This window comes from Sphingomonas alpina (assembly GCF_014490665.1).
Classification (GTDB): Bacteria; Pseudomonadota; Alphaproteobacteria; order Sphingomonadales; family Sphingomonadaceae; genus Sphingomonas; species Sphingomonas alpina.
Genome location: NZ_CP061038.1, coordinates 4,163,733 through 4,220,757, shown reverse-complemented (window position 1 = coordinate 4,220,757; position 57,025 = coordinate 4,163,733). Strand labels below are relative to the sequence as shown.

At 64.2% G+C, this 57,025-nt stretch carries 52 protein-coding genes, 1 other RNA gene and 2 pseudogenes (2 of these 55 only partly in view); 21 read left to right on the top strand and 34 right to left on the bottom strand.

Annotation, left to right across the window (positions count from 1 at the left end; translation table 11 throughout):
* Positions 1–21, top strand: the 3' end of a protein-coding gene (locus H3Z74_RS19590) for a beta-glucosidase (RefSeq protein ID WP_187761213.1). Its footprint begins 2,535 nt before the window's first position; 21 of the gene's 2,556 nt are visible here — the last part of the coding sequence; the start codon falls outside the window, past its left edge; the stop codon is at positions 19–21.
* 36 nt (positions 22–57) lie between these two features.
* Here the strand turns inward: H3Z74_RS19590 and H3Z74_RS19585 are convergent, their stop codons facing one another.
* The 11 genes and pseudogenes from H3Z74_RS19585 to H3Z74_RS24900 form a co-directional block, all read right to left on the bottom strand.
* Entirely contained in the window at positions 58–1,347 is a 1,290-nt protein-coding gene (locus H3Z74_RS19585) for an ABC transporter permease (RefSeq protein ID WP_187761212.1), read from the bottom strand.
* On the bottom strand, positions 1,293–1,973 hold the full coding sequence (locus tag H3Z74_RS19580) for an ABC transporter ATP-binding protein (protein ID WP_229726692.1): 681 nt from the start codon (positions 1,971–1,973) through the stop codon (positions 1,293–1,295). Before H3Z74_RS19580 ends, H3Z74_RS19585 begins: the two co-directional genes overlap by 55 nt.
* Complete coding sequence (locus tag H3Z74_RS19575; RefSeq protein ID WP_187761211.1) at positions 1,957–3,198, bottom strand: efflux RND transporter periplasmic adaptor subunit; 1,242 nt, start codon at positions 3,196–3,198, stop codon at positions 1,957–1,959. Before H3Z74_RS19575 ends, H3Z74_RS19580 begins: the two co-directional genes overlap by 17 nt.
* 2 nt (positions 3,199–3,200) lie before the next feature.
* On the bottom strand, positions 3,201–3,899 hold the full coding sequence (locus H3Z74_RS19570) for a YIP1 family protein (protein ID WP_187761210.1): 699 nt from the start codon (positions 3,897–3,899) through the stop codon (positions 3,201–3,203).
* A 44-nt stretch (positions 3,900–3,943) separates the two neighbouring features.
* Positions 3,944–4,126 carry a hypothetical protein gene (locus H3Z74_RS19565; RefSeq protein ID WP_187761209.1) on the bottom strand — a complete coding sequence of 61 codons (183 nt, stop codon included), beginning with the start codon at positions 4,124–4,126 and terminating at the stop codon, positions 3,944–3,946.
* A 13-nt stretch (positions 4,127–4,139) separates the two neighbouring features.
* Positions 4,140–5,561, bottom strand: coding sequence for a HesA/MoeB/ThiF family protein (locus H3Z74_RS19560; protein WP_187761208.1), 1,422 nt, complete (start codon positions 5,559–5,561; stop codon positions 4,140–4,142).
* A gap of 5 nt (positions 5,562–5,566) precedes the next feature.
* Positions 5,567–6,634, bottom strand: coding sequence for a site-2 protease family protein (locus tag H3Z74_RS19555; protein WP_187761207.1), 1,068 nt, complete (start codon positions 6,632–6,634; stop codon positions 5,567–5,569).
* A 565-nt stretch (positions 6,635–7,199) separates the two neighbouring features.
* Complete coding sequence (locus H3Z74_RS19550) at positions 7,200–7,964, bottom strand: DeoR/GlpR family DNA-binding transcription regulator (RefSeq protein ID WP_229726691.1); 765 nt, start codon at positions 7,962–7,964, stop codon at positions 7,200–7,202.
* A 107-nt stretch (positions 7,965–8,071) separates the two neighbouring features.
* Positions 8,072–9,367 carry a TIM barrel protein gene (locus H3Z74_RS19545; protein ID WP_187761205.1) on the bottom strand — a complete coding sequence of 432 codons (1,296 nt, stop codon included), beginning with the start codon at positions 9,365–9,367 and terminating at the stop codon, positions 8,072–8,074.
* A 27-nt stretch (positions 9,368–9,394) separates the two neighbouring features.
* Complete coding sequence (locus H3Z74_RS19540; protein ID WP_229727101.1) at positions 9,395–10,993, bottom strand: bifunctional rhamnulose-1-phosphate aldolase/short-chain dehydrogenase; 1,599 nt, start codon at positions 10,991–10,993, stop codon at positions 9,395–9,397.
* Between the two features lie 83 nt (positions 10,994–11,076).
* Positions 11,077–11,511, bottom strand: a pseudogene (locus H3Z74_RS24900) (bifunctional rhamnulose-1-phosphate aldolase/short-chain dehydrogenase); the annotation flags it as partial.
* 112 nt (positions 11,512–11,623) lie between these two features.
* Here H3Z74_RS24900 and H3Z74_RS19535 point away from each other — a divergent pair.
* Genes H3Z74_RS19535 through rhaT form a run of 3 tightly spaced genes read left to right on the top strand, consistent with a single transcriptional unit; the run spans position 11,624 to position 15,255 of the window.
* Positions 11,624–13,033 carry an FGGY-family carbohydrate kinase gene (locus H3Z74_RS19535; RefSeq protein WP_229726690.1) on the top strand — a complete coding sequence of 470 codons (1,410 nt, stop codon included), beginning with the start codon at positions 11,624–11,626 and terminating at the stop codon, positions 13,031–13,033.
* On the top strand, positions 13,030–14,175 hold the full coding sequence (lldD, locus tag H3Z74_RS19530) for an FMN-dependent L-lactate dehydrogenase LldD (RefSeq protein WP_187761204.1): 1,146 nt from the start codon (positions 13,030–13,032) through the stop codon (positions 14,173–14,175). The genes H3Z74_RS19535 and lldD overlap by 4 nt, the downstream gene beginning before the upstream one ends.
* 12 nt (positions 14,176–14,187) lie before the next feature.
* A complete protein-coding gene (gene rhaT, locus H3Z74_RS19525; protein ID WP_187761203.1) occupies positions 14,188–15,255 on the top strand; it encodes an L-rhamnose/proton symporter RhaT in 1,068 nt (355 codons plus the stop codon).
* A 62-nt stretch (positions 15,256–15,317) separates the two neighbouring features.
* Here rhaT and H3Z74_RS19520 read toward each other — a convergent pair whose 3' ends face one another.
* The 5 genes from H3Z74_RS19520 to H3Z74_RS19500 form a co-directional block, all read right to left on the bottom strand.
* Positions 15,318–15,602, bottom strand: a complete 285-nt coding sequence (locus H3Z74_RS19520) for a hypothetical protein (RefSeq protein WP_187761202.1) — start codon at positions 15,600–15,602, stop codon at positions 15,318–15,320.
* 50 nt (positions 15,603–15,652) lie between these two features.
* Complete coding sequence (nagE, locus tag H3Z74_RS19515) at positions 15,653–17,332, bottom strand: N-acetylglucosamine-specific PTS transporter subunit IIBC (RefSeq protein WP_187761201.1); 1,680 nt, start codon at positions 17,330–17,332, stop codon at positions 15,653–15,655.
* The gene (ptsP, locus tag H3Z74_RS19510) at positions 17,332–19,794 is read right to left on the bottom strand and encodes a phosphoenolpyruvate--protein phosphotransferase (RefSeq protein ID WP_187761200.1); all 2,463 of its coding nucleotides are present in this window, start codon (positions 19,792–19,794) and stop codon (positions 17,332–17,334) included. The genes nagE and ptsP overlap by 1 nt, the downstream gene beginning before the upstream one ends.
* Complete coding sequence (locus H3Z74_RS19505) at positions 19,791–22,061, bottom strand: beta-N-acetylhexosaminidase (RefSeq protein WP_187761199.1); 2,271 nt, start codon at positions 22,059–22,061, stop codon at positions 19,791–19,793. Before H3Z74_RS19505 ends, ptsP begins: the two co-directional genes overlap by 4 nt.
* Positions 22,062–22,138: 77 nt before the next feature.
* Positions 22,139–24,817, bottom strand: coding sequence for a TonB-dependent receptor (locus tag H3Z74_RS19500; RefSeq protein WP_229726689.1), 2,679 nt, complete (start codon positions 24,815–24,817; stop codon positions 22,139–22,141).
* A 268-nt stretch (positions 24,818–25,085) separates the two neighbouring features.
* On the opposite strand from H3Z74_RS19500, the gene H3Z74_RS19495 reads away from it, so the two are divergent.
* From H3Z74_RS19495 to nagA, 3 genes are read left to right on the top strand one after another with little or no spacing between them, the layout of a single operon-like run.
* Positions 25,086–25,826 carry a GntR family transcriptional regulator gene (locus tag H3Z74_RS19495; RefSeq protein WP_187761197.1) on the top strand — a complete coding sequence of 247 codons (741 nt, stop codon included), beginning with the start codon at positions 25,086–25,088 and terminating at the stop codon, positions 25,824–25,826.
* Positions 25,823–26,857, top strand: a complete 1,035-nt coding sequence (locus H3Z74_RS19490; RefSeq protein ID WP_229726688.1) for an SIS domain-containing protein — start codon at positions 25,823–25,825, stop codon at positions 26,855–26,857. The genes H3Z74_RS19495 and H3Z74_RS19490 overlap by 4 nt, the downstream gene beginning before the upstream one ends.
* Complete coding sequence (gene nagA / locus H3Z74_RS19485; RefSeq protein ID WP_187761196.1) at positions 26,857–27,984, top strand: N-acetylglucosamine-6-phosphate deacetylase; 1,128 nt, start codon at positions 26,857–26,859, stop codon at positions 27,982–27,984. The genes H3Z74_RS19490 and nagA overlap by 1 nt, the downstream gene beginning before the upstream one ends.
* 29 nt (positions 27,985–28,013) lie before the next feature.
* Here nagA and H3Z74_RS19480 read toward each other — a convergent pair whose 3' ends face one another.
* Complete coding sequence (locus H3Z74_RS19480; RefSeq protein WP_229726687.1) at positions 28,014–29,828, bottom strand: arylsulfatase; 1,815 nt, start codon at positions 29,826–29,828, stop codon at positions 28,014–28,016.
* The gene (locus H3Z74_RS19475; RefSeq protein ID WP_187761195.1) at positions 29,825–30,907 is read right to left on the bottom strand and encodes an MBL fold metallo-hydrolase; all 1,083 of its coding nucleotides are present in this window, start codon (positions 30,905–30,907) and stop codon (positions 29,825–29,827) included. The genes H3Z74_RS19480 and H3Z74_RS19475 overlap by 4 nt, the downstream gene beginning before the upstream one ends.
* Positions 30,908–30,999: 92 nt before the next feature.
* Between H3Z74_RS19475 and H3Z74_RS19470 the strand changes: the two genes are divergently transcribed.
* Complete coding sequence (locus tag H3Z74_RS19470; RefSeq protein ID WP_187761194.1) at positions 31,000–31,389, top strand: DUF4345 family protein; 390 nt, start codon at positions 31,000–31,002, stop codon at positions 31,387–31,389.
* A 61-nt stretch (positions 31,390–31,450) separates the two neighbouring features.
* Here H3Z74_RS19470 and ssrA read toward each other — a convergent pair.
* Positions 31,451–31,800: a transfer-messenger RNA gene (gene ssrA / locus H3Z74_RS19465) on the bottom strand.
* Positions 31,801–31,848: 48 nt separating this feature from the next.
* Here ssrA and H3Z74_RS19460 point away from each other — a divergent pair.
* Positions 31,849–32,280: an RrF2 family transcriptional regulator gene (locus H3Z74_RS19460; RefSeq protein WP_034160182.1), complete on the top strand. Its 432-nt coding sequence runs from the start codon at positions 31,849–31,851 to the stop codon at positions 32,278–32,280.
* A gap of 188 nt (positions 32,281–32,468) precedes the next feature.
* On the opposite strand, the gene mscL is transcribed toward H3Z74_RS19460, so the two are convergent.
* Positions 32,469–32,903, bottom strand: a complete 435-nt coding sequence (gene mscL / locus H3Z74_RS19455; RefSeq protein ID WP_187761193.1) for a large conductance mechanosensitive channel protein MscL — start codon at positions 32,901–32,903, stop codon at positions 32,469–32,471.
* 81 nt (positions 32,904–32,984) lie between these two features.
* On the opposite strand from mscL, the gene H3Z74_RS19450 reads away from it, so the two are divergent.
* From H3Z74_RS19450 to H3Z74_RS19430, 5 genes are read left to right on the top strand one after another with little or no spacing between them, the layout of a single operon-like run.
* A complete protein-coding gene (locus tag H3Z74_RS19450) occupies positions 32,985–33,578 on the top strand; it encodes a LemA family protein (protein WP_229726686.1) in 594 nt (197 codons plus the stop codon).
* A 5-nt stretch (positions 33,579–33,583) separates the two neighbouring features.
* Positions 33,584–34,087 (top strand): TPM domain-containing protein, encoded by a 504-nt coding sequence (locus H3Z74_RS19445; RefSeq protein WP_229726685.1) that lies wholly within the window; start codon positions 33,584–33,586, stop codon positions 34,085–34,087.
* Positions 34,088–34,089: 2 nt separating this feature from the next.
* Positions 34,090–34,890, top strand: coding sequence for a TPM domain-containing protein (locus tag H3Z74_RS19440; protein ID WP_187764419.1), 801 nt, complete (start codon positions 34,090–34,092; stop codon positions 34,888–34,890).
* Positions 34,890–35,573 (top strand): TPM domain-containing protein, encoded by a 684-nt coding sequence (locus H3Z74_RS19435; RefSeq protein ID WP_187761191.1) that lies wholly within the window; start codon positions 34,890–34,892, stop codon positions 35,571–35,573. The genes H3Z74_RS19440 and H3Z74_RS19435 overlap by 1 nt, the downstream gene beginning before the upstream one ends.
* Positions 35,570–36,088, top strand: coding sequence for an NUDIX hydrolase (locus tag H3Z74_RS19430; protein WP_187761190.1), 519 nt, complete (start codon positions 35,570–35,572; stop codon positions 36,086–36,088). Before H3Z74_RS19435 ends, H3Z74_RS19430 begins: the two co-directional genes overlap by 4 nt.
* A gap of 87 nt (positions 36,089–36,175) precedes the next feature.
* Here H3Z74_RS19430 and H3Z74_RS19425 read toward each other — a convergent pair whose 3' ends face one another.
* The 5 genes from H3Z74_RS19425 to H3Z74_RS19405 all read right to left on the bottom strand — a co-directional run bounded on the left by H3Z74_RS19425 (position 36,176) and on the right by H3Z74_RS19405 (position 43,770).
* Entirely contained in the window at positions 36,176–37,180 is a 1,005-nt protein-coding gene (locus tag H3Z74_RS19425; protein ID WP_187761189.1) for a hypothetical protein, read from the bottom strand.
* A 78-nt stretch (positions 37,181–37,258) separates the two neighbouring features.
* A complete protein-coding gene (locus tag H3Z74_RS19420) occupies positions 37,259–38,284 on the bottom strand; it encodes a hypothetical protein (RefSeq protein WP_187761188.1) in 1,026 nt (341 codons plus the stop codon).
* A gap of 4 nt (positions 38,285–38,288) precedes the next feature.
* On the bottom strand, positions 38,289–41,144 hold the full coding sequence (locus tag H3Z74_RS19415) for a hypothetical protein (protein ID WP_187761187.1): 2,856 nt from the start codon (positions 41,142–41,144) through the stop codon (positions 38,289–38,291).
* Between the two features lie 865 nt (positions 41,145–42,009).
* Complete coding sequence (locus H3Z74_RS19410; RefSeq protein WP_187761186.1) at positions 42,010–43,251, bottom strand: SGNH/GDSL hydrolase family protein; 1,242 nt, start codon at positions 43,249–43,251, stop codon at positions 42,010–42,012.
* 129 nt (positions 43,252–43,380) lie between these two features.
* Complete coding sequence (locus H3Z74_RS19405) at positions 43,381–43,770, bottom strand: hypothetical protein (RefSeq protein WP_187761185.1); 390 nt, start codon at positions 43,768–43,770, stop codon at positions 43,381–43,383.
* A gap of 144 nt (positions 43,771–43,914) precedes the next feature.
* Here H3Z74_RS19405 and H3Z74_RS19400 point away from each other — a divergent pair, with 144 nt between their 5' ends.
* A complete protein-coding gene (locus H3Z74_RS19400) occupies positions 43,915–44,403 on the top strand; it encodes a helix-turn-helix domain-containing protein (protein ID WP_187761184.1) in 489 nt (162 codons plus the stop codon).
* Positions 44,404–44,439: 36 nt separating this feature from the next.
* On the opposite strand, the gene H3Z74_RS19395 is transcribed toward H3Z74_RS19400, so the two are convergent.
* The 5 genes and pseudogenes from H3Z74_RS19395 to H3Z74_RS19375 all read right to left on the bottom strand — a co-directional run bounded on the left by H3Z74_RS19395 (position 44,440) and on the right by H3Z74_RS19375 (position 49,999).
* Positions 44,440–44,784, bottom strand: a complete 345-nt coding sequence (locus H3Z74_RS19395; RefSeq protein ID WP_187761183.1) for a nuclear transport factor 2 family protein — start codon at positions 44,782–44,784, stop codon at positions 44,440–44,442.
* Positions 44,781–45,062, bottom strand: a complete 282-nt coding sequence (locus H3Z74_RS19390; protein ID WP_187764418.1) for an ETC complex I subunit — start codon at positions 45,060–45,062, stop codon at positions 44,781–44,783. The genes H3Z74_RS19395 and H3Z74_RS19390 overlap by 4 nt, the downstream gene beginning before the upstream one ends.
* A 43-nt stretch (positions 45,063–45,105) precedes the next feature.
* Complete coding sequence (hrpB, locus tag H3Z74_RS19385) at positions 45,106–47,565, bottom strand: ATP-dependent helicase HrpB (RefSeq protein WP_187761182.1); 2,460 nt, start codon at positions 47,563–47,565, stop codon at positions 45,106–45,108.
* Between the two features lie 69 nt (positions 47,566–47,634).
* Positions 47,635–48,951 (bottom strand): alginate export family protein, encoded by a 1,317-nt coding sequence (locus H3Z74_RS19380; RefSeq protein WP_229726683.1) that lies wholly within the window; start codon positions 48,949–48,951, stop codon positions 47,635–47,637.
* Between the two features lie 32 nt (positions 48,952–48,983).
* Positions 48,984–49,999: pseudogene (locus H3Z74_RS19375) on the bottom strand (polyprenyl synthetase family protein).
* A 108-nt stretch (positions 50,000–50,107) separates the two neighbouring features.
* Between H3Z74_RS19375 and H3Z74_RS19370 the strand changes: the two are divergent.
* From H3Z74_RS19370 to H3Z74_RS19345, 6 genes are read left to right on the top strand one after another with little or no spacing between them, the layout of a single operon-like run.
* Positions 50,108–50,398, top strand: coding sequence for a chorismate mutase (locus tag H3Z74_RS19370; RefSeq protein WP_187761180.1), 291 nt, complete (start codon positions 50,108–50,110; stop codon positions 50,396–50,398).
* Complete coding sequence (locus tag H3Z74_RS19365; RefSeq protein WP_187761179.1) at positions 50,398–50,622, top strand: hypothetical protein; 225 nt, start codon at positions 50,398–50,400, stop codon at positions 50,620–50,622. The genes H3Z74_RS19370 and H3Z74_RS19365 overlap by 1 nt, the downstream gene beginning before the upstream one ends.
* A gap of 8 nt (positions 50,623–50,630) precedes the next feature.
* On the top strand, positions 50,631–51,251 hold the full coding sequence (locus tag H3Z74_RS19360; RefSeq protein WP_187761178.1) for a response regulator transcription factor: 621 nt from the start codon (positions 50,631–50,633) through the stop codon (positions 51,249–51,251).
* Between the two features lie 36 nt (positions 51,252–51,287).
* Positions 51,288–51,638 (top strand): hypothetical protein, encoded by a 351-nt coding sequence (locus H3Z74_RS19355; protein ID WP_187761177.1) that lies wholly within the window; start codon positions 51,288–51,290, stop codon positions 51,636–51,638.
* A gap of 48 nt (positions 51,639–51,686) precedes the next feature.
* Positions 51,687–52,172, top strand: a complete 486-nt coding sequence (locus H3Z74_RS19350; protein WP_187761176.1) for a hypothetical protein — start codon at positions 51,687–51,689, stop codon at positions 52,170–52,172.
* A gap of 11 nt (positions 52,173–52,183) precedes the next feature.
* Positions 52,184–52,636, top strand: a complete 453-nt coding sequence (locus tag H3Z74_RS19345; protein WP_187761175.1) for a transcriptional regulator — start codon at positions 52,184–52,186, stop codon at positions 52,634–52,636.
* 110 nt (positions 52,637–52,746) lie between these two features.
* Here the strand turns inward: H3Z74_RS19345 and pnp are convergent, their stop codons facing one another.
* The 4 genes from pnp to H3Z74_RS19325 all read right to left on the bottom strand — a co-directional run.
* Positions 52,747–55,137, bottom strand: coding sequence for a polyribonucleotide nucleotidyltransferase (gene pnp / locus H3Z74_RS19340; protein WP_187761174.1), 2,391 nt, complete (start codon positions 55,135–55,137; stop codon positions 52,747–52,749).
* A gap of 173 nt (positions 55,138–55,310) precedes the next feature.
* Positions 55,311–55,580 carry a 30S ribosomal protein S15 gene (gene rpsO, locus H3Z74_RS19335; RefSeq protein ID WP_187761173.1) on the bottom strand — a complete coding sequence of 90 codons (270 nt, stop codon included), beginning with the start codon at positions 55,578–55,580 and terminating at the stop codon, positions 55,311–55,313.
* Between the two features lie 19 nt (positions 55,581–55,599).
* The gene (gene truB / locus H3Z74_RS19330; RefSeq protein WP_187761172.1) at positions 55,600–56,496 is read right to left on the bottom strand and encodes a tRNA pseudouridine(55) synthase TruB; all 897 of its coding nucleotides are present in this window, start codon (positions 56,494–56,496) and stop codon (positions 55,600–55,602) included.
* A gap of 5 nt (positions 56,497–56,501) precedes the next feature.
* Positions 56,502–57,025 carry the 3' portion of a thymidine kinase gene (locus H3Z74_RS19325; RefSeq protein ID WP_187761171.1) on the bottom strand. 61 nt of this gene lie beyond the right edge of the window, so the window shows 524 of its 585 coding nt (coding positions 62–585); its start codon lies off the right edge, out of view; it ends in the stop codon at positions 56,502–56,504.

The window sequence follows — 57,025 nt, the reverse complement described above, 5'->3', positions numbered from 1 at the left end:
GGCACTGCCCGGGTGCCCTGACGTCAGGACCAGACGATGAGGCGTCTCGCCGGCGCCTCATTCGTAGCGGAGCGCCGCCAGGGGATCGAGGTCGGAGGCCTTGGCGGCAGGAATCACACCGAACAGCAGGCCGACCATGGTCGAGAAGGCGAGCGAGAGCCCGATCGACCAGCCCGGGATCATCGGTGGAGGCAAGCCGGGAATGAACAGCGTGCCGAGCAGCCCGATGATCCAGCCGGCAAACACCCCGGTCACGCCGCCCATCAGCGACAGGATGACTGCCTCCAGCAGGAACTGGAGCAGGATGACGTGGCGCGGTGCGCCGAGCGCCTTGCAAATGCCGATCTCGCGCGTTCGCTCGGTCACCGACACCAGCATGATGTTCATGATGCCGATCCCGCCGACGAGCAGTGAGATACCGACGACACCACCCAGTACATAGGTAATCGAATCCGTCACCGACGACACCGACTTGGTCAGTTGCTGCGCGGTCTGCACGCGGAAATCGTCGTCCTGTCCCGGTGACAACGCATGGGCCTGGCGTAGCGTCCCCTCAATGCGGCGCTGCAGTTCGCCGAGCCGCGACAGATCGGTGACGTCGATCAGGATGGTGATGTCCTGCAGGCTTTCATTGGGCATGATCCGCTGCCCGATCGCGAACGGCACGACCATATAATCATCCTGGCTGATCCCCAGCAGGTCGCCGCGCGTTTCCATGATGCCGACGATCTTGAGTGAAAAGCCACCGACCTCGACGAACTGGCCGATCGGGTTGGCGGGCAGCTTCAGATTTTTGCGTACCTGCTCGCCGATCACACAGACCTGGCGGGCCGAACGGTTGTCGCTGTCGGTGACGAACCGGCCGATCCGGGGAAATACCCTGATCGTGTCCTTGTAGGTCGCGGTCGCCGCCAGCATTCGCGTCTGGTTGGTTTCCGCACCGCTCGAAATTCGCGCACCGAACTGGCCAAAGGGCGCGAAGGAGGGAACGATCCGGCCGATATCGCCGAACTTCGCCTTGATCAGCAGATAATCCTTCATCTGCAGTCGGTTCGACTGACCCAGTAATTGTTCGCGAAATGGCGTTGACGACTGGATCGTCAATACATTCGTGCCGAGCCCTTCGAAATTACGGATCACCGAATAGGACAGGCCCTGGATGATCGACACCACCGCGATGACCGATGCCACACTAACGACGATGCCCAGTGACGTGATCACGCTCCGCAAAGGGCGAGCGCGGATGCTGTCGAGTGCAAGCAACAGGCATTGCAGCACCATGCCCATGCGCGTCAGCTCTCGTCCGACAGGATCCTGCCGTCGCGCAGGGTGATCCGGCGCTGGCATCGCCGTGCGATCGCTTCGTCATGCGTCACCAGGATGACCGTCTGACCCTCGCCGTGCAGTTCGTCGAAGAGCTGGAGGATATCCGCTGCCGTGGTTGAATCGAGATTGCCTGTCGGTTCATCGGCCAGCAGCAGCGACGGTGCCGTCACCAGAGCACGCGCGATCGCCACGCGTTGCCGCTGACCGCCCGACAACTCGTTGGGCAAATGGTTCTTGCGGTTGAGCAGTCCGACACGGTCGAGCACGCGCTCGGCGCTGGCGATGCGGTCCTTGCGCGATCCCGGCCGATAGATCAGCGGTTGCATCACATTCTTCAGCGCCGATATGCGCGGCAACAGGTTGAAGTTCTGGAATACGAATCCGATCCGGCGATTGCGTATCTCGGACAGGGCGCGTTCCGATCTCGCCGCCACATCGGTTCCATCGAGCAGGTATTCGCCCGATGTCGGCCGGTCGAGACAGCCCAGAATGTTCATCAGGGTCGATTTGCCCGACCCCGACGACCCGATCAGTGCGAGATACTCGTTGCGGCGAACGGCCATATGCACGCCGTCCAGCGCGAAGATGGTTTCCGAGCCGACGATATAGGTCCGCTTCAGCGTCCGGAGTTCAATCAGTGGCGCCATTGGTCGCCCCCTGGCCGAGCTTGGACGAGACCTTCGCGCCGTCGACAAGCGATTTCAGCACCGCATAGGGACCGACCACCACCTTCTCATCTCGGCGCAAGCCACTGGTGACCGCCTGATAGGCATCATCTGCATTGCCGACACGAATATAGCGGCGCGCGACACGGTCGCCGTCGATCACGAAGACATAATTGCGGATTCCGGCGCGACGATCCTGCGGTAGGCTGATGCCGTCATCGTCCGTTGTCTGATCGCTCAGTACCGCCTGTACGGGTACCGCCAGGATCGGTGCGGGGCTCGAGGTATAGATCTTTGCGCGGCAGGACATGCCCTGGCGCAAACGCCCCGATTGCGGTCCGGTAATGTCTGCCTTGACCGAATAGGCGCGGCCGGTCGCGTCATTGATCGGCAACACCTCGGCAGCACGTCGCGGTGCCAGCGCGATCTCACGCAGATGGCCGGTAATGCCGCGATCGGGAAGCATCGGGCAGATGATCTGCGCTTCGCTGCCCAGTGCCAGGCGGCCGACGTCATTCTCGTCGACGTTCAGGTCGACCATGATCGTTTCCTTGCGCGCGATCGTCAGCAGGCTCGACCCCGGGATGCCGGTCGCGCTTGGGACCGCGGTTTCGCCCGTCTTGATGTTGACCGAGACCACTGTGCCCGACATCGGCGCGCGGATCACCGTGCGATCGAGCACATATTGGGCTTGTTTGAGCTCGGCGGTCGCGCGCGTGACCGCCATTCCCGTGCCGGTCAGGTTCGCTTTTGCCGCATTCAGCGCATAATAGGCGCTGTCATAGGCCGCCTTCGATACGAACCCCTTGTCCGCCAGATTGGTGACGCGATCCAACTGCAGTTTCAGGTTGCTGACGTTGAAGCGCTGTTGCGCCTGGTTGGCGTTTTCGATTGCCATTTGCGCGCGCTGCTGCGCGGCCGCCTGGCGCAGATTCTCGTCCTCCAGCGTGATCACCACCTGCCCCTGCGTCACCTCGTCACCTTCCTTCACCTGCACGGTTTTCACGCGAGCAATGATCTCGGGCGAAAGCAGCGCCTGTTGCCGGTAGATGAGGTTGCCGGTCGCGAGCACGGTTTCGCGAATGTCGCGCAGGCGAACTGGCTCCACCTCGACCTCGGTCGCGGCAGATCGCGCGAAGAAGCGGACGAGGAAGGGGGAGACCAGGATGAAGGCCGCCAGCACGGGCAATAGGATGCGGCGATTCATTCTCAGGTGGAACCGCTCGCGAGCAGGGCAGCGGCCCAGATGCCGTACACCAAGGCATCGGGGGCGATGGCGATCAACGCTGCGCGCGTGAACTTCAAATTGCCAACGACTTGCAGGCCGATCGCGATCAGCACCATTTCCCAGATATTGATCAGGCTGAATGTCGACAGCAACTGCCCCCAGCCCGAACTGGGCGGCAGATGGAACAGCAACTGGTTCAGCGATACGGGATTCACGTCGTTGCCCGCCAGCCGACCCTCAGGCGCGAGCATGATGTTCAATATGCCCGCCGGCAGGATCAGCGCGAGCGGTGCCGTCGACCACATCACGATCGCGAACAGGCGGGTGAAGCGCTGGGTATCACCGCCGCGGACCTTGAAGATGATCCAGAAGATGAAGGCGCGCCCCAGGTTGACCACCAGTGCCAGCAACACCACGCCGAACAGGCTGATGCCGATCAACCGCCCGCGGGTGTAGAATGGCAGCGCGATATCGCGCTGCGCCTTGGGCATGGTCGCCGTCATCTGGTCGCGGAGCCAGGCGAGATCGACATGATAGAAATAGAAGATGTTGAGTAGGGCCGTGAACACGATCGCAAGGGTAAGCGGAAGGAGGAGCGTCCAGACCTTTCTGGACAGCGCGGCAGTAAAAGCTCTTCGCGGGTCGAAGAGCATGACGAGATAAGTTGTCAGCAACGACATGCCGCTGGCTCCCTTCTGCATTGCTGCGGTCTGGACGCGGGCGATCAAGCGGCGTGATGCCGCATCGAGTAGATCAGGCCGATGAACAGCAGGAACTCGGCCGCGAAGATCGCGCCGAGCGCCTGATTGTCGGTCAGGGCGACATGACTGCTCCATTTTCCGACGGTCGCGGCCAGGATGGTCAACAGCGCGGCCACACAGATGATCAAGACTTTCAGGCGTTGCATCATACTACTCCTCTCAAATATCCTGATTGAAGAAGGACAGGGTCTTCGGCGCATATTCGAGCAGCCCGCACATGCCGATGAACAAGGCGGTGACTCCGATTGCTGCCTGTGTGACGACGATGCAGATTGCGCGTACGGTATCGAACAGCTGCGCCATGCTGTGCGGCAGCATCACGTCGTTATGATTTATTGCGCCAAGGATGAGGGCCAGCAGGCTCGATCCGATATAGATTGCGCTGATGACGAAGAATTCGCGGCGCGTTCGCACCGCGTCGTGACCCTGGATCGCATCGATGACGGGGATCGACATGAGCACGGCGGCGAATGTCAGCACGCCGATCAGCTCTTGCCCGAAATACTCGCGCAGGACGACCGTGATCAGCATGGCGGCCGTCATCAGTGACCGGAACAGGATCGTGTTGGTGCGCCGGGGATCGATCGTCTCACGTGTGATAGGCGCGCTGCTGCACACCGGGCATTGTGCTGCCGGGATAACATCTTCGACGAACCACCGGCCCAGGCGGGTGTCGTAGCTGAAGATCTTGTCGGCAAAGTTTTCATCGTCGCCGATCAGGATCTTGAATGCGATCATTGCGATCTTCGATGCGACGGTGGTCGTCAGCGGTGCGAACGTGGCCCCCTTGCCATGCAGCCGACGGATCTGGCCTGGGTCGCCTAAGCAGGCGTAGCAACTCGATCGGCCGGGAATATAATTGGGGCCGACCACGCCGACATAGTCCAGGAAGCCGCCGATCACGAAGGGCACGCGAGCGGCGACGCAGGCCGAGTTCACCCAGTTGTTCGATTCCTCAGGCGTGTCGATCGCCTTCACGACCAGGTTGACGCCGTCGAGCAGGTCGCTGACGTCGCGTTCCGATTCGATTTTTCGATTGAGCGCGACGATCTCGATCTCGGGATTGAATTTGCGAATAGCGTCCGCGATCACATCGACCTTCAACTGGCCGAGGTCGGCGGGGGTGTACATCAGCTGGCGATTGAAATTGCTTTCCTCGACCACGTCGAAATCGAGGATGGTGATCCGGCCAACGCCGATCGCGGCAAGATTCCACAACACATGACTGCCGATCGCCCCGACGCCCAGGATCAGGACATGAGCGTTCGCCAGCGCTTGTCCGAACGCCTCGGGCGTGTCGGACGTCATCGAGAAATAGCCGAGCTGGCGCGAATAGCGTCCGTCGAGCCCTTCGATCGGGCGTTCCAGCAGCACCTTCTTGCTGACCAGTTCGCGTAACCGCGTCGGTGCGATCAGCTTCAGCATATCCTGTTCCGACACGCTCGCGCGCGCGATCAGCACATCGACGATCGCCCGGTGCTCATGCGCGAACGTGACGCGCAAATCCGGCACCGCATTCAGGATCACTCCGCCCGGCGTGTCCGTGACAAAGCAGAACGGGTTCAGGTGATAGTCGGCCATGCGCGTTACTTCATCGCTCGAAAGCGCAGCATGCCCAGGATGGGCGGCGTCAGGACGAGCAGAACCAGGAATGCGATATCGACGATCGGGCTTGGCCAGAGCCGGTTCGCCCCGGTTCGCAACACGAGCAGCGCGGAGATAACCAATGCCACCTGGAATATCTGGCTGACGGCGAAGTACAGGACATAGTCGGCCCTGCGCTGCGTCGATCCCATCACATTGATAAAGGCGTTGCGATTGAAGTTCGGCTCGCCAACCAGCTCCTGGAAGATATAATAACCGTCATATTCGACGAACGGGATCAGGTTGACGAAGATCAGGATGGCGTTGAGGCCGGCGAACAGGATGGCATAGGGAAATGCCGGCGTACCGATCAGGAACAGGGCCGCAACCAGCGCGACCGTCACGAGTAGATTATTCGCCTGGATGCCCGCGAATAGCGTGCGCAACCGTTTGGGCCGGTCGGTCAGCATGTTGATGGCGCTGACATCGGCGTAAAAGGCCGGGTGAAGAAAGAACAGCATCAGGCCGATCCGCGGCACCTTCACGCCATAGGAGCGCGCGACAAACGCGTGGGACAGCTCATGCACCAGACCGATCACCAGGATTGAGGCCAGGTAGAAAGGGATGATGCCGAACCCGACCGAGAAGCCGGTCAATGCCGGCCGTGCGAACGGAAACAGCGCCGCGATCAGGAACAGATTGAACAGAAAGATTGGAAGCGTCGCCCAGCTCAGCATCTCGCGATACACTCGGGCGAATCGTGGATGCGCGTCGATCAGCCAGGCGGGATCGACATTCAGCACCTTGATCTTAAGCGGCGAAATCGCTTTCTTGGATGCCGCTGCCGTTTCGAGCAGGCCCATGCGGGCGACGGTCGCGACGAATTTCTGGAAATATTCGAACGGGATTCGAGCTGCCAGCTGTTCCTGCGAGCGGGTGCCGTCGAGCAGCCTCAGCCATGTGACCTCCTGCTGCCCCAGCTTGAAATGGCGCGCGGTCGACACGTCGTAAATGTGGAACAATCCACCCTCCAGGGCATAGAATTCCAGGCTGTCCTTGACCTTCAGCATCGGGCGCTTGCTCCGTCGGGTACGGGGCGCAACGTGGTCGTCACGCCCCGGTCCATGCATTTCCAGCCGTCAGCTGACGAACATCAGCCCGAGAATGCCGAGGCCAATGCCGATTCCCGTGGCAATGCCGGCGCTCAGATCCGACACAGGTGCATCGACGATATCGATTTCTTCGAAAGTCATTATAAGGTTTCCTTCTGGTTAGGTGGAAATATTACGAGATGAATAGCAAGCCTATTCCAACCGTAACCAAGGCGCCTCCAGCGACACCTGCCCAGAATTCTGCGTCGGTAGGTGCGTCGATCGTACTGATTTCTTCGAACGTCATGGTACTACCCTTCCTTTTCTACTCCTAAGCCACCGGATTCGAGATCCTGTGGCGTCCGAAGGATGCAGGCGCACGGAAAGGCTAGTCAAATGACAAATTGTTCATGTTTCGAGTTGCGCATATGTTAAAATGCACAATCTACATAAAGAGCCGATATGGATTTAAGTTAACGGCTTAGACATTTCGGCTCCGAAACAATGTAGAGCTAAGTCTGTTCTTGGAATTATTGCTGCTGCTTTAAAAGGTCGGGGCGACCACCAGCTTGATCCCGGCCTTCTCGATCATCGCCGCATCGCGGTCGGTGATGCCGTCGTCGGTGATCACCACGTCCAGCTCGTCGGCAGTACACACGACATGGCCGGCGGGCGCGCCGAACTTGCTGCTGTCGACCAGCACGATCACTTCGTCGGCACGGTCGAGCAGGCGGCGTTCTGCATGGACCAGCAGCACGTCGGTCTGCATCAGGCCGTGCCGGCCGATCGACGCTGCGCCCATGAACAGCTTCGACGCGCGGTAGCGGCTCATCCCGTCGTCGTCGAACGGGGGGAGCAGGATGTTCTGTTCGCGAAACAGCGTGCCGGCGGGCATCGAGATATGCGTGCCGGGCTGGCCGATCAGCGCGCTGACGATGTGCAGTGAATTGGTCAGCACATGCAGCTCGAGCGGGGCGAGCAGCGGGCACATCTGCAGCGTGGTCGATCCGCCGTCGATGATCACCGTCTCGCCCGCGCTGCACAAAGCGGCGGCGGCGCGGCCGATCGCTTCCTTGGCGGCGCGGTTGCGTTCGACATTCTCATGGAACGGAACGCCGCGCAGATGCCCGTCATTGCCGCCCGCTGCCCCAGCGGGTGAGTCCGGCGCATCGACCAGCCGCGCGCCGCCGCGCACACGGACGATCTTGCCGTTGCTCTCCAGCCGGTCGAGGTCGCGACGCAAGGTCGCGCCCGATGCTTCGAGCGAGCGATCCAGTTCCTGGAACGACACGAATCCCCGTTCGCGCATGAGCTCAAGGATCAGTCGGTCGCGATCTTCTGCGTGCATTAAAGGGCCTTTAAGGGTCCCGTCAGCGTATCACGCCTGATACGCGCGGATGCAAGCATATCCGATCATCAGACGATTCCGGCGCCCAGACCGACGGTATTGCGCTCCTGCGCCTTGCGCTCGCGCCAGCCAAGCGTGCGGTACAGCGCAAGCGGGTCGATCGCACCACCGGCTTCGGCCCGCGCCAGCGCGACAATCGGCGCCACATCGGTATCATAGGCACGACGCAGCGCGCGGAAGGCGATGATCGCGTCGTTCGACTCCTGCGCCGCACGCAGCGCCTCGCGGTCGACCAGCAGCGCCTTGGCGAAGGAGCCGACGATCGCCTCGGCCGAACAGAGCATGCTTTCGATCGGGTCGGTCACATTGTGCGACTGGTCGATCATATAAGCCGGATCGAATCCGGTGCGCGGTTCGAGCGCCGCTTCGACCAGCTCGTTGAAGATCAGGAACAGCTGGTGCGGGTTGATCGCGCCGGCGTCGAGATCGTCATCGCCATATTTGCTGTCGTTGAAATGGAAGCCGCCGAGCTTGCCCGCCTTGTGCAGCCGCGCGACGATCTGTTCGATGTTCACATTGGGCGCGTGATGGCCGAGATCGATCAGGCACATCGCCTTGGGACCCAGTTCCTGCGCCGCCATCATCGACGATCCCCAGTCGGAAATGACGGTCGAGTAGAAGGCCGGTTCGAACAATTTATGTTCGAGCAGCATGCGCCAGTCGCCGGGCAGCGCGGCATAGACCTGCGCCGCCGCATCGAGATAGCGGTCGAGCGAGCGGCCGAGATGCTGCTGGCCGGGGAAGTTGGTGCCGTCGCCGACCCACACGGTCAGTGCGCGCGAGCCGAGCTGGCGGCCGATCTCGATGCATTCGATATTATGATCGATCGCCTGGGCGCGGACATCGGCATCGGTCGAGGACAGACTGCCGCTGCGATAGCTGTGCGCCTGGCCGGGCTGGTCCTGGAAGGTGTTCGAATTGACCGCATCGAAACCGAGGCCAAGGTTCGCCGCTTCCTCGCGCAGCGCGGCGTAGTCGCTGACCTTGTCCCATGGAAAATGCGGGCTGACGCGCGGTGTGACCTGGCCGAGCTGCTGGATCAGCCCGCAATCCTCGAGCTTCTCATGGATGTTGGTCGGCTCGCCGGGAATCGGGAATTTGGCGAAGCGCGTGCCGCCACGCCCGGCGCCCCAGCTCGGCACCGCGACGCTGAAGGTCGCGACCGCGCTCTTCACCTGTGCGATGTCGACGCCGCGACGCGCCAGCTGGCGATCCAGCGCGGCATAATCCTCCGCCAGCGCATCGATGCGCTCGGCATTATGGCTACCGATCTGGTCGAGCGTCAGCGCGGGGCCGTTCGCCATCCTGTATCTCCCTCAAATCATCACTTATTAGCGCGGAAAGGCCTGAGCGTTGCCGGCATCGACGTTGAGCAGATTACCGGTTGATTTCGCCGATGTCGCGGATGCGAAAAAGGCCACGGCTTCGGCGACATCGGCCGGCAGCACGTCGCGTTTGAGCATCGAGCGGTTGCGATAATGCGCCTCCAGCTCCTCGCCCGAATCGATGCCGTGCGCATCGGCGCGTTCCTGACGCCAGTCGCCGTCCCAGATGCGTGATCCCTTGATCACCGCGTCGGGATTGACCGTGTTGACGCGGATGCCGTGCGGCGCGCCCTCAAGCGCGAGGCAGCGCGCGAGATGCAGCGCCGCTGCCTTGGCCGAGGCATAGGCCGAAGCGTTGGTCGCCGGCGCGATGCCGTTCTTCGATCCGATGAACACGATCGATCCGCCGCCCGCCGCGCGCAGCAGCGGGAAGGCTTCGCGCGAGGTCAGGAAATAGCCCTGCGCCAGCACGTCGTAATTGCGGCTCCACATCTCGACGCTGGTATCCTCGATCGAGGCCGAGGATGCGATACCGGCATTGACGACCAGAATGTCGAGCCCGCCAAATTCTCGCGCGCAATCGGCGAAGGCGGCGGCGATCTGCGTTTCATCGGTGACGTCGCACAGCGAGGACCGCACCCGGTCGGCATCGAACTTGCGCTCAAGCGTCTCGCGTGCGCCGGCCAATGTCTGGGCATCGCGGTCGAGCAGCATCACGCACGCGCCGTCGGCGAGCAGCCGTTCCGCGCTGGCGATGCCGATGCCGCCCGCGCCGCCGGTGACCAGCGCGATCTTGCCTGCCAGCGACTTGGGCTTGGGCATGCGCTGCAGCTTGGCTTCTTCGAGCAGCCAATATTCGATGTCATAGGCTTCCTGCTCGGGCAGACCGAGATAGCCGCCGATCGCTTCGGCGCCGCGCATCACGTTGATCGCATTGCCGTAGAATTCACCCGCCAGCCGCGCGGTGGTCTTATCGGCGGCGAAGGTGATGCGGCCAATGCCGGGGATCAGCACGACCACCGGATTGGGGTCGCGCATCGCCGGATCGCCGGGATGGACGCAGCGCTGATAATAAGCGGCATAGCCCTCGCGGTATGCGCCGAGCTGGGCCGAGAGATAGGCATCGTCGTCGAGCTGCGCCGGATCGAGCACGAGCGGCGCGATCTTGGTGCGCAGGAAGTGATCGGGGCAGGAGGTGCCGACCGCCGCGAGCCGGGCGAAATCGGCCGACCCGGCGAACTGCAGCGACCCGGCATCGTCGGAGAAATGCCCAACCTTCGACTGCTCACCTGTCATCAGCCCGCGCAGCCGCGGCATCAGCCGCGCGGCGGCGGCCTTGCGGTCGGCGGCGGGGAGAGTCGGCGCGACCTCGCCGCCGAAATCGGGGCGCAGCGCCAGCTTCGTATTGAGATAGGCCGCGGCGTCGGCGATCAGGCCGATGGTGCGGTCGTAACAGTCGCGCGACGTATCGGCCCAGCAGATCAGGCCGTGCCCGGCGAGCACCACGCCGATGCAGCCGGGATTGGCGGCGACATGGTCGCGCAACCGCAGGCCAAGGTCGAAGCCCGGGCGCTTCCAGCCGAGCCAGCCGACCGCGCCCCCCAGATCTCCTGCACTGCAGCTTCGCCGTCCTTGGCGGCCGCCAGCGCAATGACAGAATCGGGATGGACATGGTCGACATGCGCGAAGGGCAGGAAAGCGTGAAGCGGCGTGTCGATCGATGCTGCGCGCGGATTGAGATTGAAGGTGCAGTGCGGCAGATAGCCGACCATCTCGTCTTCATGCTCGACCCCGCGATAGAGCCGCTCGAGACCGATCAGCTTGTCGAGATACAGCGTCGAAAAGCCGTTCAGCTTCATCGAGCCGATATCGCCGCCCGATCCCTTGACCCAAAGCACCTTCACCGTCTCGCCGGTCAGCGGGTCGGTCTCGTCCAGCTTGGCCGAGGTGTTGCCGCCACCAAAATTGGTGATGGTCAGGTCGCTGCCCAGCAGATTGGAGCGATAGAGCAGCAGATTTTCCGGCGACAGCACGGCTGCGGTCGGTTCCGACCAGAGATTGGCCGGGACGGCGAAGGCCAGACTTTCCGAACCGGCCTGCAATGATGATGTACGATCGGCCATCGGTCGAATCCCCTCATTCTCGTTTGACGGCGTTCTACAACAGGCTATGGTCGTAAACAATCAGGTTCGATAAAAAATGATCAGATTTAATCTAGGGCGGGGGTAGCAAGGCGTGCTGACGGTGGTGCTCGATGTCGGAAAGACGATGTCCAAGCTCACTTTGTGGGATGGCGGAACGTTGCTCGAGCGACGCACGCGCGCCAATGAGATCATTGCCGGACCGCATTATACCGCGCTCGATTCGAACGGAATCGAGGCGTGGATGGCGACGGTGCTGGCCGACTTCGCCGGGCTTGGCCGAATCGCCGCGATCGTGCCCGTCGCGCATGGCGCCGCGATCGCGATCCTGCGCAACGGGCAACTGGCCGTGCCGCCGATCGATTATGAGCAAAACCTGCCCGCCGAGCGTCGCGCGCGCTATGATGCGGGCCGTGACCCCTTTGCCGCGACGGGCTCGCCGTCGCTGCCGGCCGGGCTCAATATCGGCGCGCAACTCGATCTGCTCGACGATCTTTATCCGGCATTGCTGACGCGCGAGGCGACGATCCTGCCCTGGGCGCAATATTGGGCATGGCTGTTGTCGGGGGTCGCCGTGTCGGAGGTGACCAGCCTTGGCTGCCACAGCGATTTGTGGCGCCCGGCGGACGAGCGGCCGTCGGAGATGGCCGAGCGGCGCGGCTGGGCGGCGCTGTTCGCGCCGCTCGCCCGCGCCGGCGATGTGATCGGGACCATTTCCCCGGCGATGGCGGCGCGGACCGGATTGCCGGCGGATGTCCGCATCCATGCCGGGCTGCACGATTCGAACGCCGCGCTCCATGCCGCGCGCGCCTTTGCCGAGATTGGCGATCATGAGGCGACGATCCTGTCGACCGGGACCTGGTTCGTGGCGATGCGTTCGCCCGGCGCCGATGCGGTGGTCGAGATCGCCGACCTGCCCGAGGCACGCGATTGCCTGGTCAATGTCGATGTGCGCGGGTGCCTGGTACCCTCGTCGCGCTTCATGGGCGGGCGCGAGATCGAGTTGCTCAGCGGCATCGACACGCGCCGCGTCGACATCAAGCCCGATCAGCCGGCGCTGATCGCTGCGGTCGAACAGGTGGTGGCAGCGGGGGCGATGGCCTTGCCGTCGATGATGCCCGGGGTCGGCCCTTTCCCGTCCGGATCGGGCGAGTGGGTGGCGGAGCCCGAGGATGCCTATGCGGTGCGGGCCGCAGCATGCCTTTATGCGGCTTTGGTCGCCGACGCGTCGCTCGACCTGATCGGCTCGCGCGAGCGGCTGCTGATCGAGGGGCGCTTTGCCGAGGCGCAGGTGTTCGTGCGCGCGCTGGCGGCGTTGCGGCCCGACACCGCCATCTATACCGGAGTTGCGCATAACGACGTATCGTATGGTGCGCTCCGGCTGGTCGATGCGGCGCTGGCGCCGCCCGCGGCGTTGGACCGGGTTGCGCCGCTCGACGTGGATTTGACCGGCTATCGCCAGTTGTGGCGCCAACGCATTGCCGGGCTGGCGGTGGCGGCGTGAAGGCGGCGAACATCCTCGATTATCGCGCGCTGGCCCAGGCGCGGCTGCCGCGATTCCTGTTCGATTATATCGACGGCGGATCCTATGCGGAGACCACGCTGCGCCGGAACGTCACCGATCTCGAATCGATCGCGCTGCGTCAGCGTGTGCTGCGCGATGTCGGGTCGATCGACTTGTCGACCAGCCTGTTCGGCATGCGCCAGGCCATGCCGGTGGGGCTTGGACCAATCGGCCTGGCGGGGATGAATGCAAGGCGTGGCGAGACTCAGGCGGCGCGCGCCGCTGCCGCTGCGGGCATTCCCTTCACCTTGTCGACCGTGTCGGTTTGTACCGTCGCCGAAGTCGCGGCGGCCAGCCCGCAGCCCTTCTGGTTCCAGCTCTACATGATCCGCGACCGGGGCTTCATGCGCGAGCTGCTCGCATTGGCGCGCGAGACGGGGTGTACCGCTCTGGTGTTCACTGTCGACATGCCGGTGCCGGGCAGCCGCTATGGCGACCTGCGTTCGGGGCTTGCCGGCGCGCCGGGCTTGCGCGGCGGACTGCGGCGTTTCGGGCAGGCGGCGCTGCATCCGCGCTGGGCGTGGGATGTCGGCGTGTGCGGCCGGCCGCACGGGCTCGGCAATGTCGCCTCGGTACTGGCGGGCAAGACCGGGCTGGAGGATTTCTTCGCCTGGATGCGAGCCAATTTCGACCCGACCGTGACCTGGCGCGACCTCGACTTCATTCGCACCGAATGGACCGGTCCGCTGATCATCAAGGGCCTGCTCGACGTCGAGGATGCGCGCGAGGCGGCGACGCTCGGCGCGGACGGCATCGTCGTGTCGAACCATGGCGGGCGGCAGCTCGACGGCGTGCCGTCGACTGCGCACGCCTTGCCGGCGATCGCCGCGGCGGTCGGCGACCGGCTCACCGTGCTGGCCGATGGCGGCATCCGCTCGGGGCTCGACGTGGTGCGCATGCTCGCGCTCGGCGCGCGCGGCGTGCTGCTTGGTCGCGCCTGGGCCTATGCGCTGGCCGGTGACGGCGAGCGCGGCGTCGCGCATGTGCTGGAACTGATCGCCGCCGAGATGCGCGTGGCGATGGCGCTGACCGGGGTGACCGACGTGGCGGCGATCACGCCCGACATTCTCGTAAAAGACTGAACGGAGGGGATGATGGACGGAAACCCGTTGCTCGGCGTGTTGTTTCACTGGATCGGCGGCTTGTCCTCGGCCAGCTTCTACGTCCCCTACAAGCGTATCAAGGGCTGGTCGTGGGAGATTTTCTGGCTGACCGGCGGCGTGTTCAGCTGGCTGGTCATGCCCTGGCTGTTCGCCAGCCTGCAGACGCACGACCTGTTCGGCGTGATCGGCGCGGTGCCGAGGGAAACCTTGTTCTGGTGCTGGTTCTGGGGCGCGGGTTGGGGCCTGGGTGGCCTGACCTTCGGTCTCACCATGCGGTATCTCGGCCTGTCGCTCGGCATGGCGGTGGCGCTTGGGCTGACCACGGTGATCGGTACGCTCGGGCCGCCGATCTTTCGTGGGACATTGCCGGCGCTGGCCGCCACGACCAGCGGCCAGGTCACGCTGCTCGGCATCCTTGTGGCGGTGATCGGCATCCTCATCGTTGCGCGCGCCGGCCAGGCCAAGGAACGCGAAACGAGCGGTGAGACGGCAACCGTCGGCGTCGCCGAATTCAACCTCAAGCGCGGCCTTGCCATCGCCTTGTTCTCCGGCGTCATGTCGAGTTGCTTCGCCTTTGGCCTCGACGCCGGCCAGCCGATCCGTACGCTGACGCTGGCGGCGGGCACCGATCCGCTATGGCAGGGCCTGCCGGTGCTGTGCGTCGTGCTGCTCGGTGGCCTGAGCACCAACCTGATCTGGTGTGCGATCCTGATCCTGCGCAATGGCAGCGCGGGAGAATTTGTCGGCCGTGCCGCGAAGGTAGCACCGGCCACGGCAGTGCCGCTGCGCGCCAATTACCTGCTCGCTGCGCTGGGTGGGACGTTGTGGTACTTCCAGTTCTTCTTCTACACGATGGGCGAAAGCCAGATGGGGCGCTTCGGCTTCTCGTCCTGGACGCTGCATATGGCGAGCATCATCCTGTTCTCGACCCTGTGGGGCTTCGCCTTGCGCGAATGGGCCTCGGCGAGCGGGGGCACACGCAATCTCGTGCGGCTCGGCATTGCGATCCTGATCGCCTCGACGATGATCATCGGGGTGGGCAACGCGCTGGCCAAGTGAAAGCGAGGGAGCCGATTCGCATGCGTTCATGCTGTAAATCGGCCGAATTTTTTCCGATGCTGTTAAGTTGGATTTTCGGCCAAAATTACGGACCGATTTTCAACAGCTTGAACCCGGTCCGTGCTGTTATTCAATAACAGCATCGGAACAGCGCAGAACAGCATCGACGATTGCTGTTCTGCGCCGGAACAGCAGGCGCGGAACCAGTCCTTGTTTTCCAACAATGCGAAAGAGCGGGGCGGGATGTCGTGACGTCCTGTCCGGCTCGACGCTGCCATGATTGGCAGGGAAGTTGAATCGGGCTGATCCACCTTGAGAGTCATGTCGATGATCACGTTGACAGCCAAGGCTGCTTCCCGACTGGGTCCCGGCCTTCGCCGGGGAGCAGCTTGTTCTTCTAAAAACCGACCAGGGCGTGGATCACGCCGGGTGATACCTCGTTCCAGCCGCGTGGCGCGGCTTGGGTAATCGCACCGCGCTGGATCGCGGCGGGATTGGCAACGCGGGCACGCACGCGGCCGGCGCTGATCGACAGCTCCAGGACATTCGCCGCGCCGCCGAGCGCCGCGACCCATGCTGCGTTCGGTTCAGCAGGTAACGGTTCGGCCATCGCCGGCGCTGCGACTGGCGGGGCCCCGTGCGACAACGCGCGCATCTCGCCCGCGACGCGGTCGGCGATCGGGCCGAGCACGACTTGCAGTGCGTTACCGCCGGGCCGGACCACGCCGCGCGCGCCCAGCGCCTTGAGCGCCGCTTCATCGACCTGCGCCGGATCGACCAGCTTCAGCCTCAGCCTGGTGGTGCAGGCATCGATCGACACCAGATTGGACGATCCCCCCAGCGCGCGAACGATCCCCGCCGCCTGATCGTCCGACGATGACGATGCGGTGGCGACGGTGGCCGGCTCGGTCTCGCGGCCCGGCGTCTTCAAGTTGAAGCGCCGGATGCAGTAGCGGAACGCGAAATAGTAGATCGCGAAATAGGCTGCACCGACCGGGAACAGCATCAGCGGCCGCGTCGCCAGACCATAGTTGAGCACATAGTCGAACAGCCCGGCGGAAAAGCCGAAGCCGAGCCGGACGCCGAGCGCATCCATTACCACCATCGCTATCCCGGTCAGCACGGCGTGCAGGACGTAAAGCAGGGGCGCGAGGAACATGAAGGTGAATTCGATCGGCTCGGTCACGCCGGTCAGCAGCGAGGTCAGCGCGAGGCTGAGCAGCATGCCGCCGACTGCCTTGCGCCGGTCGGGCAAGGCCGAGCGGTACATGGCGAGGCATGCGGCGGGCAGGCCGAACATCATGACCGGGAAATGGCCGCTCATGAACGCGCCCGCGCTGGGGTCGCGAGCGAAGAAGCGATTCAGGTCGCCGGTCGCGCCATGATAATCGCCGATGATGAACCAGGCGATATTGTTGAGGATATGGTGCAGCCCGGTGACGATCAGCAGCCGGTTGAGCGTGCCATAGACGAACAGCCCGATCGGCCCGGCGCTGACCACCCAGCGGCTGAGCGCGTCGATCGCGCCTTCGAGGATCGGAAAGCCAAGCCCGAAGACCGCAGCACCGATCAGCCCGGCGAACCCGGCGGCGATCGGCACGAAGCGGCGGCCGCCGAAAAAGGCAAGATAATCGGGCAGCTTGATCCCGGAATAGCGGTTGTAGAGCCAGCCCGAGACGAGCCCGGACAGGATGCCGGCGGGGACGCTGAGCTTGGCCAGCTCCTTGGTCTTCCACGCCGCGGTGGCGAGATCGCGGGTCGCCTGTTCGGCGAATGCCGCCGTCACTTCGGGCGGCACGGTGAGCAGCACTTTGCCGCCCTCGACCGTGACGAGGAAAGCGACCGCCCCGGCCAGGCCCGCCGCACCGTTATTCTCGCGTGCCAGCCCGACCGCGACGCCGATCGCGAAGAGCAGCCCGAGATTGGCGAAGATCGCTTGGCCTGCTGCTGCGATGAAGGCGATGTCGAGCATGTCGGACTGGCCGAGGCGGAGCAGCAGCCCCGCCACCGGCAGCACGGCGATCGGCAGCATCAGCGCGCGGCCGAGCGGCTGGAGACGGTCGAGACCGAGGCGCATCAGGCGGTCCTTTGCAGCAATGATCGGACATCCGCGGCAGTCGCTGCGGCGAGCGCTCGCTCGGCGAGTGCCTCGCAATCGCCCAGGGTAAGCTGCCGCACCACCGCCTTGAGCGCGGGGATGGCGGCGGGCGTGGCCGACAATTCGGTCACGCCGAGCCCGATCAGGATCGGTGCGGCAAGCGGATCGGAGGCGATACCGCCGCACACGCCGAGCCAGCGGCCATGCGCGCGCGCGCCCTCGGCAGCGCGCGCGATCAGGTGCAGCACGGCGGGGTGCAGCGCATCGACTTTCGCCGCGACTGCCGGATTGCCGCGATCGGCGGCGAGCGCATATTGCGTCAGGTCGTTGCTGCCGATCGACAGGAAATCGGCCTCACGCGCCAGGCTCGCGGCAAGCATCGCCGCAGCGGGGGTTTCGACCATCACGCCAAGCGGCACCGGCGTGTCGATGCCAAGCGCGGCGCGCGCTTCGTCGAGGATCACGCGCGCCGCGGCGAGTTCGCCGGCATCGATCACCATCGGCAGCATGATGCGGCACTGCGCCGCCGGCACTCCGGCAAGGATCGCGCGGAACTGCTGTGCGAGCAGATCGGGCCGGGCGAGCGAGAAACGGATGCCACGCGCGCCGAGCGCCGGGTTATCCTCACGCGGAAAGGGCAGATAGGCGACCGGCTTGTCGCCGCCGATATCGAGCGTGCGCACGATCAGCGGGCGACCGCCAAGGCCCGCCGCGACCGCGGCATAGGCCATGCGCTGTTCCTCCTCGTCCGGCGCGGAGTCGCGGTCGAGGAAGAGGAATTCAGTACGCAACAGCCCACAGCCTTCAGCGCCGAGCGCAACGGCGCGCCCCGCCTCGGCAGCATTGGCGAGGTTGGCGACGATCTCGATCCGCGTACCATCGGCCATCACGCACAGGTCGAGCGCGGCGGCTGCCTCGGCTGCGACACGGGTGGTGCGCTCCGTCAGCCGCGCGGTGGCCGTGTCGATCGTGGCCGTGTCGGGCGCGGGGTCGAGCGTGGCGCGATCGGCATCGAGCACGACCCGTTGTCCATCACCCAGTTCGAGGATCGCCGGACCGGCGGCGACGAGCATCGGCAGGCCGGCAGAGGCGGCAAGGATCGAAGCATGTGCGGTCGGGCCGCCGAACGCCGTGCAGATGCCTGCGATCCCGGCCTCGGCCAGCGGCGAGAAGTGCGAGGGCAGCAATTCGTCGGCGATCAGGATCGCACCCTTGGGCGGGGTCGGCAGTGTCGCCTCGGTCCCGGTGAGTAGGGCGATGACCTGGCGTTCGATATCCTTGAGATCGGCGATGCGCTCGATCAACAACCGGTCACCGGTGGCGCGGATTGCCTCGGCATGACCACGGATCGCGCTGCGCCAGGCAAAGGCGGCACTCTTGCCCCGTACGATCAGGGCCTGGGCCGCACTGAGCAATTCCGGGTCCTCGATCAGCGCACGATGCGCAGCGGCGATGTCGGCACCCGCACCGGCAGTCCCACCGGCGGCGGTAAGCAGCGTCGTGCGCGCGGCGTCCAGCGCTGCGGTCTCGGCCGGGATGCCGGCGCCTTGCTCGCTCACGGAGACATCGCCGGGGCGGAACTGAAAGATCGGGCCGATGGCGAGGCCAGGCGCGGCGCGAACGGCGTGGATCAGGCCATCGCCCGATATGGCGGCAGCGGGAGCGGTGGCCGGGGCGGGGGCGTGCGCCTCTTCGCCCATGCCTTCTTCGATCAGCCTGGCGACCGTGGCGATCGCGGCGCGCGCGTCCGGGCCGCGCGCGCCGATGGCGATTTCGTCGTCGTGCCGGATGCCGGCCGACAGCAGGGCGACGATGCTGCGTGCATTGGCCGGGCGGTTATGCGCAATGATCGTCACCGCCGCCGTAAAGGGTTTCAGCGCGGCGACGATCCGCGCGGCGGGGCGGGCATGGATGCCGTTGGCGAGCGGCACGCGGATCGTGCAATGCGCGGTGTCCTCGCCGAGGTCGGCGGTAGCTGCATTGCTCGCGACTGGCGCGATCTCGGCGATCGGATCTCCGGTCGTCACGCTTGCATCGATCGTCAGCAAGGTCACCGCATAGCCGTCGCTGGTCACTGTTACCGGCGTGATCAGGCTCTTCGCCTGCGCCGCGACAGGATCGAGATCGACCAGCAGCAAAGGCTGGCCGAGCGTCACTTGCTCCCCGTCACGCACTTGCGCGGTAAAGCCGCTCCCGGCCAGTGCGACGGTGTCCAGGCCGACATGGATCAGCAGCTCGGCATCATTGGCGAGGCGAAGCGTCACCGAATGCCGGGTCGGTGCGACCGCGATGACGGTCGCGTCGCACGGCGCGCGGACCATATTGTCGAGCGGATCGATCGCGAAGCCGTCGCCCATCATGCGATCGGCAAAGACCGGGTCGGGCACCTGGTCGAGCGGCAATGCCCAGCCGGTCATGGGCGCGTGCAGCCGGACGATCATGGCGCCGTCACGAGTTGCACTGCGCCGATCGCCCAGAGCGGATTCACGCCCCTGGCAGTATAGGTGATGCACAGGTCATGCGCGCCGCTCATTGGTTTGAGGGAGGCGGTCAGCCGCGTCACGCCGGGCCGCCGCGCGGCGGGTGCGAGCGGAAGCACGGCAAGCTTCGGTCCTTCGCAGCCATCACGGATTTCGACTTCGCCGGCGGGCGTGGCAGGGGTGCGGAAACGGATCTTGTCCACGTCATGGCCGATCTGGAAGTTGAACGGCATCTGCCCGACGTCGATCGTGATCGATCGCACCCCGTCCATTGGTGCTGCCTGGTAGATCCAGCACGGATTGCCGATATCGGTGAGGAACGCCGCGCGCGGGCCCTTTGCCGGCGCGTCGTCGGCCAGGCGCAGCGCGATCCCCGTGGTGCAGAGCTTGAGCTCGGTATCGTCGCGGCGGCGGACTGTCGCGGCAGTGACGTTGAGGTCGATCGCACCGGGTTGGGCGGCACCGTCGAGAATGCTTGCGACGCGCAACCGAGTCGGCATCGTCAGAGTGAGCGGCGCACTGTAGAGCGGCGAAGCGCCGCCGGGCGCGGTACCGTCGATGGTGTAGCGCAGTGGCAGGCCCGCCTGGCCGGACAGGATCACCTTTGCCTTGGCGCCGTCGGGTGAGAGCGTCGTGACCGGGCGGAACACGGCCGCGCCCGGCTCGACTCCAAGTTTCGACAGCCGCGCCATTTGCGGCGCGAGGCGGCGGATGAAGTCGCTGAAATCGCTCGGCGCTTTCGACCAGCCGAGTTCGGCGATCGCCGCGCCGCGCGGGAAGATCGCCGCCGCGGCGGCTTCTTCGGTGCGGGCATGCTCAGTCCATAAATTGCCCTGCACGCCGAGGATATGGCGTTGCTGCTCGGCCGGGATCGAGGCGGGGGCAGGGTCGAACGCATAGACCTGAGCAAGCGTGATCAGCTCGCCGCGCCCGGTTCCTTCGGCGGCGGTCACACCCTGGCGGTGATTGAGATAAAGGATCGGCGCCGGCGACAGCACTGCGTCATGCCCGGCCTTGGCAGCGGCGACTGCGCCGTCGATGCCGCGCCATGACATCACTGTTGCATCGGGCGTGATGCCGCCGTCGAGAATCTCGTCCCAGCCGATCAGCCGCCGGTCATGCGCGGCAAGATAGCGGCCGATGCGCTGGATGAACCAGCTCTGCAGCTTGTCCTCGCTGCCGATGCCGAGCGATTTCATCTGTGCCTGGATTTTGGGCGAGGCCTTCCACTGGTCCTTCACCGCCTCGTCGCCGCCGACATGGATGTAACGCGACGGGAACAGCGCCATGACCTCGTCAAGCACGTCCTGCAGGAAAGTGAAGGTCGGCTCGTCGGTATTGTAGAGCCAGGGGAAGACGCCCCAGTCGCTCTCCACGCCCCTGGGCAAGGGCACGCCCATGCCGAGACGGGGATAGGCGCGGATCGCGCTCAGCGCATGACCGGGCATTTCGATCTCCGGCACCACGGTGATGCCCCGCTTGCCGGCATAGGCGACGATCTCGCGGATCTGCTCTTGCGTGTAGAAGCCGCCGGTGCGCGGCAGCGGCGGTGCGCCGGGCGCGGTCGCTGGCAGGCGCCAGGCGCTGACCCCGGTCAGCCGGGGATATTTCCTGATCTCGATGCGCCAGCCCTGGTCGTCGACCAGATGCCAGTGAAAGGTGTTGAGCTTGTTCGCCGCCATCGCGTCGAGCAGGCGCTTGACGAATTCGGGCGACTGGAAGTGCCGCGCACTGTCGAGCATCAGACCGCGCCAGCGGAAGCGTGGGCCATCGGCGATGGTGACGGCGGGAATGAAGGTACCGCCCGTGCCGGGGCGGGCGAGCTGCCACAATGTCACCGCGCCGTAGAGCAGGCCGGCATCGTCGCTCGCACGGATTGTGGCGCCGCTGGATGAGGTTGTGAGGCGATAGCCTTCGGCAGCGATGCCAGGGACGCGTTCGAAACGGATCGTGCCGTGGGGCTTGATGCTGAGGTTTGGCCCGCCGGTGCGTGGCAGCAATTCCGCCAGACGATCAGCGGCATTGCGCGCGCCATCGTCTCCAGCCGGAATGGCGATGCCGCTGATCGCGGTCAGCGTGAACCCGCCTTCAGCGCTGGTCAGCGATTGCGGTGCGGGCAGCAATGCTACCGGTTGAGCGGTCGCCGGAACGACCGATTGCGCGGCGACCGGGGTGGTGCATAAAAAACTCCCGACAATCGCCGGGAGAGTCGGGAGGAACTGGATCATGCGCGGCACGGGCGGCCCTCGATCTGCGTCAAAAGACAATGGCGGCGGACCGGCACGGCGCCGGCCCGCCTGGTTGGTCAGAACTTGAAGCGTGCGCCAAAGTAGAACTGACGTCCATTGTCGTAGATATTGCGCACCCGATCCCGCGTGCCGGAATATTGGATGATCCTCCGGTTGGTCAGGTTCACCGCATCCGCCGTCAGCGTGACATTCTTGGTCACGTTGAAGCCAAGCGACGCGTCGAGCGAGGACAGGGATGCCTGGTTGAGCGGTGCCGAGCGGTCGATATCGATGAAGAAGGCCGAGCGGTAGGTATAGGAGAGCCGCGCGGTGACCAGGTCGTTCTCATAATAGCCGGTCAGGTTGTACGAGTGCTTGCTGTTGCCGGGGATCGGACCGCCATCGTTCGCCTTGGCGTCCGAATAGGTATAGTTGGCGATCGCACCGAACCCGCCCCAGATCGGACGCGAAACCTGGAATTCGAAGCCCTGGTTGCGGCCACCGTCGCCATTGGAGCGGCGGTTGATCGAGAAGGGGCAGTTGAACAGATTCGGATTGCCGCCCCCTGCCGGGACGCACGATGCCGGCTGAGTGCCTGGCACGAACGTGCCGGGCAGGATTTCGACCGATGACCGGTTGACGATGTACGACTGGATATCCTTGTAGAACACCGCCAGCGCGACGATCGTCTCGGCATCGGGGTACCATTCGAGCGATACGTCATACTGGTTGGCGCGGTACGGTTTCAGGTTCGGGTTTCCGCCCTGACCGGTCAGCAGCGTGCCGTTGAGATCGACGCCCGGGGTGATGTCGACGAAATCGGGCCGGGTGACGGTCTTGCCCGCGGCGAAGCGCAGCACGAATTTGGGCGACAGGTCGACCGACAGGTTCGCGCTCGGCAGTACGTCGGTATAGGACCGGTCCGAGGTGGTCGGGGTATAGCCACCGAACGGATTGGTGAACTGCGGATTGGCACCGCCGATCAGGCTGCCGGTCGAGGTCTGGTCGGTCTTGACGACGCGGACGCCGACATTGGCACGCCAGCCCTCGCCACCGAATTTCGCCAGGGCATAACCGCCATAGGTTTTTTCGTTGATCGAATAGGTATTGCCGGGAACCACGAACTTCGCGGTCAGTGCCGCTGCCTGTGACCCATAGATCTGGCCGAGCTTGGCCGGATCGACGGTCCAGTAATTGTTCAGCGCTCCGGGGGTGTCGAGGCCGTCCAGGAAGTCGTCCGGCGTACCATGGCCGCTCGCGAAGCTGGCAGCGGTGCACGGTGCACCGCCGCAGATCAGGCCAGGGGTAAGCACGCCGCCATTGGTTGCCAGGCGCAGCGCGGTGCGGTCGTGATTGGTATATTTGATACCGACCTTGAGCGCGCTCAACGGGCCCCAGTCGACCTCATGTTCGAGGTCGAGATAGGCGTATTTCTCTTCATCCTCATTGGTGACCGACTGGATACGCGAGAAGTCGATCAGCATGTTCGCCGGCGAGGTCGGGTTGGGCGAGGTGAACTTCACCTGCGGCGCCTTGCCGCGCAGATCATAGCTGAACGAACCGGTGCCCGCCGTTTCGAGGAAATTCTCGTTCGATGTCGCGCCGGTCGCCTTGGTCCAGCCGGCCTTGAAATGCACGGTCAGCTGATCGGTCGGCTTGTATTTGAGGTCGAGATCGGCGGAATAGGTTTCGGCATAGGCCTGGCGGTCGATCGCGTCATAGACCACGGCGCGGGCGCCGCTGCCGGCATTGTTGCTCGAGGTGACGGTGCCGGCGACGGCGACGCCGTTGACGATCGTCGGGTTGGTGACCGTTCCGCCGCTGCCGAGCGCGCGTTCCGGCCAGGCGAGATAATTCAGGTTCAAATTGTCCGCGTTGAAGCGCGAATAGAGTCCGGTGACATTGATTTCGAGTTCATCCGACGGACGGAACTGGATGCCGATATTGCCGCCGTACCGTTCGCGATTCTGCTTGAACAGCGCCGAGCCGATCAGCGTCGGGAACAAGGCGGTCTGGCCACCGCCGACCGAGAAGGGGGTGTAGCCGAAGACTTCGATGCCGTCGCGGCGCGTCTGGCGCTTCTGATAGATGCCGCCGATCAAGATACCGAATGTCTCATCGGCATTCTTCCAGCTGAACAATCCCGAGATCTGTGGGTCGACCTTGCCCGACAGGTCGGAATAGACGCCCTGCACGGATGCCGAGACGGTCAGCGGCTTGAGGTCGAGCGGGTTGCGCGTATGGACGTTGATCGTCCCGCCGACGCCGCCTTCTTCCACGTCCGCCTGCGGGCTCTTGTAGACTTCGAGCTGACCGACGATTTCCGCGGGCAGCGTCAGATAGTTGAAGCTGCGGGTCGAGGCGACCTGATCGAGGATGAACCAGTCGGCAGTCGCGATCGAATGGCCATTGACCAGGGTCTTGGTGAGATTGGGCGCAGTGCCGCGCAGCGACACGCGCTCGCCTTCGCCGAATTCGCGGTTGACGACGATGCCGGGGAGGCGCTGCAGCGCCTCGGCGACATTCTTGTCGGGGAATTTGCCGATATCTTCCGCGGTCAGCACGTCGGAAATGACGCTCGATTCGCGCTTTGCGTTGATCGATGCCTGGACCGACCCGCGGATGCCGGTGACGATGATGTCGTCCTCGGCGCCCGGCTCAGCCGGTGCGGCCTGAACGGTGCCCGATGGCGCGCTGCTGATTGGTGTGTCGGCGGTCTTCGCATGGGCGGATGCGGCCAATGCGAACGTGCTCACTGATGCTGCCAGAAGTCGTATAACGGTCATTGCCGATCTCCCCATGCCCTTGCCCTGATTCGGTCTGACGGTGCCAATTGACTACCAATGCCAGACCAATTCGCAGAACATGTTTCATACCAATGACAGCGTCAAGCATCTTTTTTACCGAACGATATCCAAAATGGTCATTTTATTGTGGAAACTGGTATTTAATTGGTCTTATAAGGATGCATGCCGGCGACACAGGGTGCCGGGAGGCGGGCCAGAGAGTGGGGATGCTTAGCTTATGAATCTGGCCGAAAAGATCGGCGTGCTGGACGACAGCGTCCGTGCCCCGCTCTACCAGCAAATGCAGGATGCGTTGCGTCGCGGGATCGAGGCGGGCGCGCTCAAGCCGCAGGAAGCGTTGCCGCCCGAGCGCGACATCGCGACCGAATTCGGCATCTCGCGAATCACCGTACGCAAGGCGATCGACGGACTGGTCGCAGACGGCATGCTGACTCGCCGCCAAGGTGCGGGCACCTTTGTCGGCGGGCGGGTGGAGAAGCAATTTTCCAAGCTCACCTCTTTTTCCGAGGATATGGCGGCGCGCGGCCGTACCGCGCGAAGCGAATGGATCGCACAGACCGAGGGCGCGGTGAATTCGGACGAGTCGTTGACGCTTGGGCTCAGCCCGGGATCGCGCGTGTTCCGCTTCCACCGCATCCGCTACGCCGATGAACAACCGATGGCGCTGGAATATTCGACCATACCGGGCTTTGGCCTGCCCGGGCTCGATGTGGTCGGCGTGTCGCTCTACGCCGCGCTTGAAGCCGCCGGGCATCGCCCGGTCCGCGCGCTGCAGCGCCTGCGTGCGGTGCTGTTCAATGCCGAACAGGCAAAGCTGCTCGATATCCAGGCCGGCGCGCCGGGGCTGTTCATCGAGCGGCGCGGTTTCCTCGAGGATGGACGCGCGATCGAGACCACGCATAGCTGGTATCGCGGCGATGCCTATGATTTCGTCGCGGAGTTGAATGCACTGGCATGACGATCCTTCCCGAATCGACATTGATGTTCGCCGAAGCCGCCGAGGCGAGCGCAGTGGTGGCGCGCCAGCGCGGCGCCAATGCGGCGGTGATCGCCGCGCTGGCGACCCGGCTCCGCACCGCGCCGCCCCGTTCGGTATCGACCTGCGCGCGCGGCAGTTCCGACCATGCGGCGACCTTCGCCAAATATCTCATCGAAACGGTGGTCGGCGTGCCGGTGACTTCGGCGGCGCCGTCGATCAGCTCGGTCTATCACGCGCAACAGCAGCTCGACGACACGCTGCTGCTCGCCATCTCGCAATCCGGACGCAGCCCGGACCTGCTCAGCGTGGTCGAGGCCGGGCGCGCGGGCGGTGCGTATCTGGCGGCGATGGTCAACGACGCCACTTCACCGCTCGCCGAGCTGGCCGATGCACCCTTGCCGCTGCAGGCCGGGCCGGAGCGCAGCGTGGCGGCCACCAAAAGCTATATTGCCGCCCTGGCCGCGATCCTCGATCTGGTCTCGGCCTGGGCCGAGGATGCCGAATTGTCGGCCGCGCTCGACGCCGCGCCGGCATTGCTTGCACAGTCCTGGGGGGCGGACTGGACTCCGCTGGTCGCAGGACTGGCCGACTCGCGCGGACTTTATGTGATCGGGCGCGGACTCGGACTCGGCATCGCGCAGGAAGCGGCGCTCAAGTTCAAGGAAACCTGCGGCCTGCATGCCGAGGCATTCAGCGCGGCCGAGGTGCGGCATGGGCCGATGGCGCTGGTTGGCCCCGATTTCCCGCTACTTGTGTTTCGCCAGGGCGACGAGACCGGCGAAGGTGTCGATGCGCTGGTCGCCGAAGCGGTGTCACGCGGCGGCACGGTATTCTGTACCGGGGTCGAGATCGCTGGGGCAGTTACCCTGCCCTCGGTCGCGGCGCCGCCGGCGATCCAGCCGATGCTGCAGATCCAGTCCTTCTACCGCGCGGTGAACGCGCTGTCCGTCCGGCGCGGCCATGATCCGGATCGCCCGCCCAATCTCCGCAAAGTGACCGAAACCGTCTGATGCCGATTGCCTTCTTCAACTGCAGCACCCTGATCGACGATATGCTGGTCGCCGGCCTGGCGGTGATCGTCGAGGGCGCGCACATCGTCGCCATTGTCCCGGAAGGCGATATACCGGCCTTTGCCGAGCGTCGCGATCTGGACGGGGCGGTTCTCGCGCCGGGCTTTATCGATACGCAGGTCAATGGCGGCGGCGGCGTGCTGTTCAACGATGCGCCGACGGTCGAGACGATCGCGACGATTGGCGCGGCGCACCGTCGCTACGGCACCACCGGATTCCTGCCGACATTGATCAGCGACGATCTCGCCACGGTGCGCGAAGGCGTGCGCGCAGTCGATGCGGCGATCGAGGCGGGCGTGCCCGGCGTGCTCGGCATTCATATCGAGGGCCCGTTCCTCAATATCGACCGCAAGGGCATCCATGACCCCGGCAAGATCATCGTCCTGGATGAAGCAGGATTTGCCAGCGTCACCGGGCTGACGCGCGGCCGGACATTGGTCACGCTGGCGCCCGAAAAGACCTTGCCGGAAACGATCGCGCGGCTCGTTGCGGCGGGGGTGATCGTCGCGGCCGGCCATACCGACGGCAGCTATGACGATATCCGCGCCGCGCTCGACCATGGGCTGACCGGCTTCACCCATTTGTTCAACGCGATGTCGCCGCTGACCTCGCGCGAGCCCGGCGCGGTCGGTGCGGCGCTCGACGATGCCGGGTCGTGGTGCGGGCTGATCGTCGATGGGCGGCATGTCCATCCGGCGACGATGCGCGTCGCACTGCGCGCCAAGCAGGACCGCATCATGCTGGTGACCGACGCGATGCCCAGCGTCGGGCAGGCCGACAAGAGCTTCATCCTGCAGGGCCACCGCGTCGAGGTGATCGACGGCGTCTGCGTCAATGACGACGGCACCCTGGCCGGATCGGACCTCGATATGGCGCAGGCGGTGCGCAACACGCGCGACATGATTGGCACGACCTTGGCCGAGGCGCTGGTCATGGCGAGCCGCAATCCGGCCGATTTCCTGGGGCTGGCGGCAAGCCATGGGCGGATCGGCGTCGGCGCGCGTGCCGACCTGGTTGTGCTGAGCGAGGATGGTCTGCCCCTCGCGACCTGGATCGGCGGGCGGTGAGCGTCATGTCGCCGGCATAGCCAAATCGTTCATCGACGTCGTGTGCGGCGGCGCCTGACCAGCCAGTATATCCCGCCGGCCAGACTCGCCAGCATCAGCATCAGCAGCAGCCATGGTGCCGCCCGCTTGATCCTGGGCAAAGCGGTATGGCGGAAAGCATTGTCGTTGATCTGCTGGTTTGCGGTGTAGCCGGCCGGCATCGGCAGGACCTGGTCGCGCGCGGCAAAGGCGCGGTAATCGGACTGCATCGCCTGGAATCGCGCCGGGTCGATCCGGGCGAGATCGCGCGTTTCGCCCGGGTCGTGCAGGATATCGAACAATTGCCAGTGCCCGTCGCCGCTCGGCGGCAGGTTGCGGACGAGCTTGTAGTCGCCGCGGAACAGCGCGGCATTACCCGACAATTCATAACCGAGCGGCTGGTCGCGCGCAGGTCCTGCCTCTCCCGCCAGCACCGGCATGAGGCTGGTACCCGTCATCGGCTCGACCGTGCGGCCGTGATAGCGCGGACCTTGAGGGGCGAGACCGGCAAGCGCGAGCAGGGTCGGCGGCAGATCGGTGACATAGGCGAAGCTGCCGGCGATCCGGCCCGGCTTGATCGTCGGATTGCCCGGCCAGGCGATGATCAGCGGCACGCGCAGCCCGCCTTCATAAGCCGTGAATTTATACCCGTTGAGTGGCGCCGCCGCCGCACTGGCCCAGCTCGCGCCGATATAGGTCATCGTACCGCGCTGCCCGGCATGCGCTGGGTCGAAGTCGTAATAGGTACCGAGCACCAGCCGGTTGAGCAGCCGGTTGCGCGGATCGGTCGGTTCAGGACCATTGTCCGACAGGAAGACGAAAATCGTATTGTCATACTCCCCGGTCGCCTTCAGGTGCGCGACCAGTCGCCCGATCTCGTGATCCGCCGCTTCGGCCATCGCACCATAGGCGGCCATGGCATGGGCCTGGGCGGCGCGATCGGCCGGCGTCAGGGCGTTCCAGTCCTTCGTATCGGGCATGGTCGCCATCGGCGCCGTGGGCAAGATGCCGAGATCGATCGCGCGTTGGCGCCGCGCTGCGCGCACGATGCTCCAGCCGCCACGATAGGCCTCGGCATAGCGCGCGATATAGGCGTCGGGCGCCTGGACCGGAATATGGTTGGCGAGGAAGTTGATCGAGGCGAAGAACGGCCTGCCCGTGGCGCGGCCGCCATCGATATAGTCGATCGCCTTGTCGACGATGAAGGTCGAGGAATAATAGCCCCTGGGCAATGCGGCGGGCACGCCATTTTCGGTCCAGTCGGCCTTGTCGTACAGGCCGTGGATCGGCTTGTCCTCGAAATTGTCCGCGCCCGCATCGGCCAGCGCGAACGCGCGGTCATAGCCGCGCGCATGCGGCAATTTGGCCGGTGTCCGGCCGAGATGCCATTTGCCGGTGAAATAGGTGCGGTAATCCGCGTCGCGGAGCAATTGTGCGATCGTTACCACCCGGCCGTTGAGCACAGTATCATATCCGGGCTTGCCGACATGGGCGGGCGGGATGGTCTCGGGCATATTGCCGAGGCCGGCGCGGTGATTGCCGACCCCGGTCTGCAGCATCGCGCGCGTGGGCGAGCAGGATCCGGCGACATGGAAATTGCTGAACCGCACGCCTTTCGCGGCGAGTCCGTCGATATTGGGGGTGCGGATCTCGCTGCCGAAGCTGCCGACATCGCTGAAACCCCAGTCGTCGGCGAGCAGCAGGACGATATTGGGGCGCTTCTGCAGGGCTGACGCGGAGGGCGGGGCCGATGCGGGCGCCGGGGCTGGTGCGGTCGCCGTCAGGCTCATGGCGACGATCGCGGGCAGGATGACGCCGCGCTTCACAGCAGAGGCTTCTCGGTCATCGCCGTGCCGCCCGCGGGTAGACTGAACATCATGCCATCCTCACCGATCATGATCGGACCGCTATAGTGACGATGTGCGTCGCCGAGAAAGGCGGGGTAGGCAAAGCGCATCGGCATTGGCGGGACGATATGGTTGAGCGCCAGAGCCCTGACTCCGGCCAGCCGTGCGGCGTCGGCCGCTTGCTCCGGCGTGGTATGATAATTGAGGATGTCGCGCGTGACCTGCGCAGTGTTCTTGATCCCCCGCGCTTCGAACGCAGCGGTGAGCTTCTTCACCAGCATCGGCTGCAGCGCTTCGTGGACGAGCAGGTCGGCGCCCCGCGCGGCGGTGACAAGCGACGGCGAGAAGGCGGTGTCGCCGCTCAGCACGACCGAACGGCCCTTATAATCGAACCGATAACCGACCGCGGGGGAGATCGGCGCGTGATTGACGCGAAACGCCGTGATGCGAAGTCCGGCATCGTCGAGGATGACCAGACCCGTGCCCGCCGCCGGCAGGACAAACGGGAAGGCAATGGCACCGGCGCCGGAGGGCGGCATGATCGCGGCCCCGTGATGCGCGGTGCGATAGCCATTATCGGCGGCATGAGCCTGATTGAACCCCGCGACCACCGCTTCGACGCCGGGCGGCCCGCTGACCGGCAGGGGCGAGGTTGAGGGCGTCCCGGCCCAACGCAGCAGCATCAACGGGCCGAGGCCGTCGATATGATCGGAATGATAATGGGTCAGGAACAGGCGCTCGATCCGGCCAACCGGCAGGCCCATCAGCATCAGGTTGCGCGCGCCGCCTTCGCCCGCATCGACGACGAAGATCCGCATGCCGGCAATGACCATGGTGCATGGCCCGGCGCGGCTCGGATCCGGAAAGGGCGACCCCGTGCCGCACAGCGCCACATGCAGGCCATCGGGCAAGCCGGCGGTGGCATCGCGCCCGACGCGCTGATCGACCGTCCGCTCGAGCAGCGCGGTCGCGAGTGGTATCTGGAACAGCTTTACCGACATGCCGGCGATAAGCAGGATGGCGGCAAGCGCGATCAACGCCGTTGTGCGCTTTTTCATCCCGCTCTCCCCCATTTTGTCCTAGACTTAGCATGAGGCAATAAATCGGCACTAGCAATGCCATAATATCGCAAGCCTTTGGAGATGATGGGATGAAGCAGGCAATTCGCGCGGCCGTGATGCTGGTCGGGCTGTTCAACCTGGTGCTGGGCTTCGCCTTTCTGATCAGGCCGGCGGAAATGGCGGCAAAATTCTTCATCGTTCCACAGGGAATCCAGGGGCTTGCGACGATCCGTGCCGATTTCGCCGCGCTGTTCGTGACCGGCGGGCTGTTCGCGCTCTATGGTGCGTGGAATCGCCGCGCCGCGCCGCTGGCGGTGCCGATCATCCTGCTCGCGATCGCGCTGACCGGGCGCTGCATCACGCTCATCGTCGACGGAGTCGTCCCGACCAGCTTCACGCCGATGATGGTCGAGGCGGTAATGATCGCCGTACTGATCCTGGGCACGCGCGCGTTCGCCACGCGGCAATGGGGCCGATAGGAGGGGCTCGATAGGAGAGGAAAGTGGGGGGCTTCTGTTGCCCGGTGCCCCCCGTACCGCTGGTTTCCGCTTCTGTTGCCCGGTGCGGTCCCAACCGCGCTTTCGTCCTTAGTAACTTAGACCGTTAGGCCTTGGAGTTACGCGGCAATCGCGAGTGCTTCGTTATCGTTAGCACTTGTGGTTTTGAGCCTTGAACGGGTTACTCAGCCCGGGCAAAAACAGCGCCTTTGAACACACGTCGATCCTGCTTCGGCCCCGTCATGACCGGTCCTGAAAGGGCCGGTTGTGGTGGAGCCGCCGGGTACTGCCCCCGGGTCCGTTGCGTCTATTATGCGCCGCAATTTATCACCATAGTCTCCGGCGAACCTTCGACACGGCCAATATAGGGCATTAGAATCCAATGAAAAGCCCGACTGGGCCTTTCGCTCGCCACAAATCGGGTGCATGGACTATAGTATCATGTTGACTCAGCGTTCCCGTTACGCGCTTCGCGCCATGCTCTTCCTCGCTGAAGCCCCCGCCGGAGGGCCGCCGATCCCGATGAACCGGATCGCGGTCGCGGCGAATGTGCCGCGCAAGTTCCTCGAGCTGATCCTCGCCGACCTGCGCGAAGCGGGCTTTCTGCACAGCCATCGCGGCAAGATGGGCGGATATTGCCTGTCGCGTCCGACGCATCTGATCTCGCTCGGCGAAATCATTCGCGTGATCGAAGGGCCGCTCGCGCTCGTGCCGTGCGTCAGTCGCACCGCGTATCGCCCATGCAAGGACTGCAAGGACGAAACGAGCTGCGCGATCCGTATCGCCATGGCGCGCGTGCGCGACGAAACCGCGCGCATCCTCGACGGCACCAGCCTGGCCGATGCCGTCGCTGAGGACCTCGCGGCGGCCTGAGGCCGTATATCAAATGTCAGCTTCTTCTACTCCCCTCCCTTTATGGGAGGGGCCAGGGGAGGGTTACAGCGTCGAGCGGGGCTCGATGCCTCGATCGGCGCTTCGCACCGAGCGATGCGCTTCGCGATCGCACCCTCCCCAACCCCTCCCATAAAGGGAGGGGCAAGAAGGAGATTTGGCGGACGGGACTAAACCGACTTCTTCTTCAACTCGTCCCTGATTTCACGCAGCAGCGCGACATCGGCCGGTTCGGGCGCGTCGACCGGCGCCTCGTCGGCCTTGGGCATCAGCTTGGTCACCGCGCGGATCAGCATGAAGATGATGAAGGCGAGGATCAGGAAATTGACCGCCGAGGTGATGAACGCGCCATAGCCGAACACCGGCACGCCAGCCTTTTTCAGCGCGGCATAGTCGGACGACCCCGCCAGCGCTTCGGGCACTTTGCCCAGCACGATGAAATAGCTCGAGAAATCGAGACCGCCGAAGATTTTTCCGATCACCGGCATGATCACATCGTCGGTCAGCGAGGTGACGATCTTGCCGAACGCCGCGCCGATGATGACCGCGACGGCCAGGTCGAGCACGTTGCCGCGGGCGATGAATGCCTTGAACTCCTTGAACACGATGCACCTCCATCCGATTTAACTTCCGCCCGGCAAGGCTAGTCGAGTATGATGGTCGTGCAAGGGCTGGAGAGATTAATCATGAAGTTTCGTGTCATCGTCACCATCGGCCTCGCCGCGATGCTGTCCGCCTGCGGGATCAACAGCGTTCCGACGGCGGAGGAGAATGCCAAGGCGAAATGGGCCGATGTCCAGGCCGCCTATCAGCGCCGCGCCAATTTGATCCCCAATCTGCAGGCGACGGTCAAAGGCGCGGCTGCATCGGAAAAGTCGATCCTGACCGACGTGATCGAAGCACGCTCGAAAGCGACGGCGATCCAGGTGACTGGCGCCGACCTGACGGATCCGGCCAAGGTGCAGCAGTTCCAGGCGGCGCAGAGCCAGCTCAACGGCTCGCTCAGCCGGCTGCTCGCCAATGTCGAGGCCTATCCTGAGCTGAAGAGCCAGGCCAATTTCTCGACCTTCATGTCGCAGATCGAAGGCACCGAGAACCGCATCAACATCGCGGTGGTCGATTACAACAAGGCGGTGCAGGACTATAATACGCGCATCCGCACTTTCCCCGACGCGGTCGGCGCCAAGATCTTCTACGGTTCCAAGCCGCTGGTGCCGTTCCAGGCGACCACGCCGGGTGCCGAGAATGCGCCGACGGTCGATTTCGGGAACAGCAACTGATCCGATTGCTGGCCCTTTCATTGCTGCTCGCCGGGTGCGGAGATGCCGCCCCGGCAAAGCCTGTCACACCGCCCGGGTATCCGTTCCCCGAACTGACCGGGCGGGTCGTCGACGCGGCGGCATTGTTGCCACCCGCCGACGAAGCGTCGATTTCGGCTCGGTCGGCCGCGCTGGAGAAAGCGACCGGGCACCAGTTGGTGGTCGTCACAGTCCCCAGTCTCGGGGGCCATCCGATCGAGATGTACGGCGTGAACCTCGGGCGAACCTGGGGTATCGGGCGGAAAGGCTTCAATGACGGCGTGTTGCTGATCGTCGCCCCCAAGGAACGCAAGGTGCGCATCGAGGTCGGCTATGGTCTCGAATCGGCGTTGCGGGACGAGGAAGCGGGCGCGATCATCCAGTCCGCCATCCTGCCGGCATTTCGCAACGGCGACTATCCCGGCGGAATCAAGGGCGGCGTCGACGGCATCATCACCGAGATCGGCACCGTGCAAAGGAAAGCCGCGTGAACATCCTTCGTTATCTTATCGCGTCGGTACTGTTGTGCTGCGCTTCGCTCGCCGGCGCGCAGACTTTCCCGCCGCTCAGCGGCCGGGTGGTCGATGCGGCCAATTTGCTGTCGCCCGAGCAGGAAACGCAACTCAATCAGCTGTCGGCCGATATCGAAAAGGCGTCCTCGCGCCAGTTCGTGGTGGCGACCGTGCCCGACCTGCAGGGCTATCCGATCGAGGATTATGGCTACAAGCTCGGCCGCGCCTGGGCGATCGGGCAGAAGGATGCGAACAACGGCATCATCCTGCTGGTCGCGCCGACCGAGCGCAAGGTCAGGATCGAGGTCGGCTATGGGCTTGAGCCGATCATGACCGACGCGCTGTCGAGCATGATTATCCGCGACACGATCCTGCCCGAATTCCGCAAGGGCGACATGGGCGGCGGGGTCGTCGCGGGCGCGACGGCGATCGGCGAGCAGATGAAATTGCCGCTCGAAGCGGCTGAAGCGCGCGCGCAGAAACTGGCAAGCGAGCGCCCCGCCACAAAAAGCAGCAGCAGCGGCGGCAATGGTGCGGCGATCGCGATCTTCTGGATCATCATCCTGTTCTTCGTGGTCTTCCCGATGATCTTCGGACGCGCCAAGGGCAGACGCTACCGGAATGGCGCCAGCCCGGTGATCCTCTGGGGGCCGGGCCTTGGTGGCGGCGGTGGATCGTCCTGGGGCAGCAGCAGCGGTTCCGACTGGGGCGGCAGCGACGGTGGCGGCTTTTCGGGCGGCGGCGGGTCGTTCGGCGGCGGCGGCGCTTCGGGGGACTGGTGATGGCGCGATTGAAGAAACTGAGCGAGGCCGACCACGCGCTCGTCACCGCCGCGGTGGCCAGGGCCGAGGTCGGGACCGATGGCGAGATCGTCACGATCGTCACCGAACGGTCCGATCTCTACCGCGATGTCGCGTTGCATTATGCGATGGCGGCGATGCTGTTGCTGGTGGCGATCGTCGCGCTCAACCCGGCGGCGATCGAATCGAAGATCGCCTGGTGGTCGAACGGCTGGACCAGTGAGCCCGATCTGCGCAGCCTGTTCTTCGCGCTGCTGATCGGTGAAGCCCTGCTGTTCCTCGCCGTGCGCTATGCGCTTGCCTGGACGCCGCTCCGATTGGCTTTGACGCCAAGGGCGACGCGCTCGCGACGGGTGCGGCGGCTCGCGATGCAATATTTCAAGGTCGGGGCGGAGCGCCGGACCGAGGCGCGGGTGGGCGTCCTGCTTTTTCTGTCGCTCGATGAACGCATTGCCGAGATTGTCGCCGATGAGGCGATCCACAAGGTCGTGCCGCCGGAGCGCTGGGGCGATGCGATGGCGGCGCTGGTCGATAAGGTGCGGGTGGGTGAGCCCGGGGAGGGCATGGCGGCGGCGGTCGCGGCGATCGGCGCGATCATCGCCGAGCATTTCCCCAAGACCGAAGGCGACCGCAACGAACTGCCGGACAGGTTGATCGAATTATGAGCGCCGACCCCGTCGAAACCGCCTGGGAGGGCCGTTTCATCGCCGTGAAGAAACGCGGCAAATGGGAATATGTCTCGCGCACGCGCGATATCCAGGCAGCGGTGATCCTGGCGATCGACGATGGCCATGTCATCCTGGTCGAACAGTTTCGCGTGCCGCTCAACCGGCTTTGCCTGGAGCTGCCGGCTGGTCTGGTCGGTGACGAGGATGAGAGCGAGAGCATCGAGACGTCGGCCGCGCGTGAGCTGGAGGAAGAGACGGGCTATCGCCCCGCCCAGGTCGAATCGCTCGGCCAGTTCCAGTCATCGCCCGGCCTGGTCAGCGAAGGCTTCACGCTGGTCCGCGCGACCGGGCTCGAGCGTGTCAGTGAAGGCGGGGGCACGACCGACGAGAATATCGTCGTCCACCGCGTCGCGCTGAGCGATCTTCCGGCGTTCGTCGCTGGCAAGCGGGCCGAGGGCATGGCGATCGATGTGAAGATGCTGCTCTTGCTGAGTCCGTCACTGTTGGGCTGAACGCGCGGCCTTGGACGTGCGGATCCAGAGCAGCAGGTCAGTGGCGGCGTTGACCGGATGCGCCGGCTTGAAAAAGCCGCGACCTGGTTATTCGACGTGCCACTGCCATTCCCAATGCACCTTCTTCCGGCCAAGCTCGATCGTCTTGTCGGGGTTGTCGGGGTCGGTGAAACCCAGCACGCCGGCGAAATAGGCCTCGTGAAAAGTGTCGGTCTCGAGCGGGTCGATGAAGGACTGGCCGGTGTCGGCGATCGTGGGGTCATTCTCATAGCCAATCGCGGGCTTCTTCGTGCCGGGGTTCGCCCTGTTCCAGCGCACGGTCATTATTTCCTCGAAATGCACCGCGATACCTTCGGTAAGCTTACCGGTTCGGGGCAGGAAATTGGCGTCCATCACATCGAGCAGGTCCCACCATCTGGGGTCGGCATAGGCATGGGCAAGCTCATGCGCCATCGCACCCGCGAGCTCGTGCTGCGACCCGCGCACTTCGGCGATGGAACTGCGGACGATCATCTTGCCGGTGCCGTTCGGGGTCTCAGGGGGTGGCCGCACATAGAGGGCGACCGTCGCCTTGGCCTCCTTCCTCAAACCGGCATAGCCGGTCTCGGAGGCGCCGATGAGCTGCGCTCGTTCGTTAGAGGACAGCCTTTCCCTAGTCGGATGTGTGCCGCCGTACGGGTAGACCCCGCCCACGTCCTTATAATATTTGCGAAGCCGCGCTTCGACCGCCGGCATGTTATATTTGAGCCGGGCCCGCAGCAGCCGGTCGACAACGTCGCCGACCTGTTGTTTGAGCGCGGCTTCCATTCCTGCGTCGCTCACCAGTTCGATCGGGATTTTCCAGCCCACGCGGAGCAACTTGTTGCGCTTTCCGCCGAAGAAGCGTTCGACATAATCCTTGGCGAAATAGGCCTGCATTGCCTCGGCCGCCCGCATAGGATCGAGGGGCGCGGGGGTTATTGAGGTACCCGCGGCCGCCGGCGCGGTCGCCGGCCGAGGTTGGGTATTGGCGGCGAGAGCGGGCGAATTGCGGCTGGTCGAATAACCTCCGCCATCTAGCCGGGACGGAGCATAGCCGGATTCATCGGTCATGGTTGTCAGGCCTGCCGGCTCGGGTCGCAGGAGATTACGCGCATCATCGCCGAGTTTGGCGTAGGATCTGGCGCCGAATTATTTCGCACCGGATTTCTTCGCCTTCCAGGGCCAGGACCAGCGCGTCTTGCTCTGGCCCACGATGATCGTATTCGCGACATTGTTGACGTTGCCGACCTTGATCCAGCCGCCAAAATAGGCCTCGTAACCTGCCTGTTTGAGGATTTTGAAGAATTCCGGCCCCAGCCGCATGATATCCTTGTCGTTGCGATATCCGATCATGGGAAGCTCGGTGCCGCCCGGCTGCTGGTCCCACCAGGCGCGCGACAATTTTTCCTCGAAAGTGGTGGCGATGCCCTCGGTGAGCTTCTCGATCAACGGCAGATCGAAGGCGTTGGCGATATCATAGAATTCCCACCAATTGGCATCGGCATAGGCATGGCCAAGCTCATGGGCGATCGTGCCCGCCAGCTCGGACTGGGACGTCGGGTCTTCCGCCGCCAACTTGCGGACGAACATCTTGCCCGTCGCGCCGGGCGTATCCGGGCGCTGGAAGAAAGCCACCGTATGCGCGGCCTCACCACTCATGTCAGTGAACCGTCCTGATTTCAGCGCACCGAACAACGCCGCCTTCTCCTCCCGGTCCAAGCCTTCCAGCGTCGGCGGGTTGGCCTTGCTATAGGGATAGGGGCGCGGCTTTCCGAGCTTGTCGCTGTCATAATACAGGTGCAGCTTCTCCTCGACCCAGGGCATATTCAAGTCGAACCGCCCCTTGAGCAGACGCTCGTAAACGAGTTCCGCTTGTTTCTTGAGCGCCGCCTCCATCCCCTGGTCGCTGACCAATTCGTAGGGGATTTTCTTGCCCACCCGAAGCTGGGGAACGTTCTGCTTCGGGAAATAGGTGTCGAGATAGGCCTGCGCGAAATAGGCCATCATCGCATCGGTCACCTGATCGGCATTGAGCGGCGCGGCCGGGCTCGACGATGCGGCAGGCGCACCCGGTTTGGCCTGCGTATTCGCCGCATAGAGCGGCACCGGGCTCTGGCTCGCGCCATAGCCGCCGCCCGGCTGCTGGAGCGCGCCATATCCGGATGCGCCGGCCATCGCCCTAACTCAGCGGATAGGTAGGCAGCGCGTCCTTGGGATTGCGCAGATAGACGAGCTGGGTCGGCATCACGACTTCCCACGGTGCGCCGACGAACACCGCGCCGGTCGCGTGCTTGTGGTCGGCAGCGGACGCATCCGGATAGGGCTCGTTGATCGTGATGTTCCATTTGGTCGTATCGCCGGCCTTGGCCTGTTCGACCTTCACGATGCGATAGACCTTGTAGTTGATCAGGATTTCGCGATCGCGATCATTGTCGAGCAGCAGCTTGTTGGGGACGGCGCCGACCGCGTCCCAATAATAGCCGCTGTCGTGGAGCGCGAGGACGTTGCTGCCCTTGGTCACGTCGACCAGGCCGGGGCGCTCGTCATAATCGCCTTGGCGCGCTTCCTTGAGCTCCTGAATCATCGCGACGAATTCGTCGTCTCCAGGCAGCGGCGGTTCGCCGCTCGATCCCCAGATCTGGCCGGTCGCGAGGAACCAGGTGAAGACATGCTCCATCCCGGGCCGCACCGGCACCTGGACGCGCGTAGCGCCGGCGGTCAGGAATTTGTCGAACAGCGGATCGCCCGAATCCTCGTCGATCAGCTCAGGCCATTTGCACTTCCGCGCCCACATGCTGTGGTAGAAGAGATAGGTGAGATATTCCCATTCGAACACCTGTTCGAAGAACTGGATCAGCGGCGCGTCTTTTTCGAGCTGGACGAAGTCGATCGCGGGATAGCCGCAGGGCTGGACCCGCTCCATCATTGCGCCGATCCCGGCGAAGTAATTGCCCATCAGCGCAGCGATGACGTGGCGCTTGAGTTCGTTGCGTTCGATCTCGCGGTTGAGGAAGGGATTGCGGCCCTTGATCGCGAACAGGCTGGCCTTGGGCGCCTTGGCCTGCTCCCATGCCTCGAGCTTGCGCAGATAGTCGCTCATGATCGCATTATAGATTTTGAGCCGCCATTTATCGAACGCCTCGGCCTTCAGTTCGACTTGGATCGTGAATGAGGCGTTGAGGGCAAGGGCGACGCTGGAGAAGCCGGCGAAGCTGGCGGCAATGCTCCCCTCCTCACCCTTGAGAACATGCTCGCCGGCTGCGGACCAATCCTGATTGGTCTTGCCGCCACCGCTTTTATATTCGTTGAGCGACTGGGTGAAGATGTTGAAGTCCGCGATATTCACCGAAACCGCAACCTCATCCTTGTCGCCGGTGGTTGCCGGATGCCCGGACGAGCAGCGTACGTCATAGCTCAGCTTCGTCGCGCGATAGCCATCGGGGATTTCGGGCGATTTGATATCATGTGACGAGAAGGCCATCGACTTGTTGCCGTCGGGCTTTGGGATGTTACCGCTCAGCGCGAACTGAATGAAGATCATCGGATCGGGCGGCTCAAGCGCTTCAGTGCTGGCGATGCCGTATTTGGCGAGCAGTTCGCCATATCCCGACATGTTGATCTTCGCGACGGTTATGTCGGGCTTTTTGGGCTGCTCGACCGCGACATCGCTGGCCTGCTTCCTGGCGAAGAGCGTCTTGAACGTCGCCGCAGGCTCAGGGACGATCAGGTCGAACATCATGTGTCGGCCGTAATTCATCACCTGGGCATGGGTGACCTTGTTGACCCAGAAATAAAGCCCGGCGCGATGCACGGCGGTGGGATCGTCGTTCTTGATACTGTGCTGGTTGATCTCCTCGACCTCGCGCAGCGTCTTGGTGATCTGGAGCCGGCGGGTCTTCTCCGCAAGCTTGGTGACCGCGCGGTCGACAACGTCCTTGGCATAGCCGCGCGCCAGGCTCTGCGACTGCGACTTGGCCCAATTGGCGGTGACATTGGCGTGCGGCGTGACGGTGACCGAATCGCCATATTTGAGCGTGGCGGTGACCCCGGCATCGAGGTTGGTCCTTTGCTCCGCGGTCGACTTGACCTCTTCCTGGAGCGTGAATTTCTCCGCGACGCTGTGATCGCGCTCGGTCGAGGTTTCGGTGGTCGATTCGAGTTCGAGGCTGGCCTCGGTGCGGTTGAGCATGCGGTGGTGGCGGACCTTCGCCTCGCCCGCGAGGATATTCTCGATATCGGCGAGTTCGCCGGCTTCGTAGCGCGCCAGTTCTTCGCGGATCAGGAACAGATCGCCCATATAGGGGCGGATGCAGACGCGGTGGTCGACCGGTGGCTTGCACTCGGTATCGCATTCGCAATGGCAGGGATCGTCGGACGGCGTGGGTGTGGGCGTCTGCGGGGGCGTGGTCGCATCGGCCAAAGTGGGGTTCGGGTTCGGCAGGGGGTTGCCGCCGATCTTGCGGCATTTGCTCGGGCAGCGGCTGAAGATCGCGCCGGGCGGAATCAGCAGCGATTGTTCGAGCAGCTGAGCGATGAGGGCGTCGGTGACGTCCGGCTTGACCGCGAAACTGTCGTCGGTCCGGTCGAGCGTCGCGCGGATCAGGTGGCAGATGCGGACGAGCAGCTGATAGTCGAGGCAATAATTGGCCGCGAGCCGATCGGCATGGATCGCGAACAGCAGATTATCGGCAAAGAGCCGCCACGCCCGTTCGAGGTCGAAGCGCTTGTCGCACCGCAGCGCCGCGACGAGCGTCTTGAAATCGGCGAGGCGGATCGGGCGCGCCTTGAAGTTGAGCCAGTCGTAGAGCAGGCGCACCGCCGGATCGGCCTTGGTCAGATCAGTGAGGACGTTGCCGGTGTCCTGGAAGCGTGTGAACAGTGCGTCGTGCTGCCCGCGATCCGCGGCGTCGATCAGGTCGTTGGCGAGCGCCGAGAGGCCCGGGTCCGGATAGAGCGGCAAGCCGATCTGGTCGCGCTCTTCGCCCGAAATCGATTGGGCCGGACGAAGATTCTGAAAACGAAGCAGTTCGATCATTGCCGTCTCCGGAGCCTGGGCGCTGCTGCAACGCCTATGGTCGCCAAGGATCGGCCGCTGCATTGGGCATGCAGCGGGACCCGGATGTCAATTTCATAGGTGCACCTGAACTCGTAGGTGTAGCCTAACACGAGTTATCGTAGAGACCTAGTGCGTTCATGATCAATACAGAGTCGTTGTTTCCGGTGGATCTATAAAGGCGAGTAACGATCCGATATTTTCAATGAATCCATGGACAAGCGCTGAACGGTTCCCACATGTGCTGTTATTGATTGATCGAGTATCGATCCGATTTGGATTATTCTCGGGTCATGCAGATGTAAGATCACTGCGGCTTCCAAAATCTACCAAATCGGAACGATTCGATTCAGATCGAAAACCTCCGACTGTTGGCTGGTGTCCATTTCGTTGTATCGAGAGTATTGCTGCTATCGGCCAATTTGCGATGCCTCGCTTGGCCTAAATACTTTGGAGTTACGCTTCTGTGCGGTCGCGGCCCCATTTATACCTGCACGTTTTGGAGTTACGGGAATGGGGTAATACCGGATCTCATTGATAATACCGCATCACTCCAGGCTTGTGGCTGGATAGAAGAAGACCGGTTCACGCAGAGGCGCGGAGGACGCAGAGAGGAATGGATGCCAGGGCAGCGCAAATCCAATCCCTGCGTCCTCCGCGCCTCTGCGCGAACAAACCTACTACAAAGATTGCAGAGGCAGTCTCAAGACTGGCGGACCGCCAACACCGCGGAAGGTATCACCAACGCGAGTTGATATAATCCAGGAGCACGCCCGATGGTTGCTATTGGAATGGTGTGAGCGCGTTGTGGGGCGCTCGCCGGGTGGTGGACTGTTACAACCGCCCGTCACCGTTGCTCCCGCTTCAGAAAACCCAGATCGATCGCCGCCGCCATCGCCCGATAGCCGTCATCGTTGGGATGCAGATGATCGCCGCTGTCATAGGCCGGCAGCAGGCGATCCGGCTGGGCGGGGTCGCGCATCACCCGCTCGAAATCGACGACGGCATCGAACGCGCCGCCGCCCCGAATCCAGGCATTGACCGCCTGGCGCTTCGCTTCGGCCGCCGGCGAGGGCGCTTTCGGAAATGTCGTGCCGCCCTTGGGCAGCAAGGTGGCGCCGATGACCTTGACGCCCTTCGCATGCGCGCATTCGATCAGCGTCTTCATGCCTTGGATGATCTGCTCCGCGGACACCTTCGCCTTGGCCGAGGTCAGCACTTCGCCGGCCGAAATGTCGTTGCCGCCCTGCAGCAGCACGATCCAGCGTATGCCGGGCTTGTCGAGCGCGTCGCGGTCGAAGCGGTTGAGCGTACTCGGGCCGCGATAGGGTTTGTCGGCATCGTTGAGAATGCGGTTGCCGGCAACGCCGGCGTTGACGACGGCAATCGCGGCGAGTTTCGGATCGGCCTGCAATCGCGCGGCAAGCGCATCGGGCCAGCGCGCGTTGCGCTCCTCGGTCGAGCCGACGCCGTCGGTGATCGAATCGCCGATCGCCACGATGACGCGCGCGTCGGCCCCGGCGGAGACTTCGACATCGCTGAGGAAATAGCGGCTGTCGTCGGTGTCGCCAGTGGGAAGCGTCGCCGCTGCGGTCATGTCGCGCCCCAGCACGATATAGACGGTCTGATTGCCGACGCTGTGGATGGTCGATGTCGCCGCGCCGTGCGGCAGATACACACTGACCGCGAGTTCCTCGAATGCGGTCACCGGCAATGCCACCGGATCGCTGAGCACGGCGTCGCCCTTCGCAAGGGTCACCACCGGCTTGCCGCCGAACGTCACGACATGATCGCTTGCCGGCTGGATCGCCGATCCGTCAGCGCGCCTGGCCAGGTGCACGGCGCCGAGGGTCAGTGGCGCGGTACCGAACAGATTGGACAGGCGGATGCGCACGTTGCTGCCGGCGATGCTGGGGCGGACGATCTGGCGCAGCGTCTGCGCCGGTAGCGCCGGGCCGGGCGAGTCCATTGCCGCAGCCCAGGCAGCGACCCAATGCGCGTCCTTCGCTATGGACTGGGCCGGCGCGATCGCGGCAGCGAGAAGGAGCAGCACGCCGGCAGCGGCATATTTCAATGGCGAAGCATGCATCGACAGATCCCTTGGGGATGATGGGGTGAACCTCAGGCCAGCAGGCTTCCGTCACGGGTTTCTGTGCGGTTTTAGGGACAGGTGCAATAACTCCGGTCTCTCTCAATGCGGCGTTCCGCTTCATGTCCGTCAGCGCATCTCGGGAAATGGGTGGTATTTCAACCTTGGATCCCGGCAACGGGGATCGTTCCGCCATGCGGTTTCGGCGAGCCAGCCGCCGGTGATGGTCACGAACATCGGGGAAAAGCCGGGGTTGTCGCGCGCCCGGCCGGATGATCTCCAGCGTACACAGACAGCATGCATCTTTCGCGCGGCGGGAAGGGCGATTTCATCGGAAATTTCCGAGCCTTTGACCACGGGCAGGTCGCGAAGATAGTCATTGGCGGCTGCCGCCAGGTTGCGCCGCAAATCCAGTGACGGCGGCCCGATGATGGTGCCGTCGACCCTAGGCCGTTGCCCTTGAGCCGCGCCGCACATGAGTGCCGCCATCATGATGGCGATGACGGATTTCAACGGCATATATTAATTAACTCATTGAAATATAATTATATTATTTCACGTTCATACCGAAGATATGGGACAATCCGGTGTCCCATATCTCACCTGCGCGCTTTATCGTGCGCTTCGATTCAACCCTCATGCAAGCCTCGTTATCCCGGCAGCATGGAAACACGTCCCTCGACCTTCGACCCCGATTATGTCCGCCAGGCTCGCGAGCTTTATGCCCAGGGCCTGACCGATCGCGAGCTGGCCGCGGCGTTCGGCGTCGCGCGCAGCACCATCTTTCGCTGGCGCGCTGCTTACCCTGAGTTCGCCGAGGCGACCCGGCTCGGCAAGGACGTGGCCGACGACCGCGTGGAGCGCGCGCTGTACGAGCGCGCGATCGGCTATGAGGAGGAAGCCGTCAGTGTCTATCGCCCCGTCGGGGCCGAAGAGCCGGTAATTGTCCGCTACAAGCGCGAAGTCCGTCCCGATGTCACCGCCGCGTTGCAATGGATGCGCGCGCGACGCCCAAAAATCTGGGCGCGCCCTGCCCCGCCATCTGAGAAGGAAACGAATATCGCGGAGGAACTCCGCAAAGCGATGGAGCGAGTCGAGAGAATAGCTGGGCCACAATACAACGCAGCACCATATTACCATGCACGCGAATAGGCTGGAGCCGGCGTCGCCCTCATGCTCCCGCAGGCGTCAGGCCTTATGCAGCTTTTCGAAGCTGAGCCGGTCCCAATAGCCGCGCTGGTGCGCGATCTTGCCGTCGATCACATGGAAAAAGCCGGAGCCGCGAAACCCGGTCGGATCGCGCCATTCCAGGATCGCCCATTCGCCGTCCTCGAACAGATTTTCCGGCACGTATTCCATCTGCGCCGCAGCGAACTCGGCCTCGAACATGGCGCGAATCGCCCCGACGCCCTCGATTGGCTCGTTGGCGACCGGATGATGGATCGCATTGTCGGCATAAAGTGCGGCCAGCGCGGCCGCGTCGGCATGGTTGAACGCCGCGATCCATTTGCGGACGACTGACTTGGGCGTCATCGGAAATTGTCGGCGTAGGCCTGAAGCTTCAGCTTGCGCTCCGGTGCTGCGACGACCTGGAAGCCAAGGCCTTCGCGCTCGGCATAGGCGGTGGCCGCCTCGAGCGTCGGGAAGTTGAGCCGCACCTGGTCGCGCGTATCGCCCGAGCCGGCCCAGCCGGTCAGCGGGTCGGGTCGCTTCGCCTCGGCAGGTTCGAATTCGAGCACCCAGGCCTGAGTGCGGGCGCGGCCCGACTGCATGGCATTTTTGGGGCGCTGAAAGATGCGGGCGGTGGGCATGGTCATTCTCTCGGCAGATCTTGGGGCAGGTCTTGGCGAACCTCTATCGCGGTTGCGCCCGGCGCGCATCCGCATTTTTCGTGCGGGTGGTCGCAATCGCCCCGGCCGGATCGTCCGGCCAGGGGTGGCGCGGATAGCGGCCGCGCATTTCCTTGGCCACCGCGGCCCAGCTTCCCGCCCAGAAACCGGGCAGGTCGCGGGTGGTCTGGATCGGGCGTCCGGCCGGCGAGGTGAGGCTCAGCACCAGCGGCACCCGGCCGCCGCCGACCGTCGGATGCGTGGCGAGGCCGAACAGGGCCTGGGGCCGCAGGTCGACGCGCGGGCCGCCCTCGGCGGCATAGTCGATCGGGTGGCTGCTGCCCGCCGGACTGTCGAAATGCGTCGGGGCAAGCCGGTCGATGGTCCGCATCGCGTCCCAGCCGATGATGTTACGCAAGGCTTCGGTCAGTGCGCCCGGTTCGATCGCGTCGAGCCGGCGCTTCTTCTCCAGCAGCGGCGTGAGCCATTCGTCCGCGCGCGCCAGCAAGGCTGCATCGTCGAGCGCGAGCTCGGTCCCGCCATGCGCGGCGGCGAAATCGGCGCGGTGGCGCAGCGCCAGTGCGGCCTCGCTCCATGGCAGCCGCGCAAGCCCATGGTCGCAGACGCCCTTTAGCAGTGCCGCGCTGATCTCCGCCGGGTCGGCTGCGCTGTCCGGGCCGCCCGACAGGCGGATCGCGCCGAGCCGCCGCTCGCGGATCGCCTGGATGCCGCCGGTCGCTGCGTCGAACGTCACGCTGCGCCGCGTCTCGATGCGGTCGCCGAACAGCGTCTCGACCGTGGCAAGGTCGATCGGCGCGGCGGACAGAATGCGCGCACCCGCGGCCATGCCCTGCGTCTCGGCAACCGCGAGCCAGTCATTGCGCGCCAGCGACGTGGCGCCGTCAAGCTTGAAGCCGCGCCCGCCCGCCGACGCCCAGCTCTCGCCCGACGCATCACGACGCCGCGCGATACGGTCGGGAAAGGCCAGCGCGACGCACAAGCCGACCTCTTCCGTTGTACCCGGCTGCGACGCGACCAAGCTGGCCCATCGCTTCGCCAGCTTGCGCCCGGCCTCGGCGCGCGGTCCGCGCTCGCTACGCCAGCGCCGCAGTCGCGATTCGAGATCGACATCAGTGCCGCCCAGCCCGCGTTCGCCGAGCAGCACGGCGATCTGCGCCGCTGTCTCGGCCAGCCCAAGCTCGCCCGCACGCACCAGCATATGGCCCAGGCGCGGCGGCAGCGGCAGTCTGGCGATGGCCTTGCCATGCGCGGTCGGCCGGCCATCCATATCGATCGCGGTCAGCGCGGCGAGTCGCGACCGCGCTTCTGCGACCGCGGCTTCGGGCGGCGGGTCGAGCCAGCTCAGCGCGCGCGGATCGGCCACGCCCCACAAAGCGCAATCGAGCGTCAGCGCCGACAGATCGGCTTCGAGTATCTCGGGCGGGTCGAAGCGCGGCAGGCCGGCGGTCGCGGCTTCCTCCCACAAGCGATAGGCGACGCCCGGCCCCTGCCGCGCGGCGCGGCCGGCGCGCTGCGTGACGGCGGCCTGGCTCGCGCGCTCGGTGACCAGCCGGGTCATGCCCGCCGCACGGTCATAGCGCGGCCGCCGGGCAAGCCCGGAATCGATCACCACGCGAATCCCGTCGAGCGTCAGGCTGGTCTCGGCGATCGAGGTGGCCAGCACCACCTTGCGCAAGCCCTCGCGGTCGGGCGCGATCGCTGCGCGCTGCGCTTGCGGATCGAGGCTACCATGCAGGCGGTGCAGAATGATATTGTTGCTGAGCCCCTCAAGCCGTTCGGCGGTGCGTTCGATCTCGGCGACCCCGGGCAGGAAGGCGAGAATGCCGCCCTCTTGTTCGCGCAAGGCGGTCCGAACCGCCGCTGCAATCGAGTCCTCGATCCGCGCTTCGGCGGCACGGCCGATATGGTGCACGGTCAGCGGATAGCTTCGGCCCGCGCTTTCGATCACCGCGGCGTCGCCCATCAGGCTCGAGAAGCGCGCGCCGTCGAGCGTCGCCGACATTGCCACCAGCCTGAGGTCGGGGCGCAGACCGGCCTGCGCATCGAGTGCGAGTGCGAGGCCGAAATCACTGTCGAGGCTGCGCTCATGGACTTCATCGAACAGCACCGCCGACACGCCGGCCAGTTCGGGGTCGGCCTGGATGCGATTGACGAAAATACCTTCGGTCACGACCGTCACGCGCGTCGCGGCCGAGCGCTTGCTGTCCATGCGCGTCGCATAGCCGAAGGTCTGGCCGACCGGTTCTCCCGCCAGGCTCGCCATGCGCTCGCCCGCCGCGCGCGCGGCGAGGCGGCGCGGGGAGAGGAGCAGAATCTCGCCGCTGCACCATGGCTGATCGAGCAAAGCGGGCGCGACCGCCGTGGTCTTGCCGGCGCCCGGCGGCGCGACCAGCACGGCGTTCGACCGCTCGCGCAAAGCAGCGAGCAGGTCCGGCAGCACGGCATGGATCGGGAGCATGGTCATAAAGCGGATGCCGGAGTGTTTCGCACAGGCGAATGGGTCGCGGATAGCGCCAATTCCGGTTTACCGGGGTTAGAAGAAGACGCTGGCGTTGAGCGAGAGGTATCGCGTGTCGCCACCAGGCTGTGCGTTGGGGGCGCGCTTCAGGAAGCGGCCCTTGTCGAGTAGCGCGCCGCTCGCTTCCAGCTGCAGCCGCTTGGCGATCGCCCACCAGCGCACACGGCCTTCGATCTGGCGACCGGCATAACGACCCGAAGCGCCGCTCGCATCGCGCACGCCCGAGGAGGAAAACGCATCCTGGCCGGAGGCGAGCCACATTTCGCGATAGCTGATCATCGTTTCGAGGCGCTTGTGGGGCACTGCCTCGAGCCGGATTGCGGGTGAGCTGATATTGGAGCGTGCCAGCGTGCTGTAGATTCCCGACGGCGCATAATCGGCACGCCGCGAGCCGAACACCGGATCGAAGCGGGTGAAGCGTCCGCCACGATCGTCGCCGCTGGCATATTCATATTCGAACGACAGGCGCGGTTTCCAGGCGGCGGCGAAGCTGTAGCCGATCTCGCCATGCGCCGACCAGGCCGAGACCGGCAAGCGTGCGGCGGCTGCGGTTGCATCGGCATTGATCGAGCCGCCCTGATGGAAGAGTTCGCCCTCGGCATCCCATTGCCCGGCCGCTGGTGCCTTGATCAGCCGAGCGCTGAGCGTGGTGAGATGCCGGTCGCGAGTCGGCAGGTCGGGCCGGTCGCGTTCGTCGAGCCGGAACCAGGCGGCATCGACGTCGAACGGGCCGATCGCTTGTCTGCGCCGCACAGTCGCGCCCCAGAAGCGCAGGTCGAAGCTTTCGCGATCGATTTCCACCCGGTTGGCGCGCAGCGCAGCGCCACCCGATGGCAGCCGCACCTGTGGCAGGGCGTAGAAGAGTGTTGCGCTGAAATGCTTGGAAGGCGCGAGATCGACTCGCACCCCGGTATAGCCGTTCGTGGTGTTGCGATAATCGTCATTGGCGACGATGCGGCGCGACCCGAGGTCAAGCGTGAAGCGGCCGGCCTGGACCTGCGTGCCGAGCGCACCACCCAGATCCGCCCTGACATAAGCCTGGACCAGTTCAAGCGCATTGACTTCGCTGGTGCTGACCGGGCTGCGCGGCGAGATCGAATAGGCCCGGCTGTCGTAAAGCTCGCCACCGATGCGGACCGGACCGGGACCATATTCGGCCGCGATGATGGTGCGGAACGTGACCAGCGTGTCATTACGCTCGAAACCGGCCCGGGCCTGATTCTCGATCATCTCCACCCGGGCGCGGGTGGTGGCGGAAATCGTGAAAGGTGGTCTCGGGGCGGATTGCGCCAAGCAAGGCGGTGACACCGTCACCACGACTGCCACACCCATCATCCGGATCGGACGGTGGCAGCCGCGCTGGGTCAATATGCCCGCGCCACCGCAAATTCGACCGCTTCGACCATCGCGTCCTTGGCCGCGCCGCCGGCAAAGCCGCCAAGCGCATCGATCGCACGCTGACCGTAATGGCGCGCGCGCGCCAGCGTGTCGTCGACCGCATGGCTCGAGCGGATCAGCGATACGGCATGCGCGAAATCTTCGTCGCTCGCGCGATGGCCCTCCATCGCCGCTTTCCAGAACACGCGATCCTCTGCTGAACCCCGGGCATAAGCGAGGATCACCGGCAATGTCGCCTTGCCCTCGCGGAAATCGTCGCCGGCATCCTTGCCCATCGTCCCCGCGTCGGAAACATAATCGATCGCATCGTCGACCAGCTGAAACGCGATACCGAGATTGCGGCCATAAGCGTCGAGCGCGGCCTCTTCGGCTTCGGGCCGTTCGGCAACGACGGCGGCGATGCGGCAGGCCGCGGCGAACAACGCTGCGGTCTTCGCCCCGATGATATCGAGATAGCGTTCTTCGCCGATATCGATGCGCCGCGCCGCGGTCAGCTGATTGACTTCGCCCTCGGCGATCACCGCGCTGGCGTTGGACAGAATCTTCAGCACCTTGAGGCTGCCGTCTTCGACCATCAGTTCGAACGAGCGGCTGAACAGGAAGTCGCCGACCAGCACGCTTGCAGGGTTGCCCCAGATCAGATTGGCGGTGCGCTTGCCGCGACGCAGGTCCGATCCGTCGACGACATCGTCGTGCAGCAGGGTGGCGGTATGAATGAATTCGACCGCGGCGGCGAGCCGGTGATGGCGATTGCCCGAATAGCCGAGCAGCCTTGCGCTCGCCAGGGTCAGCATGGGCCGCATGCGTTTCCCGCCGCCAGCGATCAGATGACCGGCGAGTTCGGGGATCAACGGTATCTGCGACTGCATACGGTCAAGAATGACCGCATTGACCAGGTTGAGATCACCCGCGACCAGCTGAACCATCGGTTCAAGCGAAGGCGGGCGGCGCGCGCGTCGAGGCGGTGGATGGTGGCGCTCATATTACTGTGCGATGTGGCGGCGTGGGGCACCAAAGGCAAGCCTTTCAGGGTTGCGCATGCGTGTTCGCGTCAGCAAGAAGGGCTGGATTGGGCAAGGAGTTGCGATAGGTGACCGACGAGACGCTGCGGGGATACCGCCAAAGCATCGACAATATCGATGCCGCACTCGTCTTTCTGCTCGCCGAGCGCTTCAAGGTGACTCAGGCGGTCGGCCGCCACAAGGCGGTCGCAGGACTGCCGCCAGCCGATCCGGGACGCGAGGAAGCGCAGATCGCGCGTCTTCGCGGGCTGGCCAAGGACGCGAATCTTGATCCGGAATTCAGCGAAAAATTTCTGCGGTTCATCATCGACGAGGTGATTCGTCATCACGAGCGATTGCAGGGTGGGGAGCTGGCATGATGTTGAACAGCGACATGTTCCCGGAATCGATCATGCCGGAACGCTGGTTGACCGGTGATCTCAGCGAGGCTGAAACGATCCGGCGGTTGATCGCGGTCGGCGATTCGCTGGTCCGCGTATGCGACGCGATCGATCAGTCGGTGGCGGGAAACTATATCGCGATGGCGCTCGATATCCTGCGCGCCGACGCTGATCTGAAGGCGGAGATCGGCCGGATCTCCTAACCCTTTCAGTGGCGGTACAGGATTCGTGTACCGCGATTCTTTCGCGCATTCTCGGTAATTTGCCATCCGACGCTCTCATTTCGCGCGGCCGCACGATTCGTTGCTCTGATCCAAAATGGAGCTACAATGGCGCTATGCCGTCTGGGGGGATCGATCAACTTACTGAAGCGCAACGGGCGTGCCTCCGTCTCGTACTGACGCGTCGCAACTCCAAGGAGATTGCGCAGGTCCTCAATATCTCCCCGCATTCCGTCGACAAGCGGATCGAGCGCGCCGTCGCTGCCCTGGGTGCAGCCTCGCGCTTCGATGCGGCGCGTCGGCTCGCCGATCATGAGGGCGGCCAGACATACGAACCAATCGCATATGAACCAATCGACGTTGCGCCATCGGCCATCGAAGGCCCACCCCGTTACACGGCCACACCGTCCGGGTTTGGTCGCCGCCTCTTCGGGTTTGCACCCGCCGGGCGGATCAACGGGGATGCGCGAAACGAACTGACGAAGCTCCAGCGTGCCGGCATCATCCTTGCCCTGATGGTCGGGATAGCGGTCGCGACTGGCGCTTTGCTCAACATCGCGGCGACGCTCACGGACAAGCTCCGCGAGAATCGCATCGATCTATCGCGCTGACGAAATATGCCGCGAGAAGCGGCTGGGGAGGCGCATATGTTGAAGCAACGCCGTCAGGCAAACGAGATCGTGACCAGGGATTTTCTGCAAGCCGAGGCTGCGGCCGACCATGCCGCGACCCAGGCCGCGCAATGCATGGTCACCATGTTACAGGCACGTCAGAACGCCAATCTGCCCTTTGGCACCGGCCTGGAGGCATTTCGCCTAGTTTCTGAAGGGGCGAGCGCACTGGTCAAGGCGCGTCAATCGTTCGTCGAGGCACATCGCATCCTTGCCGAGGTTCGTCACGAAATCGGCATCACCGGCTATGGCGATATCTCGGAATGTCCGCCGACCGAGGATCCCAAGAGCATGGACGAGCCGCTCCGGCTTGTTGCGGCCGCGTAAGTCAACCGGTCCTGGACCGGGTCATGAAAGGAATGGTCCGGTTGGGGCATGGATAGGGTCTATATCTTTCTCGGACTTCAACTGCTGGTCTCGGGCTATGCGCTGCTGCGGGGTGGCGCGCCCGAACGGGTCACTGCGATCGCACTGACCTTGGCGGTCGTTTTGGGCATGGTACTTCAGGCAAGCTTTCCCGCACGGTTCTACCATGTGGATCTGGGCGTCATGGCGATCGATGTGGTTCTGTTCGGCGTGCTGGTGGCGCTGGCACTCTACGCCGACCGCTGGTGGACGCTCTGGGTGGCAGCGATGCAAGGGCTGGGGGCCGGCGCGCATCTCATCAAGGCGATCGATTCGGATACCATCCGTGTGGTCTATGCGATCCTCGCTGCGGCCTGGAGCTATCCGATCATTCTGCTGCTGCTCATCGGTACGATCCGTCATCAGCGACGGATGGCGCGCGGCGGAGATCTCGACTGGTCGGCGCAAGCCATGGCCGATCATCACCGCCGACTTTCAGGCGATCACCAAATTTAAAGGGGACGATCATGTCGTTGCAGCCGAAGGAAGTGAAAGGGTTCAGGTCTTATGCTCGCGCACCGGCACGGATGGCGAAGAAGCCGCCGATTGCCGCACTGATCGACGAAGAAGACGATGAGGTGCTGGCCGATGATGAACTGCTCCAGCGTGCCAAATCGCTCTATTCCGCGCGCCGGCGTCGCGCCAAGGCATTCGCCGCCCATTCGATCGTCTTCCACGAGCCGCCCTGGGATATGCTGCTCGACCTGTATGTTGCACGCCGAGAGCGGCGAATGGTTTCGGCGACGAGTGCTTGTATCGCCGCCGATGTGCCGACCACCAGCGGATTGCGCTGGATTTCGACGCTCCGGCAGCGTGGGCTGGTCGACCTTTCGGCCGATCCGACCGATGGCCGTCGCACGATCGTCTGCCTGTCGGACAGTGCTACCGAGACGATGGAACGGTATCTGGAGTCGATCTGACCCGGATGGGGGACGTTCGTCCTCCGGTTCATTAAAAAGTCTCATGGAAAAGGGGCCCGGATCACTCCGGGCCCCTTTCCTTTGTCCGCCCTATTGGCTGGACGAGATGCTTAGTCGCGATCGCCGGTCAGGAAGGCCGGTGCAAACTCGGGCGCTGGGCCGTCATCATTGCCGCCCGAACGCTCGGGGCGCGGACCACGGTCACCACCGCCGTCGCGACGCGGGCCACGGTCCCCGCCGTCACGACGCGGACCGCGGTCACCACGGCCGCCGCCGTCACCACGACCACCGCCATCGCCACGGCCTTCGCCTCTGGGGCCACGGCCACCATCGCCGTCACGGCGCGGGCCGCGCGGACCACGGTCGCCGCCTTCACGCGGTTCGCGTGCCGGGCGGCTGTCTTCCAGCTCGGCGCCCGTTTCCTGGTCGACGACGCGCATCGACAGGCGAACCTTGCCACGCGGATCGATCTCGAGGACCTTGACCTTGACTTCCTGGCCTTCGCTCAGAACGTCCGAGACCTTCTCGACACGCTCGTTGCGAATTTCGGAGACATGGACGAGACCGTCCTTGCCGCCCATGAAGTTCACGAACGCACCGAAATCGACCAGGTTGACGACCTTGCCGTCATAGACCTTGCCGACTTCCGCTTCCTCGACCAGACCCTTGATCCACTTGATAGCGGCTTCGATCTGCGCGGTGTCGGACGACGACACCTTGATCACGCCTTCATCGTCGATGTCGACCTTGGCGCCGGTGGTGGCGACGATCTCGCGGATCACCTTGCCGCCGGTGCCGATCACGTCACGGATCTTCGACTTGTCGATCGTGATCGTCTCGATGCGCGGTGCATGAGCCGACAGCTCTTCACGGGTATGGTCGAGTGCCTTGGCCATTTCGCCGAGGATGTGTGCGCGGCCTTCCTTGGCCTGGGCCAAAGCCTTGCGCATGATCTCTTCGGTGATGCCGGCGATCTTGATGTCCATCTGCATCGTGGTGATGCCCTCGGACGTGCCCGCGACCTTGAAGTCCATGTCGCCGAGATGATCCTCGTCGCCAAGGATGTCGCTGATCACGGCGAAGTCCTTGCCCTCCAGGATCAGGCCCATCGCGATGCCCGAGACCGGCCGCTTCAGCGGCACACCAGCGTCCATCATGCTCAGCGAACCGCCGCACACCGTCGCCATCGACGACGAGCCGTTCGACTCGGTGATGTCCGACAGAACGCGGATCGTGTAGGGGAATTCTTCCTTGGTCGGCAGCACCGGGTGCAGCGCGCGCCAGGCGAGCTTGCCATGACCGACTTCACGACGACCCGGCGCGCCGAAGCGGCCCACTTCACCGACCGAATAGGGCGGGAAGTTATAGTGCAGCATGAAGTTTTCGTAGGACAGGCCGGTCAGCCCGTCGATCATCTGCTCGCTTTCCTTGGTGCCCAGCGTGGTGGTGCAGATCGCCTGCGTCTCACCGCGGGTGAACAGCGCCGAACCATGGGTGCGCGGCAGGAAATGCACCATCGCTTCGATCGGACGGATCTGCGTGGTGGTGCGGCCGTCGATGCGCTTGCCGTCCTTGAGGATGGCGCCGCGCACGATTTCCGCTTCCAGCTTCTTCATCAGCTTGCCGGCGGCCATCTGATCCTGCGGGGCGGCGTCGGCGAAGGCGGTCTTGCCCTTGGCGCGTGCCTCGTTGAGCAGGTTCGAACGCTTGGACTTGTCGGTCACCTTGTAAGCAGCGGCGATGTCCTTGCCGATCAGCTTCTTGAGCTTGTCCTTGGCGGCCGAGAGATCAGCCTGAGCGGCCATTTCCCACGGATCCTTGGCGGCCTGCTCGGCCAGATCGATGATCAGGTTGGCGACCTCGCGGCATGCCTTGTGCGCGAACTGCACAGCGCCGAGCATGACCTCTTCCGACAGCTCCTTGGCTTCGGATTCGACCATCATCACGGCATCGCCGGTGGCGGCGACGACCAGGTCGAGCTCGCCCGACTTGGTCAGTTCGGTGGTCGGGTTGAGGATGTATTCGCCATCGACATAACCGACGCGTGCTGCGCCGATCGGGCCCATGAACGGCACGCCCGAGATGGTCAGTGCCGCCGACGCCGCGACCATCGCGAGGATGTCGGGCTCGTTCTCGCCGTCATAGCTGAGAACCTGGCAGATCACGTTGATCTCGTTGTAGAAGCCTTCCGGGAACAGCGGGCGGATCGGACGATCGATCAGGCGGCTGGTCAGCGTTTCCTTTTCGGTCGCGCCGCGTTCACGCTTGAAGAAGCCGCCGGGGATGCGACCCGAGGCCGAGAATTTTTCCTGGTAATGGACGGTGAGGGGGAAGAAGTCCTGCCCTTCCTTGACCGACTTGGCGGCAGTGACGGCGCACAGCACGACGGTTTCGCCGAGCGTCGCGATGACCGCGCCATCGGCCTGACGGGCAACGCGGCCCGTTTCCAGCGTGAGGGTCTTGCCGCCCCACTGGGTGCTTACAGTTTTCGTATCGAACATTTTATTTCCTTCACTCCGCACGCCCAATGCGCGCGGGGCCTATCTGCGAGCCGATAATGGCCCGGCTTGTCCCTTCCACTGGCCGTTCATTCGGCGGGAAGGGGGTTCGGGGAAACCAGCCGAATTGCCGGTTCCCGAATAGCGAAACGGCCCCCTTCCGGGGGCCGTCCGTGTTACTTGCGAAGCCCGAGCTTCGCGATGAGATCGGTATAGCGCTGGCCGTCCTTGTGGCGGAGATAGTCGAGCAAGCTGCGGCGCTTGTTGACCATCATCAGCAGCCCGCGGCGCGAATGATTGTCCTTCTTGTGGCCCTTGAAGTGCTCGGTCAGGTTGCGGATGCGCTCGGTGAGGATCGCGACCTGGACTTCGGGGCTGCCGGTGTCGCCTTCGACGCGGCCATGTTCCTTGACGAGCGCGTCCTTGCGCTCTGCGGTGATCGTCATGCATTTTCCTTCGACATCGTCATAGGTTGAAGCCTCGCACGACCAGGACCGATTGGCCCCGAACCTCGACCAGAGCGACCGGAACATCGTCCAGCATCGCGAAGTGGAGGCCATCGTCTCTGGCAATCCCGGTCAGAACACGCCCCTGGCGGAGCGCCCCTGCCTGATCGGGGGTGAGGGATAGAGCCGGGATGTCGTCCAGCCCCGCCCTCAACGGCAGGAGTATCTGTTCAAGCCCGCGCGCAATAGCGAGTTCGGCCAATTTGTCCAGCGATATCGAGTCGGCCAGCGTGAACGGACCGGCCTTGATGCGGCGCAGCATGGTGACATGCCCGACCGTGCCGAGCGCGAGTGCGATGTCGCGCGCGAGGCTGCGGATATAGGTGCCCTTGGAGACATGGGCGGTAAGGGTGATTTCACTGAGCGCCTCTTCGGCACGAAGCGCCGGGGAGGTGCTCAGCGCATGAATCACGACGGCCCGACTCGCCAGCACCACATCCTCGCCTGCTCGTGCCAGGTCATAGGCGCGCTCGCCATCCACCTTGAGTGCGGAATAGGCCGGCGGCACCTGATCGATCGGCCCGGTAAAGCGCGGCAATATCGCTTCGACTTGTGGCAGGGTCGGGCGCTTGTCGGAGGCTGCGATTTCGACACCTTCGGCATCCAGCGTATCGGTCTGCACCCCGAACCCGATGGTAAAGTCGTACACCTTGTCGCTGTCCAGCATCCGGCCGGCGAGCTTGGTCGCCTCGCCAACCGCGATCGGCAGCACGCCTGACGCGAGCGGGTCGAGCGTGCCACCATGTCCGACCTTGAACTTGCCGTAATCGCCGGTGCGCAACGCACGCTTCACCGCTGAGACGGCCTGAGTCGAGCCAAGCCCAATGGGCTTGTCGAGGATGATCCAGCCATGCATCGCGCTCAACCCACAGCGCGCATGAATGCTGCCGAGAAATGTTTGCGGCACATCGCGACATAGCGGTCATTGCCGCCAATTTCGGTCTGTTTCCCTTCGGCGATCGCGCGGCCATCGGAATCGACGCGCAGATTCATCGTCGCCTTGCGCCCGCATTCGCAGACCGATTTGATCTCGATCAACGAATCGGCAATCGCGAGCAGCCGCGCCGAACCTTCGAACAGCCGTCCCTGGAAATCGGTACGCAGGCCATAAGCGAGCACCGGAACGCCGTGCATGTCGGCAAGCACGGCAAGCTGATCGACTTGCGCGGCGGTCAGAAACTGCGCCTCATCGACTAGCACGCAAGCGGGCAGCGCTTCGCCCGCGCGGTGGACGATCGCGATCAGATCGGTGTCACGCTCGAACGCGATCGCATCCGCGCCAAGACCGATGCGAGACGTGACGGTACCCGCTTCGAACCGGTCGTCGATCGCAGCAGTGAACAATATCGTGCGCATGCCGCGCTCGCGATAATTGAAATCCGCCT

Bases quoted from the DNA above. Each gene is read 5' to 3' on its own strand.
- H3Z74_RS19585 (WP_187761212.1), bottom strand. From the start codon at position 1,347: ATGCCAGCGCCGGATCACCCTGCGCGACGGCAGGATCCTGTCGGACGA.
- H3Z74_RS19580 (WP_229726692.1), bottom strand. From the start codon at position 1,973: ATGGCGCCACTGATTGAACTCCGGACGCTGAAGCGGACCTATATCGTC.
- H3Z74_RS19575 (WP_187761211.1), bottom strand. From the start codon at position 3,198: ATGAATCGCCGCATCCTATTGCCCGTGCTGGCGGCCTTCATCCTGGTC.
- H3Z74_RS19570 (WP_187761210.1), bottom strand. From the start codon at position 3,899: ATGTCGTTGCTGACAACTTATCTCGTCATGCTCTTCGACCCGCGAAGA.
- H3Z74_RS19565 (WP_187761209.1), bottom strand. From the start codon at position 4,126: ATGCAACGCCTGAAAGTCTTGATCATCTGTGTGGCCGCGCTGTTGACC.
- H3Z74_RS19560 (WP_187761208.1), bottom strand. From the start codon at position 5,561: ATGGCCGACTATCACCTGAACCCGTTCTGCTTTGTCACGGACACGCCG.
- H3Z74_RS19555 (WP_187761207.1), bottom strand. From the start codon at position 6,634: ATGCTGAAGGTCAAGGACAGCCTGGAATTCTATGCCCTGGAGGGTGGA.
- H3Z74_RS19550 (WP_229726691.1), bottom strand. From the start codon at position 7,964: ATGCGCGAACGGGGATTCGTGTCGTTCCAGGAACTGGATCGCTCGCTC.
- H3Z74_RS19545 (WP_187761205.1), bottom strand. From the start codon at position 9,367: ATGGCGAACGGCCCCGCGCTGACGCTCGACCAGATCGGTAGCCATAAT.
- rhaT (WP_187761203.1), top strand. From the start codon at position 14,188: ATGGACGGAAACCCGTTGCTCGGCGTGTTGTTTCACTGGATCGGCGGC.
- nagE (WP_187761201.1), bottom strand. From the start codon at position 17,332: ATGCGCCTCGGTCTCGACCGTCTCCAGCCGCTCGGCCGCGCGCTGATG.
- ptsP (WP_187761200.1), bottom strand. From the start codon at position 19,794: ATGATCGTCCGGCTGCACGCGCCCATGACCGGCTGGGCATTGCCGCTC.
- H3Z74_RS19505 (WP_187761199.1), bottom strand. From the start codon at position 22,061: ATGATCCAGTTCCTCCCGACTCTCCCGGCGATTGTCGGGAGTTTTTTA.
- H3Z74_RS19495 (WP_187761197.1), top strand. From the start codon at position 25,086: ATGAATCTGGCCGAAAAGATCGGCGTGCTGGACGACAGCGTCCGTGCC.
- H3Z74_RS19490 (WP_229726688.1), top strand. From the start codon at position 25,823: ATGACGATCCTTCCCGAATCGACATTGATGTTCGCCGAAGCCGCCGAG.
- nagA (WP_187761196.1), top strand. From the start codon at position 26,857: ATGCCGATTGCCTTCTTCAACTGCAGCACCCTGATCGACGATATGCTG.
- H3Z74_RS19475 (WP_187761195.1), bottom strand. From the start codon at position 30,907: ATGAAAAAGCGCACAACGGCGTTGATCGCGCTTGCCGCCATCCTGCTT.
- H3Z74_RS19470 (WP_187761194.1), top strand. From the start codon at position 31,000: ATGAAGCAGGCAATTCGCGCGGCCGTGATGCTGGTCGGGCTGTTCAAC.
- H3Z74_RS19460 (WP_034160182.1), top strand. From the start codon at position 31,849: ATGTTGACTCAGCGTTCCCGTTACGCGCTTCGCGCCATGCTCTTCCTC.
- H3Z74_RS19450 (WP_229726686.1), top strand. From the start codon at position 32,985: ATGAAGTTTCGTGTCATCGTCACCATCGGCCTCGCCGCGATGCTGTCC.
- H3Z74_RS19435 (WP_187761191.1), top strand. From the start codon at position 34,890: ATGGCGCGATTGAAGAAACTGAGCGAGGCCGACCACGCGCTCGTCACC.
- H3Z74_RS19430 (WP_187761190.1), top strand. From the start codon at position 35,570: ATGAGCGCCGACCCCGTCGAAACCGCCTGGGAGGGCCGTTTCATCGCC.
- H3Z74_RS19425 (WP_187761189.1), bottom strand. From the start codon at position 37,180: ATGACCGATGAATCCGGCTATGCTCCGTCCCGGCTAGATGGCGGAGGT.
- H3Z74_RS19420 (WP_187761188.1), bottom strand. From the start codon at position 38,284: ATGGCCGGCGCATCCGGATATGGCGCGCTCCAGCAGCCGGGCGGCGGC.
- H3Z74_RS19415 (WP_187761187.1), bottom strand. From the start codon at position 41,144: ATGATCGAACTGCTTCGTTTTCAGAATCTTCGTCCGGCCCAATCGATT.
- H3Z74_RS19410 (WP_187761186.1), bottom strand. From the start codon at position 43,251: ATGCATGCTTCGCCATTGAAATATGCCGCTGCCGGCGTGCTGCTCCTT.
- H3Z74_RS19405 (WP_187761185.1), bottom strand. From the start codon at position 43,770: ATGCCGTTGAAATCCGTCATCGCCATCATGATGGCGGCACTCATGTGC.
- H3Z74_RS19400 (WP_187761184.1), top strand. From the start codon at position 43,915: ATGGAAACACGTCCCTCGACCTTCGACCCCGATTATGTCCGCCAGGCT.
- H3Z74_RS19395 (WP_187761183.1), bottom strand. From the start codon at position 44,784: ATGACGCCCAAGTCAGTCGTCCGCAAATGGATCGCGGCGTTCAACCAT.
- H3Z74_RS19390 (WP_187764418.1), bottom strand. From the start codon at position 45,062: ATGCCCACCGCCCGCATCTTTCAGCGCCCCAAAAATGCCATGCAGTCG.
- hrpB (WP_187761182.1), bottom strand. From the start codon at position 47,565: ATGACCATGCTCCCGATCCATGCCGTGCTGCCGGACCTGCTCGCTGCT.
- H3Z74_RS19380 (WP_229726683.1), bottom strand. From the start codon at position 48,951: ATGGGTGTGGCAGTCGTGGTGACGGTGTCACCGCCTTGCTTGGCGCAA.
- H3Z74_RS19365 (WP_187761179.1), top strand. From the start codon at position 50,398: ATGTTGAACAGCGACATGTTCCCGGAATCGATCATGCCGGAACGCTGG.
- H3Z74_RS19355 (WP_187761177.1), top strand. From the start codon at position 51,288: ATGTTGAAGCAACGCCGTCAGGCAAACGAGATCGTGACCAGGGATTTT.
- H3Z74_RS19350 (WP_187761176.1), top strand. From the start codon at position 51,687: ATGGATAGGGTCTATATCTTTCTCGGACTTCAACTGCTGGTCTCGGGC.
- H3Z74_RS19345 (WP_187761175.1), top strand. From the start codon at position 52,184: ATGTCGTTGCAGCCGAAGGAAGTGAAAGGGTTCAGGTCTTATGCTCGC.
- pnp (WP_187761174.1), bottom strand. From the start codon at position 55,137: ATGTTCGATACGAAAACTGTAAGCACCCAGTGGGGCGGCAAGACCCTC.
- rpsO (WP_187761173.1), bottom strand. From the start codon at position 55,580: ATGACGATCACCGCAGAGCGCAAGGACGCGCTCGTCAAGGAACATGGC.
- truB (WP_187761172.1), bottom strand. From the start codon at position 56,496: ATGCATGGCTGGATCATCCTCGACAAGCCCATTGGGCTTGGCTCGACT.